Below are 57,671 nucleotides of genomic sequence, written 5' to 3' on the forward strand. Positions count from 1 at the left end.
CAGCAACCAGTTCTTCGTAAGTCGGTTTCTCCATGCACACTACTTAGGCAGCGCCTGCCGAAGTACCTGCACACTTGTAGTGAATACACAAACTTTTTTCAGATTCTCACGAAGAGTGAGCTGTTACGTCTTTTTCACTCATTTCTGGAACATTAGCAGCCGTTTTGAGGTCTACTAATCGGGTGAAAAAGCGCGTTGACACGGCGCCAAGGCGTATGCTAGGATATTGACGAGCTTTTGAGGAATTCCGGTCCTCAGTCTTCAAAGTAGTACAGGGAAAGGATGGTGTTAGAGGTAGGCAAACGTTGATCAAGCACTTCTGAATTGTATTTTATTGATTATGACTACCCAAAATGTTATGAGGAGAAAAACTATGAAAGGTCGCAAAGGCTTTACGCTAATCGAGCTTCTGGTAGTTATTGCGATTATTGCCATTTTGGCCGCGATTCTATTCCCGGTCTTTGCCAAAGCCAGGAGAACCGCGCAGGCAAGTAACTGCGAGTCTAACATGAAGCAGATCGGCAATGGTCTCAAAATGTATCTCTCCGACTGGGAAGATACATACCCAACCAATAGGCTAACAAATGTATCAAGTTTCCCAATGTCAACTGAAGTGCCATTGTCTATAAACACCACCAGCGGCATATATGGAGACGTAGGCACGCCGAAGATTAACTCATCTACAGGAAAGCCGTACAGGTTCGTCGGTCCCAGCGCCGGTAGCAGTGTAGTGCCAAACCCCAATGGCCGAGGTCCAAACTGGATCGAAGCGCTCTACAACTACATTGAGACAGTTACCAAACTTTCTGACCCCACAAGTATTTGGAAGTGCCAATCGGCTGCTCCGGTAGGCAGAAAAAATGCATCTTTCAACTGTGTCAGCTATGCGTTTAATGCAAACATGCTTGAGGTTGGAGAGGGAGCCGTTAAAAACGCGGGCAATTTGATGATGGTCCGCGAACTGGATGGTTACCAGTACGCAACAATTAGACCGACTAACATCTCCAGGGATGGAGTCACGAATCCCCCAGGAGGTTCTAGCAACGGCGAGAATGCTCAACCAAACTTTCCGTTCCTGTCAAGCCCAGACGGATACACCTATACAAATCCGGCGCCCAACTACAAGCTGCATGGTGTCGGGTCTCATATACTGTTTGCAGACGGACATGTAAAGCTGATTCCTTTAGGTGTTTTTACAAAGGATCCAGATTGTTATCGCTGCAGCGGCACAAACACTGATGATGACGGTGTATGGTTTGAAAGCGAAGACAAGAGAATTGCCATTACGCCTGACTAGATCGGATGCATCGGCATGAGGAGGTGATGCCGGCAATTGTGCGCATCTGCTTCATATATACGTTTTTAAGCAACGCAAGGCAAAATAATCATATGGGAGGTAGTTTCAATGCCTGCACGAAAGAAAGGCTTTACACTTATTGAGCTTTTGGTCGTTATTGCGATTATCGCAATCCTGGCGGCCATCCTTTTCCCGGTCTTCGCTCGCGCAAGAGAGCAAGCCCGCAAGTCTAACTGTCAGAACAACCTGAAGAGCTGCGCTGTCGCGCTCCAGCTCTACTGGGGTGACTACGATGGAACGCTGCCGTCGTCAGCTATAACAGGCCAGACAACTTACGATAATACAAAAAGCACGACGTTTGTATCAAAGGTCGGCTACTTGCCTCCGAAAGATAACGCTGTCAATGAAACATGGACGGAAGTGCTTTACGGACACATGAAAAACAAAGACGTAATGTTCTGTCCGTCTGATTCAATAACAGCAAACGACGCAGCATATAACGAGACTGCATCCAGCGCTTCCTGTAGCCAAGTTTCTTACTGGTATAAGACTGCCATGGATTACGGATGGTATAACAATGGTGCGAAAAAAGAAGGCAGTTTCACATACAATTCCGACCAGATATGCTTCTATGAACACAAAGCCTGGCACTTTGGCGGCAATGTGCTGACAAATGGTGTTCAGATCAATGTAGCCTATATGGACTCGCATGTGAAGACTATTTCGCTGAAAGACAGCGCTCTGGAGACCATCACAACAGAGTGGACACCAACAACTAGTGGAGAACCCAACTATTATAACTACAACTTCAATGAAAGTAAGGCTGTAACAGCTGACTGCACCAACGGCTCAGATCCGTCGAAATGTGGCGATAAGCTGTAATCAACTATTTGGCCAATCTTGGCTGAATGCCTTTAAGGCGGACCCCGCAATGGGTCCGCCTTTCTTCTTATTAGGATACCATAATGGATAATAAACACTACGATGTCATAGTGGCCGGGGGCGGAGTGGCCGGATGCGCCGCGGCGACCGCGGCGGCAGAAGCAGGATGCAAGACGCTCTTGATAGAGCAGATCGGATATCTTGGAGGCTGCGCAACGGCTGCACTGGTTAACCCATTCATGCGCTATTGGGCGTCAGACGGCGAAATCTTAGTGGGCGGTCTGTTCCAGAGAATCATAAGCATGCTGGGCAACGCAGGCGGGCTGCTGGCCAACTCCTTCGATATGGAGACAATGGCGTTTACGCTGCAAGAGATGGTGATTGGTTCGGGTTGCGCGCTAAGGCTTCATACGTTTTGCAAAGATATCCACTACACTGATAACGGCATCGCCTTGAAGACCGTGTCAAAGTCCGGAGAGGAAACTTTTCACTGCAAGAGGCTGATTGACTGCACTGGAGATGGTGATCTGGCGGTGTCTCTGGGAGCGGCATTTGAATCAGGTGACGAAAACTCACTGCCGCAGGCGGTAACGCTGATGTTTGACGTAGGCGGGGTAGATATCGTAAAGACTCTCACATACGTAAGAGACCACCCCGACCAGATGCGTTTTCCAAAGTTTGATCCCGATGTCAATATCACCGAACTCGCCGACCAGGTATACTCCGTGGCCGGATACTATGACCTTATCAGCAGAGCCAGAAGCGCAGGCGAATACAACGCGCCGGGAGACCTTATCTTCTTCAACGCCAGGCCGCGAAAGGGCGAAGTAACATTCAATACCACTCATGTCGGTAACGTCAATGGGACCAATGCGGATGACCTTACGCGCTCCGAAATTGAGAGCAGGCGGCAGATGATGTCGATCGTCGCTTTCGTAAAAAAACACGTGCCCGGCTTTGAAAACTCATACCTGCTAAGAAGCGCAGCAAATATCGGCGTTCGGGAGACCCGCAGGATCGTCGGCGAATACAAGTTCAGCGCCTCTGACGTAATAGGCGCACGCAAATTTGATGACGCAATATGCCGGCTTTCATATCAGATTGATGTACACTCGGGTAAGGGTGAAGGCTATACCAAAGAAGAAGCGGCTGTCGCCGAACAGGGTCCGCCGCATGGTGACTGGTACGAGATCCCCTATCGGTGCCTCGTGCCCAAAGGCATCAAGAGAGTGTTGATAGCGGGTAAATGCGTGTCGAGCACGCAGGAAGGCCATGGGGCGATCAGGATCATGCCCGCATGTGTCGCTATGGGAGAAGCAGCAGGTGTTGCGGCAAGTATCTCACTGGAAAATGGGATCAGTTTGAAGGATGTAGACCCCACACTGCTGAAAACCACCTTAAGGCGGCGAGGAGCCATACTCTAAACTACGCGGCAAGTGGAAGCTCGGTATCCTGTGTGCCGCGCGCCATCCATCGCGATGTGAGATACTCTTCGTCATCGCCGAACGTGTCGGCAAGGTCATCGACGGATGAGTAAACCCTGACGCTTGGCCCAAAGCTGCCTTTGCGCAGTATTGATCCAAGAGCGCCCGAAGCGACTATGTGAATGTTTGTTGTGGGACCGAGTGAGCGAAGGACATTTATAAGCCCGGTGGCGGCTTCGATGCCGGATGGAGCAAGACCGGCCAGGTCGAGCACAAGCGACGTAGAGCCCTGCTCTTGAAATCCGGTCAGGACCCCATAGAGCGCTTGATCATGCCGCGGACTGAGTTGACCGGTGAGCGAGACCTTGACTATTCCTAATAACTCTCCCACCGTGATCGACAGTTCCTGATTCGCCATATCCTTGCGCTCCTTTATAGGTTGACAGTTGAATTTTGGTTGGCTGCTTTGCCAAGCAAAGCTCACTACACTATGATTATTGGCGCAAGCGAGCACTGCCTTTATGTCAAACTCAAAAAAACAAGACAATACGGTTGACCCAAGAAACTCGTTGAACCACCTGTCCAATACACAGTGGATGGTGGAAACCAAAAGCGTGTGGTTCAGTAAGCCGCCCAGGCGTGATAAACTCAAGTCTCAGCATCCGGCTACGTTCGCTGAGTCCGACATCATCAGGCTGATTGAGTTTTTCACAAAACCCGAAGAAAACGTGCTGGACCCGTTTCTCGGGAGCGGATCAACACTTGTGGCCTGCGCGCAGTGCGACCGTAGAGGCACGGGGATCGAACTGATCTCTCAATGGGCTGATGTCGCGAGGCAGCGAATTGCTGATGAGCGCAGCCGATATCCGCAGACTGTCCTTGAAGGCGACGCCAGGCTGGTCATGCCGAACATCGATGATGAATCCATCGACTTCACGGTCACCAGCCCCCCATATTGGATGATCCTGCGTAAGGACCGGGACCACAAGGTCAAAGCCGAGAGAAAAGCCAAAGGTCTGCAGACGCGCTACAGCGATGAAGCAGATGATCTGGGCAATATCGAAACATATGAGGACTTCCTGGGCGAACTCGGAAAGACATTTGCGCAGTGCAGGCGGACGCTCAAAAAAAAGCGCTATATGTGCGTAGTGGTATCCGATTTCAGGCACAAGTCCAAGTTTGTCGCCTATCATACCGATATAATCCGCACGATGGAATCGGTGGGCTTTACACTCGAAGGAATCACGATACTGGCTCAGGACAGCAAGAACCTCTACCCATATGGAATCCCTTACGCGTTTGTATCCAACATTCACCACCAGTACATACTGGTCTTCCGAAAGAACAGAAGCTAATGCATGAATGCGGAATTGCAGGATACTTTGCGCTTTATTCTGCCCAAAGCATTATCCACAGACTTGGTATTGCAGGCCAGGTCAATGGCTATCTCATGATAAGTCTTGCCCAGATTGTATCTCTTAAGCACTTCCCACTCAAAGCCGGACAATAATCTTTGCAGCGTCTCACGCAGGACCTTCATGCTCTCTCTGCGAAGCAGCAGATCCTCCGGGTCCAGGTCAATTTCGGAAACCAACACTTCTTCGAGATTGAAATCCACATCACTCTCATCTACGCTATAATCAAGCGATATGGCATTGTTCAGAGGCGATTGCTTGCGGCGGGTTGCGGTCTTGATTGCGGTAATTACGTGGCGTTCGATGCAGATTCTGGCAAATGAGAGGAATGATATATCTTTGTCCGGCACATAGTCCATAATGGACTGCCACAGGCCTATCATTCCGATCTGGAGCAGGTCATCTTTCTCAGCGCCCATCAGAAAATATGAGCGAATCTTGGTTCGGACCAGGCTGCGATATTTGTAAAGCAAAAACTCAGAGGCGCATATGTCCCCCTGCTGTGCCAGCCCAACTATCATGTTGTCCGGCAGCCTGTCATATCGGGGACCTGCTATGTGCTTATGTATCCTCATCCATTTCTCCGAGGCAAACAAAGTTTAGCTTATAGCATAAAACTATAGCACAGCTATACTTATAAAGCAATGTCCAAGATTACGATTTGTAGTTGCATTATACTGCAGAGTTTTTATTGTGGCAACGGCATTTTTGCGAGGTATTACACTTATTGTGTAGAAATTGGCGGCATAACATCACGCAATCATAAAACAACGCGCATAGCTGATGTCAAATCGGATTTTGGCAGCTCCGAAACCTTAGGGTAAGGATTCGGAGATCCTTACCCATCAGAAAACGCCTGAAAAGCAGATTACCCGACTCTTACTCGAAATGACAGTGTGCGAGCTTTTTAGAAAATATAAAGTATAAAATACTCAATACTAAATCAGAGGGCTCTTGCCAGTTCCTCGAACTTCAGGTCCGCGCCGATGACGCCTATGGGCTCACCATCGTCATCAAGAATCGCTGATGATACCGTTATACACAGCGCACCGGTGATCCTGGACTTGTAGAAGTCGGTAATATATACTTCACCCGGACCGGCATTAAGCGCGCCTATGAACCAATCCCTGCCGGCAAAGTTTTCTTCCAAGCCGAACTTGCCGAATTGCTCGCGATAGATCGGTTGGGTGACGTTCTCCGTGATCTTGTTGCCCTCTATATCGATCACATAAATGAACTGGATAAACTGCAGTTGCTCCAGAGACTTCTGCAAAACAGGCACGATCTTCGCCGGGTTCATGGTGTGAATTCGCGGATCCTCAACCAGCCTGAGCATAATCTGCTCGGAGATGTCCAGGGCATGATCGCGCAGCCTGTCGAAATCGCTCTTGAAGTATTCATGCAGGTGCATTCTCGCCTGCATCAGCATTTCGTCGTCGGAGATCGAGGTCACTCGCCCGTCTGCATACTGCTCCTTGACCCACTCTTGAATTGCAAGCAGACCGGGATGCCGCTTATCGAGAGCCATCTCGGGCTTAAGACCCAGATATGAATTGACCCAGTGGGCAATTCCAGCCACGCCGGATTTGTCTGTGATATTGACTCGCGCGGGTCGGCTCAGGATTTTTTCCGTATCGAAGATATTGTATATCTCCTCGTTTTTCAGCATGCCGTCGGCGTGAATTCCGGCGCTGGTGACGTTGAAATTCATACCGACGAACGGATAGCCTGCCGGAACATCAACATCTATTTCATTCTTGAAATATTCCGCTATCTCTGTGATGACGCGCGTGTCAACGCCGTTCGCGTCGCCCTTGAGAGATATATAGTCCATAATCGCGCCCTCGAGAGGCGGGTTGCCTGTGCGCTCGCCGAAGCCGAGCAGCGCACAGTTAGCCGCAGAGCAACCGTAGAGCCAGGCTGTGGTCGCGTTGATGAGCACCTTGTGAAAATCGTTGTGACCGTGCCACTCAAGCCATTCACTCGGCACACCGCACTCATGGATCATCGTGTGGATTATCTTTGGAATGGAGCGCGGCAATGTAGCCTCGGCATAAGGCAGGCCGTAGCCCATTGTGTCGCACAGCCTGATCTTAACGACCTTGCCGGACTGCTCGGCTATCTCCATCAGCTTTTGCACGAACGGAATTATAAAGCCCGGAAAGTCCGCGCGAGTGATGTCCTCAAGGTGGCATCTCACCGCGTCCAAGCCCGATTCCAAAGCCGACGTGACCAGATCGAGATAGTGATCCAGTATCTGGGCGCGTGTCTTCTTGAACTTCAGAAAAATATGATAATCGGAAGCCGATGTCAGGATGCCGGTCTCACGCAGCCCCATGCTTTTGACAAGGGCAAAATCCTCTTTGGTGGCACGAATCCAGCCTGTCACTACAGGATACTTGTGCCCGAGTTCAAGACATTTAGCCACGGCTTCCTTGTCCTTGTCACTGTAGAGGAAAAACTCAGTGGCGCGTATGACACCGTTCGGCCCGCCAAGCCTGCTGAGCATATCATAAATCTTGACAATATGCTCCACTTTATAGGGCGGGCGCGCCTGCTGGCCGTCGCGAAACGTCGTGTCCGTAATATAGAAATCCTGGGCAGGCTCCATCGGCACGCTTCTGCCGTCAAATACTATGCGCGGCACATCAACATACGGAAACATCTCCCTGAGCAGATTAGGCTCGGGGACATCATAAACATCCCGCTTGGTTACCAGATGCAGCAAGCCGTATTTCGGATCTTTGGATAGCATGACGCTCGCTCCTTTCCAGCTTCCATAACTTGATGAAAGCCGATTTTGCCATGGACGCTTGCATATAGTATAGCAGAAACTCTGCTTTACACAAAACATAACCGGCGATATAATACCTTTGCAGACTGTGGAGGCTGTCGAATTGGCCGCGCTTTGCAACGTCACATCACCCGAACGCGGGGTAATTCTTCTAAATAAAGACCACAAAATCACTTATGCGAACCAGCGGGCATCCGAGGTGTTTGGCATCGCCATGGCTGATCTGATAGGTGCCGCACTACCGTCGATGATTGCCGGCCAGCCCAAAAGCGAGATTGATGTGGTCGAGGAAGTGCTGGACTCGCTGTGCGGCGGGACGGCTCTGGTGCATCGCTATTCATCGCCCATATTCGACTCGGATGGACATGTCGGCGGGCGAGTGGAGATTTACAGCGACATAACAGCCAGACGTGAGCTCGAAAAAGAAATACTCGACCGCAATCAGGAACTTGCCGAACTCAACAGACTGCTCGAAGAAGCACAGGAACAATTGATTCACTCGGAGCGGCTGAGGACTCTCGGCGAGATGGCCGCCGGTATTGCGCACGACATAAACAATGTGCTGGGCATTATCCTTGGAAACGCTCAGCTTGCAAAAAGAAAAATCACAGATAATCCCGCGGCAGCCAAATGCATCGACGCGATTGAACTTGCCGCAAGAGATGCCGCGGAGACCGTTCGCAGGCTCAAAGAGATCGGCAAGCCGCCGGATACGACCGGATATCAGGTAATCGACATCAGCGAAATTGTCAAAGACCTGATACAAAGCGCTGTGCCGGCATGGCTTGACTCAGGCTCCAATGCTGATTCGGAAATCACGGTCGAGACCAGGCTTGCAGACGATTGCCGTGTGCTGGGAAACGCGACGGAACTCAGAGAAGCCTTGGCTAATCTGATCCTCAACGCCGCTCAGGCCATTGAGTGCAGCGGCAAAATCGAAATCATTACTTCACGCAAAGACAACCATGTGGATCTGAGCGTGGTAGATAACGGAGTTGGCATGTCCGAAGAGACAAAGCAGCGCATTTTCGACCCATTCTATACTACGCGCGGCGCGCAGGGCACCGGACTGGGAATGAGTATGGTCGATGCCATAGCGATCAGGCATCAGGGCAAGGTGTTGGTCGAATCGGAAGAAGGAAAAGGCACGCGGGTAACGCTGCGTTTGAGTTCTTTATCCCCCTCCGGGTAAGATACCTTGAGGGATGTAAATCCAGCCCGATCAAGAATTGGTGTTGGGTATTATATCAGGTGATAGTTATTGGATAGTAAATCAATACTTATAATAGACGATGAGGCCGGGCTGCGGGATGTGATGTCGCAGCTCTTTGAAGATGCCGGTTACGACACTGCCGCTGCCGCCGATGGCGCGGCAGGACTCGCTGCAGCCAAAGCGGGCGACTTCGACCTGGTGATACTCGATATGAGCCTTCCCAAGATGAGTGGGCTGGAAGTCCTCAGCGGAATAAAAGAAGAAAAGCCGGACATGCCGGTAATCATGGTGACCGCTTACGGAAGCACACAAACCGCTATCGAAGCAATGAGGCTCGGAGCTTACGATTATATAACCAAACCGTTTGATCTCGACGAACTGCAGATAGTTGCTGAGCGTGCTCTTGACCAAAAACGTGTGATTGACGAAAACCGCTTCCTCCGGGGCGAGCTTAAAAAGAAATACGGGTTCGACAATATCATCGGGACAAACCCGGATGTCCAGCGGGCATATGTCATGGCCGCGAAGGTCGCGCCGACCAATGCCACGGTGCTTATCACCGGCGAAACAGGCACAGGCAAGGAATATCTGGCCAGGACAATCCACTATCAGAGCGGACGCGCATCAGGGCCGTTTGTTAAGGTCAACTGCGCAGCGCTGTCGGAAAGCTTGCTTGAAAGCGAGCTCTTTGGTCACGAAAAGGGAGCCTTTACCCATGCCGTGACGCGGCATATCGGGCGTTTTGAAATCGCAAATAAGGGGACTGTCTTTCTTGACGAGATAGGCGAAGTCTCGCTCTCGGTCCAGACAAAACTGCTCAGAGTCCTGCAAGAAAAGCAGTTCGAGCGGGTCGGCGGAAGTGAGACGCTGACTGTAGATGTCCGCGTGATCGCCGCCACGAACCGTGACCTTGCGCAGGCTATAAAGGATAAAGAGTTTCGTGAGGACCTCTACTACAGGCTCAACGTAATCACGCTGAACCTGCCGCCCGTACGTCAGCGCGGCGACGACATTGAGCTTTTTGCCCACCATTTCCTGAAAATATACGCCGACGAGACCACAAAGAATGTGACCGGCTTTAGTGATGAAGCCCTCGAAGAACTAAGAAACCATAACTGGCCGGGAAATGTTCGCGAGCTGGAGAACGCCGTCGAACGAGCGGTGATCCTCTGCAACAGCCGAATGATCAGGCCTGAGCACCTTATGCTCAACCATAATAACCACCCCACCCCCTCGGTCTCATCCGAATCGGTCGTAGATGGCATATCGCCCATGGCTCCACTGCGGGACCTTGAGAAAATTCACATCGAACGAGTGCTCAAGGCGAAGGGCTGGAATCAGTCCTCTGCAGCTCAATTGCTCGGGATCGACCGAAAGACTCTCAGGAATAAGATCAAAGAGTTTCGTTTAGAAAAAGAATGAGGGTCATACGGTTGCAAGCTTTCTCGTCTGAGACTGAGCGACTTTCCAGACTGTAGCGGAAATTGCCTCAGCCATCTCCTGCAGCGGCACTACCACATCAACCACACCCATTTCAGCCGCCACTCTGGGCATTCCGTAAACTACACAGCTTGACTCATGCTCTGCAAGGGTGACTCCCCCAGCCTCTTTTATTAGCTTCATGCCATTGGCCCCATCACGACCCATGCCCGTAAGGACAACGCCGATCAGCCTGTTACGAAATACCGGCACAGCCGAGGCCATAGTGACATCCGCAGACGGCCTGACGCCCCATAGAGGAGGATCGCTGGTAATGTGAACATTGCCGCGTTTGTCAAAAACAGTGTGAAAACCCGACTTTGCAAACATGACATCGCCCGGTTTAAGTGTGTCCCCCTCCGCACTCTCACGCACATTGAGGTTCGTTTGGGTATCGAGATCGCGGGCAAATGGGCCGGTGAAACCCGGAGGCAGATGCTGCACAATTACATATGCCACCCCGTCGGAATCAGTAAGGTCCGGGATCAGAGTGCGAAGAGCGCGCGGCCCGCCGGTTGAAGACGCTATCATCACAATAGGAAAGTTAGTGATCGCAGGCCGCAGGCTCTGAGGTGGCGGATGCGAAGGCGCATGCGCCACAGGACTAAGATGAGAGACTTCCACATCCGCCGCAGCCATAACCTTGGCTATCAGGTCATCGGCAAGCGCTGACATGCCAAGGCCAAGACTGCTGTTGGGCTTGGCCATGACGTCTACTGCGCCGTATCGCAGAGCCTGCATGCTCTCGGCAGCGCCCTGTGTGGTCAGAGAACTGAGCATCAGGACCGGAGTCGGACACTCCTGCATTATGCGGCAGAGGGTTTCGATCCCGTTGAGTTTAGGCATCTCGACATCGAGGACCACTACGTCGGGCTTTAGCTCTTTGATCTTTTTCAGAGCGTCAAGCCCGTTTACGGCGAAACCCGCCACATCGAGGTACGGGCTGGCACTGAGTATATCAGACGTGATCTTGCGCGCAAATACGGAATCGTCTACGACCAGCACTCTCTTTTTTGTGGAGGATAGCGTATCCATATATGTCGCCGCCTTTCAAATTACGGCAGGCTGCCTATGAGAGCAGATCGGCCAGGACCTTCATATCGCGACCGTTCTGCTTGACAGTCACCAAGCCTGTAGCTGCGTCCATTGTCAAGGTCCTTCCCTGATTGCCGCCAATATCTTCGGCAATCAGCTTGAGCTTTGCCTTGGACAGCATCCGCTTCACGGTCTCAGCATTTCGCCTGCCGACATCGAGCTTGCTTTCGGAGCCATCAAACTTGAAAAGTTGAGCGCCTCCGGCAATTGCAACACGCATCCTGTATTGCAAGGCTCCTCTGGCCAGCATCTCTTTGATCACATAAGGAACGGCAGTGTCGGCATATTTGCCGACTTCAGTTGAACCGGCTTTGGCTTCAGGTAAAACAATATGCGCCATGCAACCTACCTTTATGTGCGGGTCGAAAACGCATAACCCTATACATGAACCAAGCCCAAGGGCTTTGAGTTCGGATAGATCCGGGCGAGTGAATACGACCTCACCCATTCTGGCAATGCCTCCGTCCAAATCAGGCCGCCTCCTCAATAGAAGTTGTGACTATCTCAGGTATGTAAAGGAAAAATCCGCGCAGTGAACGCTTTGCACCGGCAAATTTAGTTACAACACTTATGGTGTCTTCCTCAAAACAACCGGTGTTGAGCAGGACGCTGTCTACTACCGCCGCAGACATATCTATTGCAAGGCTGGGCGGACTCGGCAACAGCGGACATCGGTAGAAATCAGAAAATGTATTCAGATAGGAAGAAGTCACAATATTTCCTACCTCTTTAAGCACGGACTGCTCCATCTCATCGACGTGCTTCGTATGACCAAGGCTGTTGCCGGTAATCATATCGACAAGCAGCAGCGCGCTTTCATATGGAAAAACCAGCAGAGCATGACCGGGCATCTTGCCGGTAACGCCTATATACACTCCCACCATAAGATCCTCGGGATTGCCTCCGATCTCGGAGAGCCGTGATGTGGGCGCTATACCCGCCGAGATTACCTCCAGCCTGATCGCGCTGGCCGACATGGTCTTCAGCGATTCGCCTGCCTTCTTGACTCCGGTCTTCGCCACAGTCAAAAAATTGCTCAGGGCATCGTCATTCTTATTGTTAATGGGTACCATTGTCAGTCCTCCAAAATATGCTTACCGGGATTCCGCAACTTGTGCAATTTTCAGAGCCAGGTTTTTCCCCGACAAACCCAGCGGCCCCAGAAACGCAGGCACATTCTCTATCCAAAGCTCAGCCAGTCCGTCCTCTTTGACAGGCAGCGTGATCACATCCCCTATATCAAGCTCTGAAACCTCCTCTACGGAGAGAGATGTCCTGCCCAGAACTGCCCGGCATTCAACGGCTACTTCTTCAAACGACTTCATCAGCGCGGGGTTCGTTTGATCTTTACCTCGACCCGGAGTGTGCAGACTCCTGCCGGCAGTCAGAGCCGGAAGGATCGGTTCGATAGCGGATGCCGGAAGACATATGCTCATCATACTTACGTTCTCGCCTATGCTGACTTCATATCCGCAGACCAGCACCGCCTCCGACGGAAGAAGGACCTGCCGCGTACCTGACTCGGTCGTCATGTTTATCACAGTAGCCTGGAGACCGACACACCAGGACCATGCTTCCACATATTGCCTCAGTGCAAGGTCAATCACCGGCTTGATTATTGCTTTGTCCAGTTCAGATATCGACGGCTGATTAGATGCGCCTGATGCAGAGCCTCCGGCCAGCAGGTCCACGCATATTGAAACAAAGTGCGGATTGAACTCAAATATTGCGTTCGATGTCAGCGGCTGCAAATCGGCCTCGACAAAAAGAGTGCCGTCCGAAACCGACGAGCAATACTCGCGATAAGTCAACTGATCTAGTGCCAGCAGGTCAGCGCGCGTATATACTCTGAGCATGGACGAAAGAGATGAAGCAAATGCCGCTCCATGCTTGGTATGAATGGAATTGAGCGATCGCAAATGTTCTTTGGAGAACTTATCGGGCCGCGAAAAGTCATATACACGCACCTGCTTCTCGGGAGCCTTTGTCCCGATATCTTGCGCCCCTGTAGACTTAAAAGTCTCCATTAAAGCATTTATTTCATCCTGGTTAAGTACATCAGCCATCTTTACAGCTTCTTCCTGATAGTTTGCCTGTTATGCGGCAACCTGCACCGCGATCTCCGCTAATGCCACGTTCACTTCGATGGTCCCGTATTGAGTGCATACAGGCACAACCAGCGCCGGAGTCTTTGTGGACATCTCAACACTGGCACCTCGTATAACCGACGGCGGCGTGATATCGACATCATATCCGTTGCGCGACAACAGCGTTATCGCATTGCCTGTGATCATGTTGCCAAGCTCGCTAAGAGCGCTCAGTCCCATTCCTTCCAGACCTTGAACCGGACTGCCGACCATCATTGTCGCGATCTTCTCAGCCGTTTCAAGAGACATCCCATACAACGAAATGCCCTCCACATTGCCATTAACGCCCGCAACAATGCTCACTTGCTGTGTGGTGAATGTGTTGGTCCTCAGGGATATTTGCCCGCGCGTCGGTTTTTCGCCTGAAAGTGTTTCCAATACGCTGAACGCCGCACTTACAAAAGGTTCTATGAACTCGACTTTCATCAAAATAGTCTCCTGTGCTTTCGCTCTGCCGCCAGTCTATTGCACACTATGCAGCACCCAGCGCTTTGCTTACTCCTTCTACTACTCGTTCCGGCTGAAAAGGCTTTACAATATAGTCCTTGACTCCGGCCTTTATCGCGTCTATGACCAGATTTTGCTGCCCGAGAGCCGTGCACATCAGAACAACGGCACGCGGGTCCGTCTTGAGAATCTCCTTTGCCGCAGAGATTCCGTCCATGATCGGCATTGTGATGTCCATCAATACCGCATCGGGCTTCAATTCGCCGTAGCGTTGAACCGCTACCTGACCGTTGTCCGCTTCACCGGCAACTTCAAAGCCTGCCTGTTCAAGTATGCGCTTTACGGTTGCCCGCATGAACATCGCGTCGTCAACCACGAGAATGCGTTTAGGCATTTCGGCCTCCTCTAGTTACTGCATGGTTTCTTGTAAAAGAATGAAACCATATTTTCGAACCCAATTGTCTTGTAATCGGCGATACGCTCAGTGCCGCCGACAAACAGATATCCACCCGGCTTGAGTGAGGCAAAGAACCGCTCATATAGAGTCTTCTTGGTCTCATCAGTGAAGTAGATAACCACGTTCCTGCATAAGATCAGGTCGAAACCTGTCTGGAAACGTTCCTCAAGCATGTTGTGCTTGGAAAATTTAATCATATTTTTCAATGTGTCTTTTGCAACGTAGCCCTCGGGCTTATGATCGAAATATTTACTCAGCCTCTGATGTGATACACTGCGCATCTCAGCTTCCTGGAATACACCCCCGCGCGCTCTGGCGAGCATGCGATCATCGATGTCTGTTGCATGAATACGATGAAGCCCGCCTGTCCGCATCTCATCGAGCATGATAGCCAGTGAATAAGGCTCGGCCCCATATGAACAACCTGCCGACCAGATATATAAACTCCTGGTCTGTGAAAGCAGCTCGGGCAATATTTTTGTTCGAAGCACTTCAAACTGGTCCGGATTGCGGAAGAGCTCCGATACGTTAATCGTCACACGGTCCAGAAACTCATCCTGCAGCGCCTTGTTACTCTGCATGAGAGAGTAATACTGCGCAAAACTCTTTGCCCCACATCGTTCCATGTTCGACCTGAGACGCCGCTCCATCTGAGGCCGTTTATAAGCCTCGAGGTCGAGACTGTAAGCAGCCTTTACCTTGCGCTTAAATGACGCGAAATCAAGTTCTGCGAATTGATCCGAACCAATACTCATTAGGACTGCACTCCTGCTCACGCCGCCTGGCGGGGTCTCTTTCGTCTGTTTACCAGGGCGCCGATGGCGCCGATATCCACAATCAAGGCAACACGCCCGTCACCGAGAATAGTAGCCCCGGCAATACCGTCAATGTCGCCAAAAAATGCGCCGAGCGGTTTTATGACCACTTCCTGCTCACCAATCAGCCTGTCGACAATCAGACCGATCTTGAGTCCACCTGTGCGGACTACCACGAACGTTATGCATTCGTTATCCGACAGATGCCCGGTTTGATTATGGTCAAACAACCGGCCCAGCTTAACAAGGTGAAGCACTGACCCACGGAAATTGATAGCCGGATGGCCGTCGATATAATGGACTTCGTCCGCCTCGCAGCGGAAAGTCTCCTGAACGGCGCTCAATGGAATCACATATACCTTATCGCCAACGCCTGTAACCAACGATTGAATGATCGCCAGTGTCAAAGGCAAGTTGATCCTGAAAGTCGTGCCTTCGCCCACCTTGGTCAGAACTTCCACATTGCCGGACAGACCCTGAATGTTACTGCGAACCACGTCCATCCCAACTCCGCGCCCGGATATGTCGGTTATCTTCTCAGCCGTGCTCACACCCGAAGCAAATATGAGCTGCAAAGCCTCATCGTCGGACATGTGGGAGAGGGTTTCTTCGCCTACAGCGCCATTTTTGAGTGCCGCTGCTTTTACCTTCTCTATTGAGATTCCATGACCATCATCCTGAACCTCAATAATAATTCGATTTTCTTCCTGCTTTGCGGCCAAAACTATTCGCGCTCGCGCAGGTTTACCTGCTGCTGTCCGCTCAGCGGGGGTCTCGACGCCATGGTCCACTGCGTTTCTCAAGAGGTGGGTCAGAGGATCGACTATATCTTCAAGGATAGAACGATCAAGCTCAGTCTCCTGGCCTTCGAGTATAAAGTCAACATCCTTACCGGCTTTGTGCGAGAGGTCGCGAACCATACGCGGGAAGCGATTGAAAACCTGCTCTACAGGCAGCAGGCGAACTTTCATTATGTGCTCCTGCAGTTCGTTGACAACCCGGCCAATGTGCACCGATGTCTCACCCAACCCCTGCACGAGTTCTTCATTTTCATACTTGAATGCAAGCTGGGAACCGATCTGGTTCATTCGCGTGCGATCGATTACCAGTTCAGCCACCAGGTTCATAAGGGTATCCAGTCTATCGACACCGACGCGAACGGTCTGGATCGCCTTGGCCACACTTCCGGAACCCGAAGCTGCGGCGGGAGCCTTAGGCTTTTCTTGCTCAACCTGCTCGGACTGCTCCGCATCGCCCGCGTCATCACCGGGAATTGTGTAGTCAATAAGCTCCACCTCGGCTAGGCTCTTGATCGCCTCTATCGCGGATTCGGGACCATTGCTGGGCATAAATGTGATGACTATTTCCTGGCCCGCTTGAATGTCATCCAGATTGTCCTGGCTCGGGTCCGATGAAACGACCTCACCCTGCATCGAAAGCGAGTTAAAGATCATGAATGCTCTGACCGAAGGCATGAGGCACTCGGATACCACCTTCGCGCGGATCGCCATTGCGCCGGGAACATCCGTGCCAAGCTTTTTGCTCTCAGCGACGCCGACTTTTTTCGACACCGGCGCAGGCTCATCTTGTGATCCCTCGGTCAGGGACTTTATACGCACAAGCAAATCTTCGATATTTGCGTTCAGCGGCTCGCCATTGCTCACCTGCCCGGTCATAACCCGAAGATTGTCCGTGCCCTCCAGAAGCACGTCTATTATCTGGGGCGTCACGGCCAGCACTCCATTTCGAAGTGGGTCCAGCAGGTTCTCCATTGCATGAGTCATAAGAGCAAGCTCGGTCAGACCCATTGTTGCGGACGAACCCTTCAGAGTATGAGCAGCTCTGAATATCTCTTTTAAGATTTCTATATCGCCTGGATTCTTTTCGAGCTGAAGAAAACCATCGTCGAGCTTGAGTAACTGCTCCTCGGCTTCCTCAAGAAACAGACCCATCATATCAGACATATCAGAGCCCATAGACATCCTCTCCCCGAAAACAGCTAAGAGCGGAGAGTGGAGAGCTAAGAGCCCAGAACTGCCACCGCTCAGTTATTTGTCCCATAGTGTTATTTTGGGGACTATCCCAGCAATTCTTTAGGGCAAATAAAGTGCTCAAGTGTGCTCACAAAACTGCCGATAATCATGCCAACCGCCGCTAGAGCGGATACGGAAAGGTATGGTTGGCAGTATGCAAGGTGCAGCGCTTGCGCACAAACAAAGTCCGCGCACTATTCCCGTTCAAATTCAGGCTAATTCGATCTTAAATATGAGTCTGCTGGAACTACAGCAGTTTGTCGAAACAGAGGCTATGGAAAATCCGGCCCTGTGTATGGACGAAACTTCTCGATGCCCCGTCTGCGGGTTTGTGACCGTCTCTCCGACGTGCCCTGTCTGCAGCGCGTCACTTGCTGCAAGCAAGAGCAGCATCACCGATGACGGCAATGAGCGCAGCTATCTCGAAAAGGCATTTGCCGCGGGAAACGATGAGCTCTTCGACCCGTTCAGAACCGTCGCGCGGTCCATGGAGCTTGACGACTACCTGAAGCAGCAAGCTCGTATGACGATGGGTGGCCGAAAGCTCAGGATCGCCGAATACCTTATAGACTCGCTTGATGATGACGGATATTTTCGAGAATCGCTCTTTGAGACTGCCGAGGAGTTTGCCGCTGCGGTGCCGGAGATAGAGTCGGTGCTAAAGATCGTGCAGAGCTTTGACCCGGCTGGAATCGCAGCAAGAAATCTGCGCGAATCGCTGCTGATCCAGATCCGCCGTATTGTATCATCCGAACCAATCTCAACCACTGCCGAATTGATATTGGAAGACTGCTGGGAAGACTTCTCGAAGGTGCGCTTCAAATCAATTGCAAAAAAGCTTGAGATATCCCATCAGATAGTTATCGAGGCTTGCGAGTATATCCGCGACAACCTCACCCCCCGACCCGCTTCGGCTTATCATGCTCCGTTTGAAGAACTTGCGCCAAGAGAGTCGAGCGCGGTCGTGCCGGATGTCATTATTCAGAAAAACGGTGATTCGTTCACCGCGGATGTGGTGGACTGTTACGGCAGTTATCTCAAGATAGATGAGACCTACGAGGAGTGTTACCAGTCGATCAAGAGCGGCGAGAGCTATCTCGGCGAAGACGATTGCAGGCATATACGTGAGCACGTTGAGCGCGTGCGATGCATACTCGACGCGATAAAGCTTAGAAAAAAGACTCTGGCGCGGGTGGCCGCATACCTGGCCGAATATCAGCATGACTTTCTGGCCCACGGTCCATCGAAACTCAAGACTCTGCGTCAGAAAGACGTGGCGAAGGCTCTGGAAGTCCATGAGTCCACCATCTGCCGGGCGCTATCCGACAAATTCTGCAGGCTGCCCTCAGGCGAAGTGGTGTCATTTGAGATATTCTTCGACTCAGCGCTGCCTGTGCGAAACCTCATCAGCCAGATCATAGCTCTCTCTACCGAGCCGCTCTCGGACGGCGAGATAACTAAGAAGCTTGCCGATCATGGCGTAAGCATTGCTCGCAGGACTGTTGCCAAGTATCGCGACCAGCTCAGGGTGCTGCCTTATCAGTTGAGAGCGGCGTAGGGATTACGAGCTTTGAGACTTGCCCGTTCCCGAAACACAGACTCGTACATATATAAAATAAAGACCGCCTCAGATTAACTTTTGAGGCGGTCTCGTTCATAAAACATATTTGAGACAAGTTTCCGAAATGCCACGAGCAAGATATCATTTTGACTGCTGGGAAAGCCGAACGGATGCGCTAGAAACTACCACTCAACGAGAGAGACAGACCGCTCAGGTTGTAATCTTCCTCATCAACCTTTACGTCGTTAAGCATACGAGTATACTGTAACTCTAGGCTCAGTTTCTGCGAGAATTTCACTCCAGCCAGCAAGTTTACCCCAAAGAGCGTATCTGATACATCACCTTTTCCAAATACTGAGGAATTTGCCTCGAGCTTTGAGAAGAAAATCCCACCACCGCCGCCATAGTAAAATTTGGACATGCCTTGAGGTTTTGTTTTTATTGTGTATGTAAGCGGGATGATATGTCCGTCGGTATCAGTCTTATCTGTTACAATTGCTTCCCCAACTTCATATGTGTCAGTCCAGCTCTTACCTTCAGCTTTGATATACCCAAGACCGACATAGGACTCAGTCTTATCAGTTTCGGAAAGCTTGTAGCTTAAGTTAGCACTGAACCAGTTACTTCCCAGTCCGTCCTTGATATCGCTGTCGGAAGGTCTGTACATACCAAATGCCAGAGAAAGACCCTTCCCAACTTCCACGTTTTGGGCATATGCCGGCATAACGCTTAGGCACAAAGCCACTACCATCAGCAGAACACAATACTTTGCAAATCGTTTCAATTCCCTGTCCTCCTCCAATAATTTTTATTTTTCCCAGCATATAATCGGTATTTCGGAAACTTGAAATCTCAGACTGTCGGCATATCAGCCAACAACCTCACCAGTATTTTACATTCAAGCAACCAGGCTGTCAATAGTTATAGAACGGTTGCCGACTTCTTTAAGACATTCGTGTTAAACTCAAAACACTGCGGCTTTGCAATACACTGCGCCCTCACCCCAACCCTCTCCCCCAGGAGATGAAGTCAGTTGCTTGGCACCCATCACCTGACATCCATCACCCACAAAAAATGCCCGCCTCAGCATATACTGAAGCGGGCATAATACTAAACTGCAGACAGAGACTATGCTCTGCGACGCCTGATTCCAATAAACGACATCAGGCCGGCTGCCAAAGCGAATATAGAAGACGGTTCGGGAACGCTGTCCAGGTAAGCAGCATTCCGGAATTCGATAAAGTCTCCGTATCCATCCTCAAAATCATACCACATAAAATGTATTGGATCTTCGCCAGGCCAGTTCCATGCATACTCCAGCGTCTGGCTGGGACCTACCACAACCGGGTTGATCGGCGGAACCACAGGATTGGGTGGAGTCGTAAGAGCAGCAATTTCTGAAATGGTCATGCGACTGGTGGTTGTGCCGGTGAGGCGATCGACCTGAAGCGGGCTTGTTGTCCTGTTTGCAATAACGTCGACCAGCATGCCGTTGTTGTCCTTATACCAGTCCTGCCAGTTATCCGGCAGGTCTCTTACGTCCTGACCGTTGAAGGTCCACCACCACTGGACATTGTTGAACTTGATGCCGCCATAGTTTGTAAAACCGAACATCATGCCGTTATTGACATTGATCCATTGCTCCGGGAAGGTCCAATAAAGATGAATCCAGCCATCTTCTTCCCAGGTGGTAAATGTAGTCTGTGTGGGCGTACCGGAACAGTAATAGCCGTTGGTGCTAAAATCCATAAGCTTGGTGGCTGCCCAATAGTAGGACCCATTCGCATTGAAATGCTGAGAATCGGCCTTGATCTTGATATGGAAATCATTGGCCAAAAATGATGTGCCGCGATTTGTTATCCTGGCAAGGCTTATGCTCTGCTGGAGTGTTACGGGCTGAAGCGTCTGCCCGCAGGCAACTATCGCGAATGACATGAGAACCAAAGCTACAACAAAAATACCAAATAATCTGCGCATTACAAACTCTCCCTTCGGTGTTGTGTGATGTCAGCCTATGATCCGGCTGATCGTTTTTTGAAGGCTGCAAATGTGACCAGCCCGCTCAATAAAATTGCGATGCATGACGGCTCAGGGACTGCAATCATACTCAGAGTTGAGGACTTGATGTAACCGACATACTGGTCCTGAGCATTATACAAGTTCAGGTAGCTGCCGGGTTTATAGCTGCACTCCAGAAATATATCGAAGAAGCTGTCCGGGGCAAAACTGTAGTGTATGGGGTCATTGGTGTGCATGACCCCGCCGGGAGTGTATATCTCAAGAAACACATCAAAGAAGCTGTCGGGGGCCATAATTGCGGGCCACTGCCCAGTCGATATGGGACTGGTCCTGAGAACAACCGCAGTTTCAGACTGTGCGAGGTTCATCTGAGTCATCTGCATGGTGTAACCACCGCCCAGATTGGACTGGAAGTCGATGGTTGCAGTGCCGGATGGATTACTGCTGCAAGGCATCTCCGCGAAGATATCGAAAAAACTGCTCACGTCATAAAGCACTTCACCGGGTGGAGCGGCATTCGCAGCCGCCACACAAAACAACAACATTAGAAGAATCAATAACACAACACAAACATACCTCATCAATCTTTCCTCCTGTATGTGGCAATCTTACCGAGTCTGGTGTTCGGTTCTCACCCTATGTTTGTTTTTGTTATGAACTCATGCATATTTATCATGACGAATAGAATATGTCAATGGGGTGTTTATACAACGGAGCGTAAGGCCGCTGAAAACAGGTAATATTACTGGTTTTGAGAATCTGAAAAGATCAGAAGGAAGCAACCAATTAACCCGATAACATAAATAGAAGTTGAAAAACAGGGAGGCTAACGTTGCATAAATCATTTTTAAGACTCGTCATGGGCTTGGCAGCTTTAGTTGTTATGTGTCCGGCCTATGCCGCTGACATACGAATGGAAAAACTTGGGTATGCGCCGGTTGTGCTGCTCACTATGGAAAGCGATCTCAAGCTATGGACGTCAGAACGCCTGGCAGAGATGAACCAGTTGAAGGGCACTGTCGATTTCGACTCATGCAAAATTTCTCCCCATGGACGTCATTTGGCCGCCGTTGAACTCAAAGATAACGGCAAATGCTGTGTATGGCTGGACGGGAAAGAATCCCCTATCTACGACCAGGTGCGCGGGCTGGTAAGAGGAGCGTATAGAGACCAAGATTTCGAGTTCAGCCCGGACGGCAACCGCTTAGCATATACCGCAAGAAAAGGCAGCAAGTGGGTAATGGTTGTCGACGGCAAGGAAAGCGCGGAGTTTGACGGCGTCAGAGAGCCTTATTTTTCAGCCGACAGCAAGCATATATGCTACGTCGGTTTCAGGGGCAAGGACGCCATTCTGGTTCTGGACGGTAAGGAATGCGGCAAGTATCCCGGAATATGTATGAACTTCCCCTCGTTTACTGCCAAAACACCGCAGAGGCAGATAGATACGATGTATTGCCCGGGCATATTCGGTCCTAATGGCCGTTTTGCATATTCTGCAGTGAAAGCGCGAGGCAAGGACGGTACCGACAAAATCGTAGCAGTCATCGACGGCAAGGAAACCTCGGCATACGATGGCATTGGCGGCATTGAGTTCAGCCCTGACGGCAAGCACGTTGCATTTGTTGCCAGGAAAGCTGAGCGCAAGTTCGTGGTGCTCGACGGCAAACCGGAAGCAAAATACGGCGATATTGACGGCTTGCTCACATTCAGCCCAGACAGCAAGCGCCTGGCTTATGTCGCTACAAATTATGACGCTAACGGAGACGGCCAATCATTTGTAGTGTTGGATGGAAAGCCGGGACAAAAGTTTCATGACATATCCGGCATCAGTGTCTCTTTCAGCCCGGACAGCAAACACTTATCGTACTTTGCTTCACCCGATAGTGAAAAATATTGCATGGTGGTTGACGGCAAAGCAGGCAAGACTTACGACGAGGTCGGCGAGATGGGACGAGAGCCATGCCAGATATATGGTCCGGACGGCAGGCTCTATTACAGTGCAACTAAAGGAGATAAGCACTATATGGTAATAGACGGTGTGCAGTCTCCTGTATATGATGACATGGTCCAGCCCTACCCTGTGCTGAGCAGAGACGGCAAACACTATGCATTCACTGCAATGAAAAATGACCGGTGGTTTGTTGTGCACGACGGCGTAGAAGGTGCCCATTATGGAACTATCTATGATGCTTCGCTGGCTATTACAGGTGATAACAAGCTGGTCTATAAAGCTGCCAAGCCCGACTCATGCCAATATATAACAGTCATTGACGGCAAGGAGCATCCGGAAATCGAAAATCCGGCATTTAGCCCGGACGGGACAAGAATGGCTTACATAATGGAGAATGATAATAATTTCATTAACAAGGAATCTGTAATGCTCGACGGGCGAAAAATAGGAGAGTTTGAGAGCGTTTTTGGTTTTAACTTCGACCCTAACAACAATCTTACATTCCTTGCGGTTCATGAAGAGAACAAGGGAGACATGATAGAAAAATGTCTGTATAGAGTGGAGGTTGCTTCCAAGTAGTAGACTGAAATACGCTGCGGGAATTGACGCTGGATTAAGTTCCAAAGGCTAGCTGACAATGTCATTCCCGCAGCATATAGAGACGGTTGTGATCATCAGGAGTCACATCACCGTTCGTGTCATAGTCGATGAAGCCCAGCCCCTATCCCCTAACCCCCAGACCCCGAATTTTTGCCTGTTTTCAAATTTCGGTATTGACAAGGGGCCTATATGGCCGGTATACTGTATATGTTATGAATACAGAATCCTATTTGATCATATATGGAGGCAGTTCTAATTGGGCTTGGCGCCACTACAACTATAGTGGAGCCGCCGCATTGATGCACGTCAAGTAGAGACACAATAATAGACAGTTTATAGTCGCGGGCCGCTCCACAGGAGTGTCCGCGACTTTTGGTGTGTGCGCAAGCACGCTGGCAGGTGCAAAAGCCGAGGATTAGCAGTATATCCTCGGTTTTTTTGCGTTTTAGGCATAATCGACAAATGAAGGAGCGCAAGTTTAATGAGCGCATATTATCCGGACAAAAAGGAATTCATCAAACGAGCCGGTAACGGCAATATGACGCCGGTCTACAAAGAGATATTAGCGGACATGGAAACCCCGGTGTCAGCATTTCGGAAGATAGTTTCGGGACAAGGGTGTCCCGAAACAACTCGGGAGGGCGAAGCTCCCGCTGAGCCATGCAACGATTACTCTTTCCTGCTGGAGAGTGTAGAGGGCGGGGAGAGAATGGCAAGGTTCTCCTTTCTGGGAAGCGGCACTAACCTGGTCATCAAGAGCAGTGGGCGAGATGTAGAGATTACTCGTGACGGCAAACTCGAACGCATCAGCTTAGTACCCGGCAGAGATGTCCTGCACATCCTGAAGGATGAGATGAACAAACTACGATATGTGCCGGACCCTGATTTGCCGAGGTTTTGCGGAGGAGCGGTCGGGTTCATCGGTTACGATATGGTCAGGTTCTTTGAGGATCTGCCTGACACGACGGTCGACGATCTCAAAATGCCTGACTGCACGCTGATCTTCACCGACACACTGCTCATATTCGATCATGTGCGCCACAAAATACGCGTCGTCTGCAACGCTCAAATAGATGGTGACCCCGAATCGTCCTATGATCGCGCGGTCGCCAAGATCGAGAAACTGATCGAGCGTATGAAATCCCCTGTGAAAACAAGTGTCGTAAAGCGCAATACAAACCCACCGACAATTACATCCAACTTTACCAAAACCGAGTTTGAAAACGCAGTCACCAGATGCAAGGAATACATTGCGGCGGGAGACGTGATACAGGTCGTGCTCTCCCAGCGCTTCCAGACAAAAGTAACTGCAGACCCATTCGATGTATACCGCGCTCTGCGCAGCCTGAACCCCTCCCCTTACATGTATTATCTCGCATATGGCGATACGAAGCTGATTGGCTCATCACCTGAGATTCTGGTCACCGAGGAACTCGGCAATGTGACTGTCCGCCCGATAGCCGGAACCCGGCCCAGAGGCGCAACCGAAGAACAGGACCTCACGCTGGAGGCAGAGCTTTTGAAAGATGAGAAAGAGCGGGCGGAGCATATCATGCTTGTCGACCTGGGTCGCAACGATATAGGCCGTGTCTGCAGATACGGCAGTGTGAACGTAGACGAGCTGATGGTGATCGAGAAATACTCGCATGTGATGCACATGGTCTCAAATGTGCGCGGCAGGCTAAACCTTGATAAGGACGAGTTCGACCTGCTACGGGCATGCTTCCCGGCTGGGACTGTCTCGGGCGCTCCCAAAGTTAGAGCAATGGAGATCATAGACGAGTTGGAACCTACAAGACGCGGCTCATATGCCGGAGCTATAGGCTATTTCAGCTACTCCGGCAACATGGATGCCTGCATAACTATTCGCACTATTCTTATCCAAGGCAATACAGCATATGTCCAAGCCGGTGCAGGAATTGTGGCAGATTCCGAACCGGCCAAGGAATATGAGGAGACTCAAAACAAAGCTAAAGCCTTGATCAAAGCACTGAGCGCTGCAGAGGAAGGACTGGAATAAGACAATGATCCTGATGATAGACAACTACGACAGCTTTACCTATAACCTGGTCCAGTATCTGGGTGAGATGGGCCAGCAGTTAAAGGTGTTCAGGAACAATAAGATCACACTCGATGAGATCGAGAAGATGAAGCCGGACAAGATTGTGATATCACCGGGGCCGTGCACACCAAACGAGGCGGGTGTGTCGGTCGCGGTGATCCAGCGGTTCGCAGGAAAGATTCCTATTCTGGGAGTATGCCTGGGGCACCAGAGTATAGGTCAGGCATTCGGTGGGGAAATTGTGCAGGCGCAGAGGCTGATGCATGGCAAGACATCGCTGATCCATCACGACGGTAAGGGCGTCTTCAAAAGCATGCCTAATCCGTTTGTTGCGACGCGATATCACTCACTGATAATACGGCGTGAGACTATCCCAGACTGCCTGCAGATCACCGCCGAGACCGATCAGCGAGAGATCATGGGGGTCCGTCACAAAGACTACCCTATCGAGGGTGTGCAGTTCCACCCGGAGTCGATCCTGACTCAGGAAGGCAAGCTGCTGCTTCAAAACTTCGTTGCTTAGTTGTGAGTTGTGAGTTGCGGGTCATGTGCGACCGTTAGCCAACCTTCCAGCTTTTTGATTTTTAGACTTTTTGACTGGAGAAAAGAAAATGATAAGAGAAGCTATTAAAAAGGTAGTCGAGGGGTGCGACCTCACTCAAGAAGAAGCCGTGCTCGCGATGACTGAGATAATGGACGGTGATGCAACTGCAGCGCAGGTATCGTCATTTATTACGGCTATACGGATCAAAGGCGAGACAGTCGATGAGATCACGGGGTTCGTCAAGGTGATGCGTGAGAAGGCAGTCAAGGTCAGGCCCAAGTGCGATGCTCTCATCGATACTTGTGGCACGGGGGGAGACAAGCTCGATACGTTCAATATATCCACTACAGCGACATTTGCGATAGTTGGAGCGGGGGTGACTGTCGCAAAGCATGGCAACCGGGCTGCATCGAGCACATGCGGCAGCGCGGACGTTCTTGAAGCGCTCGGTGTTAACCTGAACCTGAACCCGGACCAGATCGCGACTTGTATCGACCAGGCAGGGATCGGCTTTATGTTTGCGCCGGTTATGCACCCATCCATGAAACATGCCGCCATGCCGCGCAAAGAGATCGGAATAAGAACGATATTCAATATGCTCGGCCCGATGACCAACCCTGCCGATGCGAAATGGCAGGTGATCGGTGTATTTGCGCCCGATATCACCGAGACGATGGCAAAGGTGCTGAATGCTCTGGGAACAGAGCGAGCAATGGTCTTTCATGGTATGGCCGGTCTGGATGAGATGTCCACCATAGGCGAGACACGCATCAGCGAGCTAAAGGACGGCAAGGTCAAAACGTATACGATAACTCCTGCAGACTTTGGGATCAATACGGCAAAGCCGGAAGACCTGGCGGCGGGCACCGGGAGCGTGGTAGATAATGTTCAGGCTCTGCTGAGTGTGCTCGACGGCGAGAGAGGCCCAAGACGCGATATCGTGCTGCTTAATGCGGCAGCGGCGCTGGTGGTCGCGGGCAAGGCCGACGACATACGAGGCGGGATGACTCTGGCGGCGCAGTCTATCGATTCAGGCGCGGCGATGGAAGCGCTCAAGAGGTTCAAGTCAATAACGCAGGAGCTTGCAGCAAATTGATACTGGATAAGATTATACAAGAAAAGATTATCGAAGTTGAACAGCGTAAAGCCGTATTACCTCTGCGCGAGCTGAAGTCTCGCGTGTCTGATGCGCCGCGGCCACTGGACTTTGCAAAGAAACTCGTCAGAAATGAGACCGGGATACCCGCCATGATTGCAGAGGTAAAGAAGGCCTCACCGTCAAAAGGACTGATACGGCAGGACTTCGATCCCAGAGTGATCGCCGCATCGTACGAGTCCGGCGGGGCCTCGGCTATATCGGTGCTTACTGATGAGAAGTTCTTCCAGGGCTCGCTTGAATATATGAAATTCGTAAAGCGCACGGTCTCTGTTCCTGTCCTTCGCAAAGACTTCCTGATAGATGAATATCAGGTCTTTGAAGCTCGGACCGCCGGTGCCGACGCGGTGCTGCTGATTGTAGCTGTGCTCGAAAAGGAAAAACTGGCCGAACTGATGAACCGTGCGACCGAACTCGGCATGTATGCTCTGGTGGAGGTTCATGATGAACGCGAGATGGAGGTAGCGCTCGACGTATGCGCGCCGCTTATAGGGATCAATAATCGAAACCTGCAGACATTTGAGGTCAATCTGGATACAAGCGCCAGGCTGATGAAGAAGTGTACCTCTCACACTGCCACAAGCCAGGATAAGAGTAAGAAAGTGGCGATGACAGGCGGCAGGCCGAGGTTTGTAAGCGAGAGCGGGATATTCACTCACGACGATCTGGTCAGGCTGGGATCGATGGGAGTCGATGCGGTTTTGATAGGTGAGGCTCTTGTGCGCGAGCAGGACATCGAGGCAAAACTGCGGGAGTTGATCGGATGACCCTGGTCAAGATCTGTGGGATTACGAACATAGAGGATGCTTTGGCGGCAGTCGAGTCCGGCGCGGACATGCTTGGGTTTATCTTTGCCGACAGCCCAAGGCGTGTGGATATACAAATGGTAAGCGAAATTCTAAAGAATCAAACCATTTCGCGTTTTCGCTCTTCCGCGTTTTCGCGATTAAGAACTGTTGGCATCTTTACTGAGGAATCTGATGAAGTTCTTCGCATTATGGACGAGTGCGGTCTGGATTACGCTCAGCTCCATGGCGGCCAAAGTGAGGACTTCGCGAGTAAGATTGGTTGGGATCGGGTGATACGTGTTGCGCGCGTAAAGGACGAATCCAGTCTAGGTTTACTGGTTAATCATACACATGCAGTTTATTACTTGCTTGATACATACAAAAAAGGTCAGGTTGGAGGCACGGGAGAGACATTTGATTGGGAGCTTGCTGTCCGGGCAAAATCACTCGGCAAGCCGATCATTCTCTCCGGCGGGCTGAGGCCTGAAAATATAGCAGAGGCAATTAAGACAGTTAAGCCGTATGCTGTCGATATATCGAGCGGGGTAGAGATATGCCCCGGCAAGAAGGATCACAATAAGATAAAGGAGTTAATTGAAAATGTCAGAGCAGCAGACAACGCTTCCTGATGCTCGCGGCCACTTCGGGATGTATGGCGGGCGCTATGTCCCCGAAATACTGATGCCGGCCCTGGACGAGCTTGCGGAGACTTACAATCGGTATAAAGATGATAAAGAATTCAATGAAGAGTTAAACTATTATCTCAGCGAATACGTGGGCAGGCCTACCCCACTCTACTTCGCCCAGAGGATGACCGAGAAGCTCGGCGGCGCAAAGATATACCTCAAGCGCGAGGATCTCTGTCACACCGGGGCGCACAAGCTCAATAACGTGATGGGCCAGATTCTACTCGCACGGCGAATGGGTAAGCCAAGGATCATCGCCGAGACAGGCGCGGGCCAGCACGGGGTCGCGACAGCTACTGCATGCGCGCTCTTCGGCTTGAAGTGCCACGTTTATATGGGCGTGGAAGATATGGAAAGGCAAGCGCTCAATGTCTTTCGGATGAGGCTGTTAGGAGCTGAAGTGATCCCTGTCACAAGCGGCACTCAGACACTAAAAGATGCGACTAGTGAAGCGATCCGAGACTGGGTCACAAACGTCAACGATACACATTATATTATTGGCTCCGTGGTCGGGCCGCACCCTTACCCTATGATGGTTCGCGATTTCCAGTCCGTTATTGGCCGTGAGACCCGCAGGCAGCATCTTGAGAAAGAGGGCCGGCTGCCGGATTATCTGGTCGCATGCGTCGGTGGGGGAAGCAATGCTATGGGGATGTTTTATCCCTTCGTGAAGGACGAATCGGTCAAGATGATCGGTGTCGAGGCGGCAGGCGAAGGGATTAATACTGATCGTCACTGCTCTACACTAGGTCTCGGTTCGCCCGGTGTGCTGCACGGCTCTATGAGCTATCTGTTGCAAAATGAGGATGGCCAGGTCCAGCTTACACACAGCATCTCAGCCGGTCTGGACTACCCCGGCGTCGGACCGGAGCACAGTTACTTCAAAGATTCGGGTCGGGCGACCTATACTAATGCCACCGACGCCGAGGCGCTGGACGCTTTTCAGTTCCTATCCGAGACGGAGGGAATAATTCCCGCTCTGGAATCATCGCACGCAGTGGCGCATGTCAGGAAGTTGGCTCCTACTCTGGGTAAGAATGAAACAGTGGTGATATGCCTATCCGGCAGAGGTGACAAGGATGTTCACACTGTAGCCAAGGCGCTGGAAGGGTTTCCCGAAACAGCTTCTGTGGAGGGTATATCGCTATGAACAGGATAGACAAAGCATTTGCTGAGCTTAAGGCAAAATCCGACAAGGCGCTTATATGCTTCATAACTGGAGGCGACCCGGACTTTGAGACAACTAAAGACCTGGCGTTGAAGATATTTGGCTCGGGGGCGGATATAGTCGAGATCGGTATTCCGTTCTCCGACCCATTGGCAGACGGCCCGACCATCCAATCGGCCAGTTTCAGGGCCCTGCAGGCAGGCGCGAGTGTAAAGGGTATATTTGATAATGTGCGCTCGATCAGAACTCATTGCGACAAGCCTATAGTGCTCATGACTTATTACAACCCGGTCCAGAAATATGGACTAGTTAAGTTTGCTGATGATGCGGCATCTGCGGGAGCGGATGGGGTGATTATGGTCGATCTGCCGGTCGAGGAGGCGTCGGACTGGAAATCGGCTGCGGATTCGGCTAGTCTTGCGACTATATTTCTCCTTGCGCCGACCAGCACGAAGGAGAGAATAGCCCTCACGGCGAACATGGCAAGCGGGTTTATATATTGTGTATCGAGGACCGGGGTCACCGGCGCACAGAGCAGCGTCCCGACTGATTTGAAAGCGCTGGTGGACACGATCAAGTCGGCGTCAGGCCTTCCGGTGGTTATCGGGTTCGGTATATCCAAGCCCGAACATGTGAAGCAGGTGACCGAGTTCGCGGACGGCGCGGTGGTCGGAAGCGCACTGGTGAGTATTGTAGACAAGAGCGCGTCTTCGACTGAAGCGACCGAGCGCGCCGGAGTTTTTGTCAGAGAACTGAAAAAGGGAACGAGTTAGTTAGCAAGTAGGGAACAGGTATTAGGCAACAGGCAACAGTAGAAAGCAAAGTATATTACTGTATCCTGTAACCTGTTGCCTGTTATCTCAAAATTGAGGTGATGATCATGTTCTCGAAAGAACAGTTTGCCAAACTGATGGATTCTACGTTGCTCAGGCCGACGGCTACTCGCGAGGATATCACTCGGTTCTGCGAGGAGGCGGCCAACTATCACGTCGCATCGGTCGTTGTATTCCCCTTCTGGCTGCCTGTCGTCAGGCGCGCAATGGCTGAGACCGATGTCAAGATCGCGACTGTGATCGGTTTTCCATTCGGCGCAAGCGGCAGGTCGGTGAAGGTCTTTGAAGCACGGACTGCCATCACCAATGGCGCTAACGAGCTTGATATCGTGATCAACATAGGCGCGCTAAAGTCCGGCGAACGCAATATAGTCGAGAGCGAGATCAAGGAAATCGTGGATACATCTCGGATGACCGGCTTAACCCAGGACGCCAAGCGCACCGTCATCAAATTTATTATAGAAGCTTACTACCTGACTGATGATGAAAAGAAGATAGCATGCGAGATCATACGTGACGCAGGTGGAGACTTCGTTAAAACATCGACAGGCACCGCTGCGGGCGGAGCGACGATAGAAGATATACGTCTGATCCGAAATGTGGTCGGGTCCGATATCGGCGTCAAGGCCGCGGGCGGCATCCGCACCACAGCGCAGGCAATGGAAATGCTGGATGCGGGCGCAAGCAGGATAGGCACATCCAGCGCAGCCGCTGTCATTGATGGATACGTGCCGGAGGACTATCTGGAAAGCGCCGGACGAAGGCGCAGCAGTTGAGTGATCTGCAGTTAACCTCCAGGTAAGATACCTGGAGGTATAAAATGGAGAGGCCGTGACCGAGAAGCAATCAAAATGGGCTGAAAATGACTACGCCGACCAATCGTTTGATGAGATGGACCTCTCCGAGACCAATTTCGTGCGGTGCACGTTTGTCCACTGCCGATTTGTCGATACGCGTCTGAGCGAAGCCAAGATGACCGGGTGCCGGTTTGAGGAGTGCGATTTCTCGCGCGCCAGGCTGAATGCCTCGACCTTTTCAGATTGCTCGTTCGCAGGCTGCACGTTTACTAATGCCGACTTCTTCATGTCCATCTTCGAAAACTGCAGCATGCTCGGCTCCACGTTCGCGGATGCAAAGCTGAGTGGAATCACAATCACTGGCGGAAACTGGTCGTGGGTGAGTCTGCGCTTTCAGGATTTGCATGGTCTTGACCTGCACGGCATTAATCTCACGGAGGCTGACCTCTACAGCACAGACCTCACAAAGACAGACCTTCGAGATGCAGACCTCACCAGAGCCAACCTGAACAAGGCCAAATTAGAAGAGGCCGACTTGCGCGGCGCAGCCATATCAGGTGTCAACCTGCTCGACGCAAACATAAAGGGCACTCGGATGGATATAGCCCAGGCGGTCCATTTTGCAAGGTGCCACGGGGCGAATGTCGAGTGATCTTGGAGAATAAGTAAATGAAATACGACTTCAATGCACAGATAAAACTACTGGAAGGTAAAATAAAGTGGAGTGTTATATACTTTCCACACCCGGCGCAGGAACATTTTGGGACCAACGGAAGGGTTAATGTAAAGGCTGTTGTGGATGGTCATGAGTTTGATACTACTCTGCTGCCTTCACGCAATGGGCATTATCTCATTTATAACTCAGGTATGAAGAAGGCTGTAGGTAAAAAATTGGGCGATAATGTCCGGGTAATGCTTGAGAGATGTGAGCAAAAGCGTGAGGTCACAATCCCTGACTATATTTCAGTTGCCTTGAAAGAACACTCTGCATTTGACAGTTTTCTGAAGATGCCGGACTATATGAAACGTGAGGAAATAAGCAAAATCGAATCTGCGCAGCATGATGAGACAAAATCAAAACGTTTGCACACACTGATTGCAAAACTTACTGATAAACGTCCTGCACCATAACTCAGATGGGCTGTCAACTCATACTCAATTTCGTCGACGACTAACCTTTACATTCTCGTTATTGGCATGGTGTGCATATTGCAAGCCCGTTCGGGTTATGGTATACTTTTTATGGTCGTCGGGGTGTGGCTCAGCTTGGTAGAGCGCTCGGTTCGGGACTGAGAGGTCGGAGGTTCAAATCCTCTCACCCCGACCATAAACCCTCTTGCTCATAGACGTATGGGCGAGAGGGTTTTACTTTTTTTGCATAAAAACAAACAAAAGCCGGGCACAGTGGCATTACAGACACTTGCGCCCGGCATTGTCATGATGTCGTGATGAGGTATCTAAAGGGGAGTAAAGATAACCTCACCTAAACATCTTTTGTAAAAAAACCGGTATCTGGTTTCCTGGTACAAATACCGGGTGCGGCCTATGCAGCCACCCTCCTTTCACTCGATTTGCCGACATGCTCCTCATGTTTAGAGAAGCTGTCGATATCCTTCAATGTAAGCACCTTGTCGAGATCCACCAAGATCACCAGACGGTTCTCCTGCTGACCCACCCCGCGCAGATAATCGGCTTCTATCGACGATATCACCGATAGTGGAGGCTGGACGGCCCCGGCGGGAAGCATAAGTGTCTCGACTACGGCATCTACAATCATACCTATCATTTGACCACCGGCCTCAACCACCATAATTCTGGACGCCTTGGTCTGTTCACCCGGGGGCAGGCCAAATCGTTTCCTTAAGTTGATCACGGGAATAATACTGCCCCTGAGATTAATAACTCCGTCAACATACTCCGACGCCATTGGAATAGTTGTGATCTCCTGCATTCGGATAATCGTGCTTACTGTGCTGATATCAACTCCATAGCACTCACCTGCCAGTTCGAATACTACTAACTCCTCACATTCGTCGGCTGCAACATATGTCTCTTCGCTAATCATGCTTGTCTCCTATTTACGCAGCTTTCTGATGTCGCGTTGAAGCCACACGCCCGGAAATATCCTGCAGTGAGCCTGTGCTGGGACTATCGTCTAGTTTGAACTGTGAGACCAGCGACTGCAGTTCGCGAGCCATACCGGCGAGTTCTTCGGCGGATGCATTGAGTTCCTCCGCTGCCGTATTCTGTTCTTCGGTAGCAGCCGACACCTCTTCAGCAGATGCTGCGTTCTGCTCGCTCAAAGCGGCAACTTGCTCAATCTGATGAACGACTTCGGCCGATGACGCACTCATCTCCTGGGCGGCGGCAGTAGTTTGCTGGGTCACTGACGACACATTCTCGATGGCTTTCACAATATCGGCGCTGGAACCGCTGACATGCTGAGTGTCCACAGAAATCTGATGTATTTCCGAAACAATTCCCGCCACAGCATTCTGAATATCCTTTAAGACCTCACCTGCATGACCGGCGAGTTCGGTTCCCTCGGCCACTTCCTTGCTGCTATCGTTCATTGCTTCAACAGCAGACTTTGTCATATCCTGAATATTACTGATAAGATCGGCGATCTCACCAGTGGCTTTTGATGATCTCTCCGCAAGCTTTCTCACCTCGTCCGCCACGACAGCAAATCCTTTACCATGCTCACCAGCTCTAGCCGCTTCGATAGCAGCATTAAGAGCAAGCAGGTTTGTCTGCTCAGCTATGTCGTCAATTGTCTCAACGATTGTGCCGATCTGCTGCGAACTGTCGCCGAGTTGGCGGACCATTTCGGCAACCTTTTCAGTAGCTTCCCTGATCCTCTCCATGCCGCCGACTGTTTCGGCTACCTCTTTGCCGCCGGTTATCGCAATATCACTTACATGCTTGCCATTGACTGCAGACTCCTGTGATAGATTTGCGACTTCCTCTATAGATGCACTGATCTGCTGAACGAGCCCGACCGTATTCTCAACGTACTTGGCCTGAGACTGAGCGCCGGATGCAACCTCATCAATGGCACGACCAAGTTGTTGCATCGCATCTGAGCTTGATTGTGCTGTTTGTGACTGCTCCTGGCTGCCTGTAGCCACCTGCCCAACAGTATCCATTATCTGCTGGGTGCCTTGTGTGACATCTTTTGAAATGGCGGATAATTCATGCGAAGATGAAGCCACAATCTCCGCACTGTGCTTGACATTTCCGACAACGCTGCGCAACTCCTCTATCATCCTCTGAAAACTTGCGAACAATAAGCCAATCTCATCCTGTGAAGCACTCTTCAAATTTAGCCTAAGGTCTCCACCAGCTACTCTTTCTGCAGCTTCAGCAATCTCACTGACTGGCCTGGAAATACCGGATGATATAAGCAAGCCAAGCCCAATAGCCGCGATAATGCCTACAGTCATCAGCACAAACACAATCTCTAAAACACCTTTGGCGGTAGAGCTGTTTGAGACGGATGTTTGATGCGCCTGAGATATTTTCATATTGAGCATATCATCAATGGCTTCGCGCTCTTGCTTTGTTGCAATAGCTGCAGGGCCATTGATAATTCGAATAGCTTCGGCGTTCTTGCCCTGAAGCGCATACTCAATGATTTTGTCTCTAGAAGGAGCAAATGCTCGCCGCGCCCGCTGAAAACGGCCAAAATTATCCCTCATCTTATCGGTGAAAATGGTCTTGCCATATTCATCGCTAAGATCATTGATCCTGGCTGTAAGGTCGCGAATTTTGCTTGCACACTTAGTGCGCTCCTCAAGATTGCCGGCCATCACCATATTTCGCAGATCCATATGAATTTCATAAAAAGTAATTGCCATATTGCTGAGTTGAGAAATCGGCGCCGTCATATGAACATACATCTTCTTGTCCTCGTCAGCAACTTTTCTAATGCCTGATATGCCCACAAATCCGATAACACCGGCAATCAACGCTACCAGAACAAAACCCGATAACAATTTGGTCCTAATCTTAAGATTACAAAATCGCATAACTTATTTCTCCCTATAAATTGAGACACATGGTCATATTTGTCAAATGACTGCGTCCACTCAACTATGGCTCTGTATTCGGCTGTTATTTCTATCATCGGAAACATAAATCGATAATTGTTTAACGGTATTCCGTGAATTTGCAAGAAACATGCTGCCGGAAACATAATAAAGAGGCTGTGAACATCCAAAGATCATGCTGGATGGGTGCAAGAGGCTGCAAACCAATCAGCGCCGCACTGATCAATCGTTAACACTATAACTACATACAACAACAGAATATGAGGCCATAACCATGCAGACAAAGATGACCGCGCAAACTAAGATATCCGTTTATGTGATTGATAAATATCCGATTATAAACTGGGCTATAAGAGAATACCTCTCACAACACAATCGATTTTCAGTTCTTGGTTTCGCTGCGTCTGCCGATGAAGCCATGGCTTCAATAAAACTGAAGAAACCTGATGTGGTGGTTGGTACACCGCAAATAACTCTGAAAAATCTAGAGGCAATCACTAACATTGTAAGATTGGGCGCGCAGGTAATAGCATACTGCGATGTCATGACAAAAGACATGATAGAGGCGTTTTGGGATGCGGGAGGCCTCGGAGTTGTTACTATATTATCGCCTCTGGATGATCTGGAAAAGGCTATAGAGTCTGTAGCATGCGGAAAAAAGTGGATAGCCCCCTCATTACGTGCTTCTTTTACGATAGAATCAGATCAAGAAGAAGCATCGCTTACAAACAGAGAGCGCGAAATTGTTGCGCTGGTCGCTCAAGGGCTCAGCAGCAGAGTAATAGCAGACAGGCTGTTTATAAGCGTCAACACAGTTGAAAGCCATAGAAAACGTATATTCAAAAAGCTGAATGTGCACACCTGTGCGCAGTTGGTTCGCTACGCTGTCAAAGAGAAGTTGATATTAGAACCCCGGTAAGCATTACAACCCACCCCAGGCATCCAATCCACAATCCTCTTGCATACACTAAACATCAACGCTATTATTAACATCATGAAGCCTGAGAGCAAGACAGCACTCATAGCGATCTGCTTCGCGCTGGGGATATTGGCAGCGGCCTGTATGCACCCCATCATATGGACTTCTATCGCGTTTCTTACAGTAATCGGGCTTTACATATTCGCAAAGACATTATCGCGCGAGAGTGTGCTTATAGCCGCGACTGTATTTGTCATAGGCGCGGCTTATTACCAATTGAACACGCAAATCCCCGACGATGACATATCCCGCTATGTGTTTCGAGCAAGAGCGTTTGAGGGTGTGGTCGCGTCAGACCCGGAGACGAGTGAGGACAAAATACGTTTGATCTGCCGCGTTAAACGTGTCCAGATACACTGCGAATGGCGTTACGCAAGTGGACTTGTCATGCTAAACCTCTACCCCGGCAAAGACGGAAATGCGCCAAAACTCGAATACGGCGACCGCGTCAGGATCAGCGCCGTCCCCTACCCGCCCAGAGACCCGACCAACCCCGGACAGTTCTCGTGGCGGCAGTATCTGGCAAGGCAAAACATATACTCCTGCGCATATGCAAGTGCATCCCAAGTGCGAATACTCAACGGCGCATCGGGTAATATATTCGTGTCGGCTGCGCTCAGGGCAAAGCATTACATCGTAAAGAGCATATACCGAATCACACCCGAACGCGAGGCATCCGTGATCGCAGGTATGGTGCTGGGCACATACTCATACCTGCCGCGGCAGACACTCGCCAACTTCGGCAAGACAGGCACCATGCATTTACTTGCGGCATCCGGCTTCAATTGTTACATAATCCTGCTGCTTGCCACGCCCCTGCTCAGGCGCATCAAGATAATGCCTAAGGGGCGCAACATAATTATTATTATTCTGGTGATAGCATACTTGTTTATGGTCGGGCCGAAGCCGTCGCTGGTCCGCGCATCGCTGATCGCAATTTTCTATATGCTCGCGCCGCTCTTTAAGAAGACACCTAATATCAGGGTTCTGTTCTTTGCAACCGGGCTTGTTGTGCTTGCGATCAATCCGTCGTATCTCTTCGATGTCGGTTTTCAGCTCTCGTTTCTTGCGGTGTGGGCGCTGATATCAATCGCGCCTGTGGTCGAATCACTCCTTGCGCACGCCGGTCTCGTTCCGGCAAAGTGTAAGAATCAAGCAAGTCGACCAGCCTGGCTGCGTAAGATATCGACAGAAATCGCTGGGGCAGGTATCGCCACGCTGAGCGTCACGGTCTTTACTGCACCGGTGATCGCATATTACTTCAACTATTTCTCACTCGTCTCTCTACCCGCGAACATGGCTCTTGCGCTTGGTGTTCCACTTGTATTTGCCGCCGGAATGCTGGCACCTGTCTTCGCGCCAATACCTATTATCGGAGGGCTGGTCGGGTGGTTGGGCACGATTGTGACAAAGGGGATGCTGGCTGTAGTCGACTATCTCGGGTCGTGGGATCACAGCTCGATCGCAGTCTCCTCGCCGGGGCTCCTGGCAATCGCGGGATACTATCTGATATTATATGTGGCGTTGAGTTATGTGAGGTCCGACATTGAGAAGTGATAAAAGGCTCCTGATAATCATTGTCGCCGTATTGGCAGCAGTCGGCATATGGGCGAGCGCGCTGCTGCCCAGCGGGAAAACACTGGATGTCACGGTGATGGATGTCGGCGAAGGGCTGTGCGTGGTCATGCGTACGCCTTCGGACAAAGTTATGGTAATGGACTGCGGGACCGGCAGTTGGCGCAAGAGCGACACTGTCGGCGAAAGCGTTGTGGTGCCTTATCTACACAGGATGGGCAAGAATGCGATAGATGTGGCCGTGTTGAGCCATCCGCACTCAGATCATGTCAGCGGCTATGCGGGTCTGCTAAAAGCCGTACCGGCAAAAGTAGTCATGGACATCGGGGCAAAGCATGCGTCGCCTTTCTACAAACGCTTCCTAAGGCAGGTCAAGATGAGCGGGGCGACTTATCGAATCGCCAAGCGCGGGCAGAAGATCGAGATGGGCGACGGCGTTACAGTCCAGGTCCTAAGCCCCGATCCCGAGATGCACTACAGCGACCTAAACAACAACTCGATCGTGCTGAGGATTGTATACAAAAAGGCGGCAATACTCCTCGCGGCGGATGCAGAGGAAGAGGCCGAGCAGGATATTCTTGACTCAGGTATGTCCGTTCGAGCGCAGGTGCTGCAGGTGGGCCATCACGGCTCAAAAGCTGCATCGTCCGCACAGTGGCTGGCCGCGGTAAAGCCAGCAATCGCCATTATCTCCTGCGGACGCCATAACAACTACGGTCACCCCTCATCACAGGCCATCGACAGGCTGGAATCGTGCGGAGCGCGAGTATACCGCACGGACAGATGCGGAGCCGTCACAATTGCCACCGACGGCAGCGTTATTCAGGCAAAAACCTGCGCATCTATCCGGTAAACTTTACGTTTTTGCATCCCTCACTCTTGTCTTGAAGCGTAATACAGCCATAATTACCATTGTAGACCGTGCTGGCAATATCAGAGGAGACTGTCTTAATGGAACTTGTCGACATCTCAAAAATAGCACCCGCTGCCGATCAGCCAAGGAAAACATTCGATCAGGGCTCTCTGCTCGAACTGGCAATGTCCATTCGAGAGCGTGGTGTGCTTGAGCCTATCGTAGTACGTCCGGTAGGGCCGGATAAATATGAAATAGTGATGGGAGAACGCCGCTGGCGTGCGTCGCAGTTGGCCGGATTAACTCAGATACCGGCTGTAATACGCGAACTCAATGATGAGGACGCCAGCACTGACGCCCTTTTAGAGAACTTCCAGCGCGAGGATTTGAACCCGGTCGAGCGGGCCAGGGCGATTAAGAAATTGCTGGAGTTTATGCCGTGGGAGAAGTGCTTGAAGACACTAGGTGTGGCCGACTCCACCATGCGCAGATACCTGGACCTGCTGGAGCTTCCAGAATGCATTCTCGATGAGCTTCTGGCAAAGCCGAAAGACGGCGAGGGTGAATTCCTGGAGGGACACGCTTACGCCATAAAGCAGCTCAATGACAACCAGAAAGTACAGATCAGGCTCGCGAAAAAAGTAAGAGCCGAGCGCCTCTCGGTGGAAGAACTTAAGAAGATAATAGGCGCCATCAACGAAGTGCCTTCGAAGACCGAGGCTTTCCTGCGCGTTCCATTAAATGTGACAGAGGAGATTCTGCGCGGCGTCGCCAGGCAGGAAAGAAAGAAAGCCGCATATCGGCCAAAGACGGCTCAGTCTCACCTCAAGCTGATTCAAAAGGCATGCACCGGAGTGCTGGACCTGCTCGACGACCGCGTGTCGCAATACCTCTCGCCGACAGAGATGAACCAGATGCTCAGCGCAACGGCGGACCTCGCCGAGCAGCTTGTTAAATTCAATAAGACCATGCGCGAGTCTCTGCAAAAGACGGACCGCCAGTTCAAGGAAGTCTATATCCACTGCCCGCTGTGCGGCAGAATAGAGCTTATCGGCAGCATACGATGCAGTGTGTGCTGGAGTGTTTTAAGACGGTGCCTTGACTGCGAAAACTACGATCAGAGCTATCAGAAATGCACAAGAAGCGGCTACGCTATCTACATGTCCGACGCGGAAAGCCCGGACGAGCAGTCACACTCATATAAGTGTGAAGATTACACCCCACGATTCGATGTAGAAGCTGCGGCATAATTAAGTTATGGGTTATGGGTTGTGAGTTGAGAGTTGCGAATGACGATACGCTTACTTGTCAGGCTCTACGCTCGCATAACCCATAACTCGTAACCCACAACTCGTAACCCACAACTCGTAACTCCCTTAACATACGCTTAACTCTCGCGTAACGGCGCCGAAACATTGATTGCCCTATACTATAGTTCAGTATTTCTCTTTCGCCGGTTTTCCTGCTCCTACAGTAAGCGAGAAAATCGGCGAAAAAAGGCAGCAGACAATTGATGGGTAAGGATCTCCGAATCCGGCTATTCGAGCAAATGTTGCGGGGTTCGGAGACCACAATTCGGCATTAAGGTGACGATTCGGAGATCGTCACCTATCAGGCGTTCACATTTTTGTAATTCGCGCGTTAGCCCTGATGTCACCCCTAAAGGCGCTGGACATGACAACAGATCAAATATATAATGGTTCAGGTGGAGCAACAAAGCTCCTGAAAATGACTATGCCCAGAATCCTTGTTCTTGGAAAGAATGAACGCGATTTATCATCCATTGCCGCCTCGGTCGCGGGACTGAGTCATTTCGTTACGTCAGCGTGGGATGTTGACTCGCTGTCGAATGCCGTCGCAAACGGCAGCCCCGAGATCGTGATACTGGATATGCGCAGTGGTGAAAATGCTCTGCCATATGCCAAAGACCTTGTTGCCAACTATGATCAGGTGGCTGAAGCTCCCAGGATGGCAGTGATCGAGAACATAGACGCCAAAGAACTGCAGTCCAGATATCTGGATGATTTCATTCTCTACCCCTATGAAGCATCTGAACTCGCTCTGCGTATTGCGCGATTGCTCGCAAAAGGCCAAAGTGCAAAAGAAGGCAAACAAATTACCGCCGACGGCCTTGTGATCGACACGGAGAGCTTTGAGGTCACCGTCGAAGGCAGGCAGCTTGCATTGACTTTCAAGGAGTTCGAGCTTTTAAGGTTCCTGGCAGCCCATCCGGGCCGCGTTCATACCCGCGAAGCGCTTTTGAACCAGGTCTGGGGATATGAATACTTTGGCGGGCTGCGCACAGTAGACGTGCACGTCAGACGAATCCGCGCAAAACTCGGGATCAAGCACGATAACCTCATTCAGACTGTCCATGGGGTCGGGTATAAGTTCGTTACTTGATAGAGAGTTTAACATCATTTCGCGGGAACTCACGCTAATGGAGGGGTTGCGCCCTCACCCTGACCCTCTCCCCCAGGAGAGGGAATGTGTGTGGTGACTGGTTTGGGCTCTAAGCTCTCCACTCTCCACTTTTAGCTATCCCAAGGGAGGCATAAACATGGCCGACAGAGGCAAAGAATGGGTTCTTAAAGCATGCCAGGACAAGGGTGTCGAATTTATACGGATGTGGTTTACGGACATTCTTGGCCAGATGAAGAGTTTCGCGATCACCATCGAGGAGCTTGAAGGCGCGCTCGATGAAGGAATGGGGTTCGACGGCTCGTCTATCACCGGGTATCAGGACATACAAGAGAGCGACATGATCGCAATGCCCGATCCGTCCACATTTACTCTCCTGCCATGGCGGCCGTCGGAGAAGTCGGTCGCGAAAATGTTCTGCGATGTCATGACCCCCGAAGGCGAGCCTTATGTGGGAGACCCCCGCTTCATTCTCAAGAGAACAATGAAAAAAGCCGCGGCCATGGGCTTTTCGTTCTATGTCGGCCCCGAGCTGGAATATTTCTACTTCAAGAACAGCTCCGGCACCGAGATCCTCGATGAAGGGGGCTACTTCGACCTTACACCGCTTGACGTTGCCTCATCACTCAGGCGCGACACTATTCTTGTGCTGAAAGAAATGGGAATTGGGGTCGAATACAGTCATCACGAAGTCGCCCCGAGCCAGCATGAGATCGACCTGCGCTATGCCGACGCCCTGACCATGGCTGATTCGGCGATGACCTACAGGCTGGTAGTCAAAGAAATTGCGCATGAGCATGGGGTCTACGCAACTTTCATGCCCAAACCGATATTCGGGACAAACGGCAGCGGCATGCATACGCATCAGTCGCTTTTTACCGGCAGCAACAATGCATTCTTCGATGCCAACGATCCGAACCATCTCTCCGACATCGCCAAAAGCTATATTGCGGGGCTCCTCAAGCATGCAAAAGAGATATCGCTGATACTGGCGCAGTGGGTCAACTCATACAAGCGGCTGGTGCCCGGTTATGAAGCGCCGGTATATATCGCGTGGTCGCAGCAAAACAGGTCCGCATTGGTCCGCGTGCCCCTATACAAACCGGGCAAGGAGGTGGCTACCCGTGCCGAACTCAGGTGCCCAGATCCTGCATGCAACCCTTATCTGGCCTTTGCCGTAATGCTTGCAGCCGGGCTTAAAGGAATTGAAGGTAAATACGAACTGCCGCCCGAGATGACCGACAACCTCTATGAGCTTACTGAAGAAGAACGCAAAGAGCGCGGGATCGAGAGCCTGCCGGGAAGCCTTGGAGAGGCTATCGCCGCTGCAGAAAACAGCGAACTGGTAAGGGAAACACTGGGCGACCATGCTTTCGAGCGGCTGATCTGGAACAAAAAGCAGGAATGGGCTGAGTTCAGAAGCCAGGTGACACAGTGGGAACTCAATAAGTATCTGCCTGTGCTCTAATAGACCTGTTATTTTAGTGACTTCAACCCAGGATTCCAGATATTGCTGTCACGCTCAGTTTCAAAAGCTTTTTTGCTCAACCATTTCACATGACCGTCGACATATGATGCGGCAGTTCCGCCGAGATGAATATCGCTGGGCTGATTAGCATCGCCTATGTTTGGATTACGCCAGCAGAAACAGCCATCGTCAATATATTTACGGCCCTCATGGATCAGCAGCAGAACCTTGGTAGGACGCGGGATTGTATCCAAAACAGGTGGCTCATAAATATCATTAGGACCAAGCAGCCAGTTCATAGTATAAGATATTGCGTAATCTTTTAGCGCCACTGTCATGTCGGTTTGAGTAACTCGATTAGGCGCGATGCCTGCATCCGATGGACATTTGTATACAGCAGTATTTCTTACATACTTGAAAAGAGAGCCACGTCGAGGATAAACCTTGTTATAGGCACCAGCTACACAATTGACCCAGTCCACTTGCGATGGAATCCACCCAAAAAACGAACAAGGCAGCCTGCCTCCATTATCATCTGCATACATCCTCATGCCGTTGGAAAGGGTCTTCAAGTTGAACATACAGCTTGTCAGACGCCCCTTGTCCTTAGCATTTGTCAATACGGGGAACAAAACAGCAGCAAGGATCGCAATTATTGCAATTACCACAAGCAATTCGACCAACGTGAAACCCGCACAAATTTTCTTTTGCGCAAACATAACAGCCTACCTCTTTTTATATGTAACTGAACAATTTATTGCTGATTTACGCCTGTCCAACGCTCACTTTCGCTCATTATTCTATCATTTTCGCACATGCGCAGTTTACCTTATATTATGGCATTCAGTCAATACCCTTTGTATGAGCTGTGTATGAGCTGATATCAAATCCTCAATATTTTATGGCGCCGGCAGAATAAGTAGGTTATACTATAGATGGCACATCATAATTACCGGCATATTATATGGCTGACAGCGACATTCGAGCAAGATCACACATGCAAAAACTCTTTCGGGATGGCGACTTGCCTGTTCTCATCTCGTGGAGCACATATGTACCAGAGGCGCATTATCATTCGGAGGTCGAATTCTCCATTGCGCTGAGGGGCAATGGCAGGTATTTTGTAAAAGACACCGCCTACGAGCTATCGCCGGGCTCGGGACTAATGGTCCATGGCGACGACGTGCATTATGGTATTGCCGAAGGCAAGAACACATTGCTGCGGGCGGTGCTTATGTTTTCGCCCATTATTCTGGAGTCACGGCCTGCTGCTCTGGAAGGGCTTAACAGGCTCGCAGGAATGACGGCGTTTGCTCTCAACTCCGTGGAGACAAACAACGTTGAACTGCTGCTGAGAAATATCAAGGACGAGATATCAGGAAAGCGATACGGCTGGCATGAGCTTGTTTTATGTGAGCTGGAGCGTTTTGTGCTTATAGTCAGCCGCGCCGCAACCACCGGATCGGCCGGAGTCAAAAAACCCAACCCGCTTGTCAAGGAAGTCATCTCTCATCTCAATGCTTCATACGCCAATAGGCAATCTATCGAAGACATAGCTAACGTATGCTGCATATCGCCATCGACACTGCGCAGAGTCTTCAAACAGGAGACCGGACTCGGGATTAAAGAGTTTATCATCCAAATACGCATTAACGCCGCAAAGAGACTGCTGGAAAGCTCGGACGCGAAAGTTGCAGCAGTTGCATACTCAGTCGGATATGACAGCCTTTCAGCCTTTAACAGAGAGTTCAGGCTTGTAACCGGGATCAACCCATCCGACTACCGAAAGTCATCTCATTAAATTAGTGTATGTAGTTTTTCCAATTGCACTTTCTGATAAGGCATGTAATAATACGCTTAGCAATAAAGTATTCTGGCATAATAATAAATGAGAAATAGAAGATATGCTTTCGTCAAATCTGCCGGAAGAGAATGGTTTCTTAACCTAATATATCTTCTTACTGCAGGGGGAGAAGTGGTATGGGAAGAAGAGGTTTTACACTTATCGAACTGCTGGTAGTAATAGCGATAATTGCTATCCTGGCAGCGATTATCTTTCCTGTATTATCGACAGCGAAAGACAAAGCAAAAGTGACAACATGCACAAACAACCTATCACAAATCACTCGCGCGTGCATTATGTACGCAGATGATTTTGACGGTACACTGCCAGGTCTCAACCTTTATACCACAGCAACCGGCAATGGAGACATCATCACCGACATAGCGAACGACACTTCGAAAGGCGTCATCTTCAAATACATCAGGAGCAAAAAAGTCTTTAAATGTCCGTCTGACCCCAGAGCGACCGACCCTGCTTACAAAGACACAGACTATTTCAGTTATACAATGAATGCATACTGCACATGGGCAACCCGGAATGCCGCTACTGGGAATTACACCGGCACTCTCTCATATGATGGAAGAATGAAAGCAAATCGAGTAGGAGTAAAAATAAATTTGTTCTTCAATACCAGTCAAAACATCTTTCTGGTGGAAGAAGCTCCGGTCGCTACAGTAAATGCGTCGAAAGGCTTGGATGATGCGCTGTTTTGCCAGAACAATGCAACCAGCACGGTCCATCATAATCGCGCTCAGGTATCATATCTTGATGGACATATAGGGCAAGTGCCGGGAAACGTGCCATGGTACACTGCCAAGTTTGGAGGAAAATTCCTTTTCCATCCGTAAGACTCGATTACCTCAAATATTGCATGGTCTCTTTTCGATACATTTTGGCTGGTTTTCGGTAGCACGCAACTAATTGTTCTGTCATACTAGGTAATGTAATCACACTAGTATGGAGGCATAAGTTGTCCAGACCGGCAGCGCTCATCGATAAAGCTATTACAGCGGACCATGAAGACATGTTCCGCTGGCCCATCGTCACCAGAGAAGACGAAGAGGCCGTGCTGGATGTGCTCAGGCGCACGGCCATGTCGGGCACCGATATCACTGCGCTCTTTGAGAGCGAATTTGCACAGTGGCAGAAGACAAAATATGCTCTCGGCTTCAACAACGGCACTTCGGCCATTCTTTCTGCGATGTTCGGCTGCGGAGTATGCGCGGGCGATGAAATAATCTGCCCCTCGATCACCTACTGGGCTTCCTGCCTGCCATGCTACAGCCTCGGCGCAACCCCTGTATTCGCTGAGATAGACCCACACACACTCTGCATTGATCCGGCAGATATGGAAAACAGGATTTCAGACTGCACAAAAGCAATAGTGGTCGTCCACTACGTCGGCCACCCCTGCGATATGGACCCGATAATGGAAATCGCTCGCAAACATGATCTAAAAGTTATTGAAGACGTCTCCCATGCTCAGGGCGGTCTATACAAAGGCAGAAAACTCGGTACTATAGGTGATGTAGGCGCAATGTCGCTTATGAGCGCTAAGGCTTTTGCCGTCGGTGAGGCGGGAATGCTTGTCACCGACGACCTCGAAATATACGAAAGAGCGATTGCGTTCGGCCACTATGATAAATACAATTCGAATATCCGGACCCCGTCTCTGGTGCCATTCGCAGGTCTGCCGCTCGGCGGTTACAAGTTTAGAATGCATCAGATGAGTTCTGCAGTGGGGCGCGTACAGCTCAAGTATTATGATGAGCGTATGGCCGAGATACAGCAAGCTATGAACTATTTCTGGGACCGGCTCGACGGCGTCCCGGGTATCAGGGCGCATCGGACAGACCCCGGATCAGGTTCCACAATGGGCGGCTGGTATTTCGCGCACGGACTTTATGTGCCGGAAGAACTTGGCGGTCTGTCGATCACGCGCTTCTGCAAGGCGCTGCAAGAACAGGGCTGTGAAATGTGTAACGCAGGCTGCAATATGCCTCTGCATCTGCACCCACTCTTCAATACTTGTGATGTATATGGTCAAGGCAGACCCACCCGCATCGTCAACAGCATCAAGGATGTTCGCCAAGGCAGAGGCTGCCTGCCGATAAGCGAAGGCATAGGAAAGCGCACTTTCGCCGTGCCATGGTTCAAGCACTATTGGCCAGAGGTCATCGACGAATACGTAGAGGCTTTCAAAGCAGTAATAAATAACTATAAGGCACTGCTTGATGATGACCCAGGTGATCCTGAACAAATGGGAAACTGGCATTTCTTTAGACATTCGGCATAAATGGGAGGAAAAATGCGAAAAGCCGTATATGCTTTCGGAATAATAGGAGCGGGAAACGTCGCGAGTCTTCATGCCGAGGCAATAAGTCGGATCGAACAAGCGCGCTTTGTCGGGGCAACAGCCATACCATTTGATGCCGCTCGCTCATTCGCTGAAAAACACGATGCCAGGGCTTACAAAAGCGTAGACGATATAGCTGCCGATCCGGATATAGACATCGTGACAATATGCACGCCTTCGGGTCTGCACGCCGGGCAAGCGGTGAAGCTGCTTGAATCGGGTAAGCACGTTATAGTCGAAAAGCCGCTCGCCATTTCTCTTGACGGGGCGGATGCAGTAATAGATGCTGCAAATCGAACTGGGATGAAGCTGGGTGTTGTCTCGCAGAGGCGCTATGATCCTGCACTCGCTGCAATAAAGTCAGCGGTCGACAGAGGCCAGTTCGGAAAGCTGGTCCTGCTCAACGGCCATGTTCATTATTATAGAGAATCCGATTACTACTCATCCAGCAACTGGAGAGGCACCTGGAATATGGACGGCGGCGGCGCTCTAATGAACCAGGGAATACATGCTGTCGATCTGATCAGGTGGATCGGTGGGCCGGTAAAGAGCATTTACTCAAATGCGCGGACACTCCACCATGACATCGAGGTTGAAGACACCCTTGTGGCCTCTCTGGAGTTTGAAAACGGCACACTGGGCACAATCGAAGCGACGACATGCGCCTATCCTGGTTTGCATGTGCGTATAGAAATAATGGGGGATGCAGGAACGGCTATAATTGAAGACAGCGATGTAGTATACTGGAAATTAAAAGATGAAGCGCCCTGCCCTATCCTGTCCAAAGACAGCTCAATCGGCAGCGGGGCTAACAGCCCCATGGCTTTTTCGGCTGCCGGGCATATCGCTCAGTTCGAGGATTTTATCAGCGCAGTCGATGAAGACCGAAAACCGGCAATTGACGGGATCGAAGGACGCAAGGCTGTCGAGATCGTGCTTGGCGCGTATGCGTCGAGCCGGGCAGGCAAACCGATTAGTCTACCTCTTGTGACCGAGACAGCCGGCCTTTAGCATCTTACTCAACCATTTGGAGGTAGTGTTTTGTCAGAGAAAATACGAACAGCAATAATAGGTCTGGATACCAGTCACAGCGTCGAGTTCTCCAGGAGTATAAATGATCCCGAGTGCCCGGCGGAGCGTAAGATTGATGGAATGCAGGTAGTCAGTTGCCTGCGGTTCTCCACTCCGTTTCAGAGTGAAGAGGGTCTGGATAAAAGACAGGAGCAGTTGGAATCATGGGGCGTGCCTGTCACACTCGATTTCGATGAAGCCATAGCCGACTGCGATGCGATCATGCTCGAGGTAAACGACCCGACATATCACCTGGAGTATTTCAAGAAATGCGCAGACCTTGGCAAGCCAATCTTTCTGGACAAGCCTCTTGCAGACACTATCCAAAACGGCAAAGCCATCTACGATCTGGCCGCGTCCAAGAATCTCAGAATCTTCTCTACATCATCGCTGAGGTTTACAAGTGAGCTTGCAGAGGCCTCCAGTCAGATACCGCAGCCGAAAATGGTCTGGACATACGGCCCGCTCGGCAAGGCCCCGGCAGGCAGTTCCATCATATGGTACGGAGTCCATGCTTTCGAGATGCTTCAGAGGGCTATAGGAAGCGGAGCTGTTAGCGTGCAGTCGGCCAATACCTCGACCGGCGTGGTTTGCACAGTCGATTATGACGACGGACGCCGTGGAGTAGTCGAGCTGACTGAGGGCAGTTGGATCTATGGCGGATGTCTGAGAGATAAAGAGCATGCAGTCTCTTACAGTGTGGATATGTCAAAAGCATACACATCCATGCTCCGCAAAGTCGAAGCATTCTTCAAGGGGACCGAGCAGCCCGCAACTCTGGACGATGCGCTTGAAATTATGGCGCTTCTGGATGCAGCGGAGAAATCGTCACAGTCGCATAAGCTGGAAAAGGTTGTGCGCGGATAAATGACAAGCAGAGAGCTGGTAACCAGGTGCATTAACTATGACGGACCGGATCGCTGCCCATGCTGTTTGCCGGAACCATATATTAACGACTTATGCATCGGCGGAATCGGTGAGGACCCTGACTGGAAACCCTGGCGAACATGGGAATGCGAAGGCTACAGGCAGTGGGAAGACGAGTGGCACAACGTATGGAAATGCCTGCCGAATACTACGTCAGGCGAAGTCATAGAGGGCGTCATAAAGGACTGGTCCGACCTGGACAGTTATATAATGCCTCGCCTGGACCTGCCTCTGCGATATGAGGGCGCAAGAGACCTCTTCTCGCAAAACCAGGATAAATACAGGCTTGGAGTGCTGCGCGGTTTTCCGTTTGCGCTCATGCGTTATATGCGCAGGATCGAGGAGTTTCTTGCAGATGTGCTGCTCTACCCGGACGAAGTCAACGCTCTTCAGAGACGGATCGTCGATCTGCTCAAGGGCTGTATGACACAGTGGGCAAGGGTCGGTGCCGATGGTGTATTTTTTTGCGAAGACTGGGGCACTCAGGAGAGGCTGCTCGTCTCGCCCAAGACCTGGCATGAAATGTTCGAGTGGGGTTTCAGAGAGTTGGTGGGACATGCGGACAGCCTGGGGCTAACAGTATGGATGCACTCCTGCGGATACATAAAAGATATCATCCCCACTCTGGCGGATATTGGCGTTAAGGTCCTTCAGCTCCATCAGCCGACTCTCTCCGGCCTGGACTTCCTAGCCCAGACATGCAAAGGCAAGACGGCTATCTGGGCGCCTGTCGATATCCAGCGTGATCTGCCGACGGGCAATGAGCCATATATTCGAGAACGGGCGCGGGAACTCATAGACAAGCTCGGATCCAACGGCGGCGGGTTTATATGCGGATATTACAATGACATAAAGTCGCTCGGTGTTAAGCCTGAGTGGCAGGGATGGGCGCACGATGAGTTCACCAAATACGCCGGGTCAGTAGCTCGCAAATAATCAATACAAAATATCAAATATAAAATCGGGTTGCGCCCTCTCCCCCAGGAGAGGGAGTTGAGTGGCGCAATCTATAGAAGGATAATAAACAGTGGAAAGCAATGAAGTAAGGTTCGGCATAATAGGCTGCGGTGTGATTGCGCCGTGGCATGCATTCGGCATAGAAGGTTCGGAGGGAGCCGGACTGGTCGCGGTCTGCGATATCATTAAAGAAAAGGCCGAAGCTCTCGCAGAGAAGAACGGCAGCCCGAAGGTTTATACAGATTATAAAGAACTGCTTGCCGACCCGGAGGTAGACGCAGTCTGCATATGCATACCATCCGGTCTGCATGCCAAGATAGGAATAGACGCGGCAAAAGCAGGCAAGCATGTCTTATCCGAAAAGCCGATGGATATTAAACTCGAAAATATCGACGCGCTGATAGAGGCCTGCCATAAGGCAAATGTTAAGCTGGGCGGGGTCTTCCAGAGGAGAACATCCCAAAACTGGATCAAGGTCAGGGATGCGGTGCGCGGCGGCAAGCTCGGCAAGATGGTCCTGGGCGATGCATATATCAAATACTATCGAAGCCAGGAATACTACGATTCAGGCGACTGGCGCGGCACCTGGGAGCTAGACGGCGGCGGAGCTTTAATGAACCAGGGCGTCCACTGCATAGACCTGCTCAACTGGATAATGGGGCCTATCGAGAGTATCTACGCGCATGCAGCGCCGCTTGTGCGCAATATTGAGGTCGAAGATACCGCCGTTGCTGCGATCAAGTTTGCAAACGGCGCGTTCGGTGTGCTCGAAGGCACCACGTCCGTTAACCCCGGGCTCAACCACCGGCTCGAGTTTCACGGCGATAAGGGCAGCATACGAGTCGAGGGAGAGCAGATTATTGAGTGGAGCGTCCCAGGGGAAGAAATGTCCGAGAGCGGCGACGACACAAAAGATACGGCCGCATCTAACCCGACGGACATCTTTAAGGAAGGCCATCGTATTATAATACAGGACTTCGTCCGCGCAATACAGGAAGACCGCGACCCGATGGTAACGGGCGAGGAGGCTCGCAAGGCAGTCGAGCTGATACTGGCAATCTACAAATCGTCTAAGACAGGAATGCCCGTAACATTACCTCTCAAATAGAACTGCGGAGGCTCGGAAACATGATGGTTGGGGGTATTCCTGCCCCCAACCACTCTTCTCGGGCATTCTTGCCCGAAACGCCGACCCTCACAAATCACGTCCGTGGCAAGAATACCCCGGACGATCAGCATTGAGGTAGGAATAGAGTAATGATAATAGACGCGCACAATCATCCTGACTGGCACGGTCACAATCTGGACCGTTTCCTGAAAAACATGGATGATCACAATATTGATATTACATGGCTGCTCTCGTGGGAAACACCGGCAGATGAGCATGACCCGGCGTTTTTGCCTGTGCTTCCACCTGAAGCCGGCACCGATTGCGCCATCTCCTTCGACAGGTGCATCTCTTATGCCGAACGGGCGCCGGGCAGGTTCATCCTTGGCTATACACCCGACCCTCGAAAGCCCGACGCCATAGACAAACTCGATGCGGCTATCCGAATCTATGGAGTGCGCATATGCGGCGAGTTGAAGTTCAGGATGATGTATGACAACCCCGATGCCCTGCGCATGTTCCGGTTCTGCGGCGAGAAGGGGCTGCCGGTGATTGTCCACTTGGACTATGAGTTCGAGACATACGCCAAATACCCGCGCCCAAACTACTGGTACGGCGGCGGCATCGAAGCGCTGGAAAGGGCAGTAAAAGCCTGCCCGGACACGATATTCCTCGGACATGCTCCAGGCTTCTGGGCGCACATATCAGGCGATGACAAGTTCGACAAAGAGCCCTACCCCACTGGCAAGGTGGAGCCTGGTGGAAAGCTCATAGATATGCTTGATACTTACCCGAACCTGTATTGCGATATATCCAGCGGCTCAGGCTGCAACGCTCTCAGCCGAGACCCCGAGTTCGGTCGACAGTTCCTGATCGACTACAGCGACAGGATATTGTATGCTCGCGATTATTTCGACAACAAGCACCAGGAGTTCATTAACTCTCTCGATCTGCCCAAAGAAGTGACAAATCAAATCTACTCCGGTAATGCATTAAAACTTGTTCCACTTAATAATAAGTAAGAAGGTAGTAAACCAATGAAGTGTTCTAATGAAACAGCTAACAATCATCTTCCGGCAATAGCAGGCGGAGCACCTGCTAAGAGCGAGCCTTACGGCTCCGGCAAGAGATATGTCGAGGAAGAGCTCAGCCAGCTCCGGGAAGCTCTGGATCAGGGAACACTCTTTTACGCTCAAGGCAATAAAGTCCATGATATGGAACAGCACTTTGCCCGGATCACAGGAACAAAACACGCCGTCGCCACTAGCAGCGGCACTGCCAGCATACATACTGCCATAATGGCCGCCGGTATATCGCCGGACGATGAGGTGATTGTCACCCCCATCACCGACATGGGCTCCCTTGTTCCGATACTCTGGCAGGGAGCGGTGCCTGTCTTCGCCGATGTCGACCCTCGCTCATATGTCATGGACCCGAAGTCGGTAGAAAAGTGCATCACGGATAAAACCCGCGCGGTCCTGGCGGTCCACCTTTGGGGCAACGCATGCGACCTTGATGCAATGAAATCGCTGTGCGACAAACATGGCATTTTTCTTATCGAGGACTGCGCTCAGGCCTGGGGCTGCACGTATGACGGAAAATATATCGGCAGTATCGGCGATATCGGCTGCTTCAGCCTCAATGAGTTCAAGCATATATCCTGTGGCGACGGCGGCGTTGTTGTCACCAACGACGACAATCTGGCCCGCCGCCTTCGCCTCTCAACCGATAAATGCTACGACCGCGAGCCAGGCAAAGCCATGCGCCGGGCATTCTTCCTTGCAAACAACTATAGAATGACCGAACTTCAGGGTGCCGTAGCTCTTGCCCAGAGCTACAAGCTGGAAAGCATAGTCTCCAGGCGCAGAGCCTGGGCCACAAAGCTAAATGAACGATTGTCAGATGTAAAGGGAATCCTCACCCCGAAGCCGACTGACAAATGCGACCCATCGTGGTGGTTCTTTATGTTCAGGATCGATCAGAATGCGCTCAAGGCAGATGCCGATGAGTTTGCAAAAGCTCTGCAGGCTGAAGGACTCGGAGCGGGCGCGCATTATATAGCCCAGTGCGTATACGAATACCCATTATTTGCAGACCACAGCGCATTCGATCACGGCGACCACCCATTTGCAAGGGTGAGCTACTGCAAGGGAATGTGTCCTGTAGCTGAATCTGTTTTGGATACTGCCATCACGCTGCCGGTCAATGAGAACTTCACTGACAAGGACCTGGAAGAGACAGTGGAAGCAGTCGTTAAGGTTGCCGGCTGGTTTTCTGCGTAACTTTACGCCAACTAAGGCCGCCATGATCCTCAGACAGCCTGTTACGATAGGCTAGATCATGGCGGTCTTTTTCAAGCATCTCGGCGGTAATATCCACCTCTGTGTCCATCTGATCGGGTGGGATTTTCTCGACCGGGAAAGGCGTCTTGTGTCCCGTGAATCCTCGCCTTTGCATCTCGGCTACTTGCGCCTCATGCCGCCTGTATAGCGCGCCGAGTTTGCCCCTGAAGAGCCTGACTGCCGGATGATTGCGCCATCCCCCACCCGGTGATATCAGCTCATTAGCCATGACATGCAGTTCCAGGTGTTCGCCGAGCAAGTGACGATCGTCGAGTTCTGTTACGGACACGAACCATATGCGCATATCAATATTGTACACAGATCATCGGGGGTTTGAACCCCCGATGCATGTATCCGGGACTATGATCCCTATTCAAATGCGCAAACGATTTCGATAGTCTCGATAGTCCGGGGAATCTTTCCCTGCAAATTAACTTTCAATCAACATTTTATGCTTCGGGAACGGCATCAAGCACACCACCTGACAAACTCACGAAAATGTTAGTATCGAAGCCTGCGCAATTTATCAGCTTGACAAAGCTGCTGCATGACTCGCCACTTCTGGATTACCTGTCTGCCGAGATGCTCTGGAACTCCTTCAGAATGTGTGGTTGCAATAGGTATTTAGGGGAAATGATTCCCCCTAGATGTGCGTCCGGGGAAAGGTTCCCCGGACAATCAACTTGGTGGTGCGGTCCAGCATTTGGCCGGTGAAGAAACTGTTCCATGTCGCTCCGTGTCGCTCCGTCTACGGATTCGGTAGATAGCTTACCATAAGGATCGTAAACATACTGAGCAACCGGCGTACCGGTGGAATCCGTTATTGTCCGGGTACTACCCAGGCCATCGTAGAAGTAGTAATACTCGCCACTGCGGCTGACTTTGGGTACATTGTGGCATGCAACGCTATTTTGTTGTCAATGTACGCTATAACGCAGATAAATATACAATGCAGCCTTTTCGGCTGTCACCAGTAAAGTTTGGAAGCCGATCTACGAGCAGTGTCTGGCTCGCGGCTTAAAGAAGGTGCAGGCGCTGCTCGTGATAGCGCGCAAGATCGCAAGGTGTGCCTGGTCAATCCACAAGTATGGCACCACATTTGATGCAAATAGGGTGAGTACGGCCTTGACATAAACTATAGAATCTTCGGTAGCATCCAGTCTCACGCAGCCAACCAATCTCCACCAACCTCGCTGCCGAAGCCGCCGAACTCACAGCCTTACATTACAGAAACAACCTCACCCGCATTCTATCCGCAACCAGCCGGGCTGTCAACATTAACATTAGCACAAGGCGCGTCCACCACCCGTGAACAACATTTAACTGAAATATCATGACCTGTTAACCACATTTTAGGCGAGTTGCCGTCTTATAATTATGGAGGTACTTTTTCATGCAGATGCTTCGCGGACGAATGTCCCGAAGCCCCGTGCAGCCGCTTCGGAGAATACGCTCTCGAAGCATCACTGCAAAGGTAAGAAATTGCATATATAAAAAAACAGCCAAAACGAACTGCCCACGCTCAAAATTTAAAATTTCACGCTCAGTTCGTTTTGACTATATTGCTGATCGTTGGGGGTTTGAACCCCCGACGCATGTGTCCGGGACTTGGGTCCCCAATTCGACATTAATTCAGGTGCCTTTCCCTTCCGAACTCTCCACCCTCCACCCTCAACTCTCTACTTATTTGCAAGCATCTTCCTCAAAAACTGCCCGGTGTAGCTTTCCGGCACCTCTGCGACTTGCTCGGGTGTACCTGTGGCGACAATCGTACCGCCCTTGTCTCCGCCTTCGGGCCCGAGGTCTATAATGTAATCGGCTGTCTTAATCACGTCCATGTTGTGCTCGATCACCAGGATCGTATTCCCCGCATCGACCAGCCGCCCAAGGACCTCAAGGAGCTTCTTAATATCGTGGAAGTGCAGGCCGGTAGTCGGCTCGTCCAGGATATAGAGGGTCTTGCCTGTGGCACGCTTGGCTAGCTCAGTAGCAAGCTTCACGCGTTGAGCCTCACCACCCGAGAGAGTGGTCGCGGGCTGGCCCATGCGGATGTAGTCAAGCCCGACATCGTGGATTGTCGCCAACCGGCGATGAATTTTGGGTATGTGCTTGAAGAACTCAGTCGCCTGGCTCACCGTCATATCCAGCACGTCAGCTATGCTCTTACCCTTATATTTTATTTCCAGGGTTTCGCGGTTATATCGCTTGCCCTTGCAGACCTCGCACGGCACGTAAACATCCGGCAGGAACTGCATCTCTATCTTGATGATCCCGTCGCCTTTGCACGCCTCGCACCTGCCGCCTTTGACGTTGAAGCTGAAGCGTCCAGGCTGGTAACCGCGCACCTTGGCATCAGGGGTCTTGCTGAAGAGTTCACGGATCATGTCGAAGACGCCCGTGTATGTCGCCGGGTTCGAGCGGGGCGTGCGGCCAATCGGCGACTGATCGATATCAATCACTTTGTCTATATTCTCAAGCCCTTCTACGCTGTCGTGCTCGCCCCAGACCCGATGCGTCCCCTCAATGGCATACATCAGTCGTGGAAAGAGAGTCTCCTGGATAAGCGTGCTCTTGCCCGACCCCGATACACCCGTCACGCATACAAAGACCCCCATCGGGAACGCCGCATCGACGTTTTGGAGGTTATGAGCGCGCGCACCGTTGATCTTAATCCACTTGCCATTGGGCTTCCGGCGCTGTTCAGGTACTGGTATAGAAAGTTTGCCAGACATATACATACCTGTATAAGATTCTTCCGATTTCTTGATCTTATCTAGCGTGCCTTCAGCCACCACTTCTCCGCCGTGCTCACCGGCTCCGGGTCCGATATCGATTATCCAGTCAGCCGCCTCTATGGTCTCCTCGTCGTGCTCGACCACGATAATCGTGTTGCCGAGGTCGCGCAGGCGCAGCAGTGTTTCGATCAGCCGCTTGTTGTCTCGCTGGTGAAGCCCGATGCTCGGCTCGTCTAGTATATAGAGAACGCCCATCAGCCCGCTGCCGATCTGAGTCGCGAGCCTGATCCGCTGAGCTTCCCCGCCTGCCAGGGTGGCGGCTGTGCGATCGAGCGTCAGGTATTCAAGCCCAACATCCAGCAAAAACTTGAGCCGCGCGCGTATCTCCTTGATGATCTGCTCACCTATGATCGTCTCACGCCGGGTGAGGTGGAGCGTGCTGAACCAGTCATATGTCGCGCCGATGGATTTGTTGGCTACCTCCGAGATATTCAGCCCGCCGATAGTGACCGCCAGGCTCTCCGGTTTGAGACGTTTGCCGCCGCATGTGGAGCATGGAATCTCGGACATATAGTGCTCGACCTCTTCCTTGACCATATCGGAGCCGGTCTCGGAGTAGCGCCTCTGCATAAGGTTGATGATCCCCTCGAAGTGGGTGCGATACGTTCGGGTGGACCCGCGGAACCGGCTGGCATAGGTGACGGTTATCGGTCTGTCCGTCCCATGCAGCAGCGCATCATATTGGACATCCGTTAAATCTTTTATTGGCTTCTTGAGAGAGAACCCCAACTCGGCGGCAAGGCCTTTGAAAAGAGCGGTGATCCATTCATGCGTGCCGCGTGAGAACGGGACAATCGCTCCCTGATCAATCGACTTGCCCTTGTCCGGTATGATGAGGTCCGGGTTCAGACGCTTGTGATTTCCGAGGCCGTTGCACTCAGGGCATGCGCCATAGGGGGTGTTGAATGAAAAAATCCTAGGCTCGACCTCACCCATGCTGATCCCGCACTCGGTGCAGGCGAAATTTTCGGAGAAGATCATCTCCTCCTCGTCTGCTACATCTATTCCCAGCACGCCGTTGCCCTTCTTCAAGGCAGTCTCGACAGAGTCATTGAGACGCTTCTGGATACCGTCCTTCACGATCAGCCTATCCACAACTATCTCTATGGTGTGCTGCTTATAGCGGTCCATCTCAATGTCGTCGGTAACCTCATGCATCTCACCGTCGACGCGCACGCGCACGAAGCCCTCCTTGCGCACGTCCTCTATCAGCTTCCTGTAATGACCTTTCTTGCCGCGCACGAGTGGCGCGAGGACCTGA

General features: G+C 51.1%; 52 protein-coding genes and 1 tRNA gene (1 of these 53 running past the window's edge). 34 read left to right on the forward strand and 19 right to left on the reverse strand.

What is annotated here, in order from left to right:
• Nucleotides 1-373 precede the first annotated feature (373 nt).
• The 3 genes from ABFD83_03455 (at nt 374) to ABFD83_03465 (ending at nt 3,603) form a co-directional block, all read left to right on the forward strand.
• Entirely contained in the window at nt 374-1,297 is a 924-nt protein-coding gene (locus ABFD83_03455) for a prepilin-type N-terminal cleavage/methylation domain-containing protein (GenBank protein MEN6356123.1), read from the forward strand.
• Between the two features lie 108 nt (nt 1,298-1,405).
• Entirely contained in the window at nt 1,406-2,179 is a 774-nt protein-coding gene (locus ABFD83_03460; GenBank protein ID MEN6356124.1) for a prepilin-type N-terminal cleavage/methylation domain-containing protein, read from the forward strand.
• Between the two features lie 83 nt (nt 2,180-2,262).
• The gene (locus ABFD83_03465; protein ID MEN6356125.1) at nt 2,263-3,603 is read left to right on the forward strand and encodes an FAD-dependent oxidoreductase; all 1,341 of its coding nucleotides are present in this window, start codon (nt 2,263-2,265) and stop codon (nt 3,601-3,603) included.
• A 1-nt stretch (nt 3,604) separates the two neighbouring features.
• Here the strand turns inward: ABFD83_03465 and ABFD83_03470 are convergent, their stop codons facing one another.
• On the reverse strand, nt 3,605-4,021 hold the full coding sequence (locus tag ABFD83_03470) for a hypothetical protein (GenBank protein ID MEN6356126.1): 417 nt from the start codon (nt 4,019-4,021) through the stop codon (nt 3,605-3,607).
• A gap of 103 nt (nt 4,022-4,124) precedes the next feature.
• On the opposite strand from ABFD83_03470, the gene ABFD83_03475 reads away from it, so the two are divergent.
• Nucleotides 4,125-4,958, forward strand: a complete 834-nt coding sequence (locus tag ABFD83_03475) for a DNA methyltransferase (protein ID MEN6356127.1) — start codon at nt 4,125-4,127, stop codon at nt 4,956-4,958.
• On the opposite strand, the gene sigH is transcribed toward ABFD83_03475, so the two are convergent.
• Nucleotides 4,955-5,593 carry an RNA polymerase sporulation sigma factor SigH gene (gene sigH, locus ABFD83_03480; GenBank protein ID MEN6356128.1) on the reverse strand — a complete coding sequence of 213 codons (639 nt, stop codon included), beginning with the start codon at nt 5,591-5,593 and terminating at the stop codon, nt 4,955-4,957. The genes ABFD83_03475 and sigH overlap by 4 nt on opposite strands.
• Nucleotides 5,594-5,961: 368 nt before the next feature.
• Nucleotides 5,962-7,773: a cache domain-containing protein gene (locus ABFD83_03485; protein MEN6356129.1), complete on the reverse strand. Its 1,812-nt coding sequence runs from the start codon at nt 7,771-7,773 to the stop codon at nt 5,962-5,964.
• A 142-nt stretch (nt 7,774-7,915) separates the two neighbouring features.
• Between ABFD83_03485 and ABFD83_03490 the strand changes: the two genes are divergently transcribed.
• Together ABFD83_03490 and ABFD83_03495 are read left to right on the forward strand one after the other, a co-directional pair.
• Nucleotides 7,916-9,004, forward strand: coding sequence for an ATP-binding protein (locus ABFD83_03490; GenBank protein ID MEN6356130.1), 1,089 nt, complete (start codon nt 7,916-7,918; stop codon nt 9,002-9,004).
• Nucleotides 9,005-9,073: 69 nt separating this feature from the next.
• Entirely contained in the window at nt 9,074-10,447 is a 1,374-nt protein-coding gene (locus ABFD83_03495) for a sigma-54 dependent transcriptional regulator (protein MEN6356131.1), read from the forward strand.
• A 3-nt stretch (nt 10,448-10,450) separates the two neighbouring features.
• Here the strand turns inward: ABFD83_03495 and ABFD83_03500 are convergent, their stop codons facing one another.
• Genes ABFD83_03500 through ABFD83_03535 form a run of 8 tightly spaced genes read right to left on the reverse strand, consistent with a single transcriptional unit; the run spans nt 10,451 to nt 17,441 of the window.
• Entirely contained in the window at nt 10,451-11,539 is a 1,089-nt protein-coding gene (locus ABFD83_03500; protein MEN6356132.1) for a chemotaxis response regulator protein-glutamate methylesterase, read from the reverse strand.
• A gap of 34 nt (nt 11,540-11,573) precedes the next feature.
• The gene (locus tag ABFD83_03505; protein MEN6356133.1) at nt 11,574-12,068 is read right to left on the reverse strand and encodes a chemotaxis protein CheD; all 495 of its coding nucleotides are present in this window, start codon (nt 12,066-12,068) and stop codon (nt 11,574-11,576) included.
• Between the two features lies 1 nt (nt 12,069).
• Entirely contained in the window at nt 12,070-12,672 is a 603-nt protein-coding gene (locus ABFD83_03510; GenBank protein ID MEN6356134.1) for a chemotaxis protein CheC, read from the reverse strand.
• A 21-nt stretch (nt 12,673-12,693) separates the two neighbouring features.
• Nucleotides 12,694-13,665: a flagellar motor switch protein FliM gene (gene fliM / locus ABFD83_03515; GenBank protein ID MEN6356135.1), complete on the reverse strand. Its 972-nt coding sequence runs from the start codon at nt 13,663-13,665 to the stop codon at nt 12,694-12,696.
• Nucleotides 13,666-13,695: 30 nt separating this feature from the next.
• Nucleotides 13,696-14,172, reverse strand: coding sequence for a chemotaxis protein CheX (locus ABFD83_03520; protein MEN6356136.1), 477 nt, complete (start codon nt 14,170-14,172; stop codon nt 13,696-13,698).
• A gap of 46 nt (nt 14,173-14,218) precedes the next feature.
• Complete coding sequence (locus ABFD83_03525) at nt 14,219-14,587, reverse strand: response regulator (GenBank protein ID MEN6356137.1); 369 nt, start codon at nt 14,585-14,587, stop codon at nt 14,219-14,221.
• A gap of 11 nt (nt 14,588-14,598) precedes the next feature.
• Nucleotides 14,599-15,405 (reverse strand): protein-glutamate O-methyltransferase CheR, encoded by an 807-nt coding sequence (locus tag ABFD83_03530; protein MEN6356138.1) that lies wholly within the window; start codon nt 15,403-15,405, stop codon nt 14,599-14,601.
• 17 nt (nt 15,406-15,422) lie between these two features.
• Nucleotides 15,423-17,441: a chemotaxis protein CheA gene (locus ABFD83_03535; protein MEN6356139.1), complete on the reverse strand. Its 2,019-nt coding sequence runs from the start codon at nt 17,439-17,441 to the stop codon at nt 15,423-15,425.
• A 199-nt stretch (nt 17,442-17,640) separates the two neighbouring features.
• Between ABFD83_03535 and rpoN the strand changes: the two genes are divergently transcribed.
• Complete coding sequence (gene rpoN / locus ABFD83_03540) at nt 17,641-19,056, forward strand: RNA polymerase factor sigma-54 (protein MEN6356140.1); 1,416 nt, start codon at nt 17,641-17,643, stop codon at nt 19,054-19,056.
• Between the two features lie 178 nt (nt 19,057-19,234).
• On the opposite strand, the gene ABFD83_03545 is transcribed toward rpoN, so the two are convergent.
• From ABFD83_03545 to ABFD83_03555, 3 genes are all read right to left on the reverse strand, one after another.
• Complete coding sequence (locus tag ABFD83_03545; protein ID MEN6356141.1) at nt 19,235-19,843, reverse strand: outer membrane beta-barrel protein; 609 nt, start codon at nt 19,841-19,843, stop codon at nt 19,235-19,237.
• A gap of 344 nt (nt 19,844-20,187) precedes the next feature.
• Nucleotides 20,188-21,036 (reverse strand): PEP-CTERM sorting domain-containing protein, encoded by an 849-nt coding sequence (locus ABFD83_03550; protein ID MEN6356142.1) that lies wholly within the window; start codon nt 21,034-21,036, stop codon nt 20,188-20,190.
• 35 nt (nt 21,037-21,071) lie between these two features.
• Nucleotides 21,072-21,659, reverse strand: coding sequence for a hypothetical protein (locus ABFD83_03555; GenBank protein MEN6356143.1), 588 nt, complete (start codon nt 21,657-21,659; stop codon nt 21,072-21,074).
• 251 nt (nt 21,660-21,910) lie between these two features.
• Here ABFD83_03555 and ABFD83_03560 point away from each other — a divergent pair, with 251 nt between their 5' ends.
• The 12 genes from ABFD83_03560 to ABFD83_03615 all read left to right on the forward strand — a co-directional run bounded on the left by ABFD83_03560 (nt 21,911) and on the right by ABFD83_03615 (nt 32,990).
• Nucleotides 21,911-23,608 carry a hypothetical protein gene (locus ABFD83_03560; GenBank protein ID MEN6356144.1) on the forward strand — a complete coding sequence of 566 codons (1,698 nt, stop codon included), beginning with the start codon at nt 21,911-21,913 and terminating at the stop codon, nt 23,606-23,608.
• Between the two features lie 502 nt (nt 23,609-24,110).
• Nucleotides 24,111-25,649 carry an anthranilate synthase component I gene (trpE, locus tag ABFD83_03565; protein ID MEN6356145.1) on the forward strand — a complete coding sequence of 513 codons (1,539 nt, stop codon included), beginning with the start codon at nt 24,111-24,113 and terminating at the stop codon, nt 25,647-25,649.
• Between the two features lie 4 nt (nt 25,650-25,653).
• Entirely contained in the window at nt 25,654-26,214 is a 561-nt protein-coding gene (pabA, locus tag ABFD83_03570; protein MEN6356146.1) for an aminodeoxychorismate/anthranilate synthase component II, read from the forward strand.
• 88 nt (nt 26,215-26,302) lie between these two features.
• The gene (gene trpD, locus ABFD83_03575; GenBank protein MEN6356147.1) at nt 26,303-27,331 is read left to right on the forward strand and encodes an anthranilate phosphoribosyltransferase; all 1,029 of its coding nucleotides are present in this window, start codon (nt 26,303-26,305) and stop codon (nt 27,329-27,331) included.
• Nucleotides 27,328-28,158 carry an indole-3-glycerol phosphate synthase TrpC gene (gene trpC / locus ABFD83_03580; protein MEN6356148.1) on the forward strand — a complete coding sequence of 277 codons (831 nt, stop codon included), beginning with the start codon at nt 27,328-27,330 and terminating at the stop codon, nt 28,156-28,158. The genes trpD and trpC overlap by 4 nt, the downstream gene beginning before the upstream one ends.
• Complete coding sequence (locus ABFD83_03585) at nt 28,155-28,808, forward strand: phosphoribosylanthranilate isomerase (GenBank protein ID MEN6356149.1); 654 nt, start codon at nt 28,155-28,157, stop codon at nt 28,806-28,808. The genes trpC and ABFD83_03585 overlap by 4 nt, the downstream gene beginning before the upstream one ends.
• Entirely contained in the window at nt 28,780-30,015 is a 1,236-nt protein-coding gene (gene trpB / locus ABFD83_03590; protein ID MEN6356150.1) for a tryptophan synthase subunit beta, read from the forward strand. The genes ABFD83_03585 and trpB overlap by 29 nt, the downstream gene beginning before the upstream one ends.
• Entirely contained in the window at nt 30,012-30,806 is a 795-nt protein-coding gene (gene trpA, locus ABFD83_03595; GenBank protein MEN6356151.1) for a tryptophan synthase subunit alpha, read from the forward strand. The genes trpB and trpA overlap by 4 nt, the downstream gene beginning before the upstream one ends.
• 107 nt (nt 30,807-30,913) lie before the next feature.
• Nucleotides 30,914-31,642: a deoxyribose-phosphate aldolase gene (gene deoC, locus ABFD83_03600; protein MEN6356152.1), complete on the forward strand. Its 729-nt coding sequence runs from the start codon at nt 30,914-30,916 to the stop codon at nt 31,640-31,642.
• Between the two features lie 55 nt (nt 31,643-31,697).
• Complete coding sequence (locus ABFD83_03605) at nt 31,698-32,315, forward strand: pentapeptide repeat-containing protein (protein ID MEN6356153.1); 618 nt, start codon at nt 31,698-31,700, stop codon at nt 32,313-32,315.
• A 17-nt stretch (nt 32,316-32,332) separates the two neighbouring features.
• On the forward strand, nt 32,333-32,794 hold the full coding sequence (locus ABFD83_03610; protein MEN6356154.1) for a YdeI/OmpD-associated family protein: 462 nt from the start codon (nt 32,333-32,335) through the stop codon (nt 32,792-32,794).
• 119 nt (nt 32,795-32,913) lie between these two features.
• A tRNA-Pro gene (locus ABFD83_03615) sits at nt 32,914-32,990 on the forward strand.
• Between the two features lie 216 nt (nt 32,991-33,206).
• Here ABFD83_03615 and ABFD83_03620 read toward each other — a convergent pair.
• The gene (locus ABFD83_03620) at nt 33,207-33,728 is read right to left on the reverse strand and encodes a chemotaxis protein CheW (GenBank protein MEN6356155.1); all 522 of its coding nucleotides are present in this window, start codon (nt 33,726-33,728) and stop codon (nt 33,207-33,209) included.
• A 13-nt stretch (nt 33,729-33,741) separates the two neighbouring features.
• Nucleotides 33,742-35,694 carry a methyl-accepting chemotaxis protein gene (locus tag ABFD83_03625; protein ID MEN6356156.1) on the reverse strand — a complete coding sequence of 651 codons (1,953 nt, stop codon included), beginning with the start codon at nt 35,692-35,694 and terminating at the stop codon, nt 33,742-33,744.
• Nucleotides 35,695-36,031: 337 nt separating this feature from the next.
• Between ABFD83_03625 and ABFD83_03630 the strand changes: the two genes are divergently transcribed.
• The 6 genes from ABFD83_03630 to ABFD83_03655 all read left to right on the forward strand — a co-directional run bounded on the left by ABFD83_03630 (nt 36,032) and on the right by ABFD83_03655 (nt 43,011).
• A complete protein-coding gene (locus ABFD83_03630) occupies nt 36,032-36,634 on the forward strand; it encodes a response regulator transcription factor (GenBank protein MEN6356157.1) in 603 nt (200 codons plus the stop codon).
• A 144-nt stretch (nt 36,635-36,778) separates the two neighbouring features.
• Nucleotides 36,779-38,251, forward strand: coding sequence for a ComEC/Rec2 family competence protein (locus ABFD83_03635; GenBank protein MEN6356158.1), 1,473 nt, complete (start codon nt 36,779-36,781; stop codon nt 38,249-38,251).
• Nucleotides 38,241-39,122: a ComEC/Rec2 family competence protein gene (locus tag ABFD83_03640; protein ID MEN6356159.1), complete on the forward strand. Its 882-nt coding sequence runs from the start codon at nt 38,241-38,243 to the stop codon at nt 39,120-39,122. The genes ABFD83_03635 and ABFD83_03640 overlap by 11 nt, the downstream gene beginning before the upstream one ends.
• A 98-nt stretch (nt 39,123-39,220) precedes the next feature.
• Nucleotides 39,221-40,372 (forward strand): ParB/RepB/Spo0J family partition protein, encoded by a 1,152-nt coding sequence (locus ABFD83_03645; protein ID MEN6356160.1) that lies wholly within the window; start codon nt 39,221-39,223, stop codon nt 40,370-40,372.
• Nucleotides 40,373-40,796: 424 nt separating this feature from the next.
• Nucleotides 40,797-41,525 carry a winged helix-turn-helix domain-containing protein gene (locus ABFD83_03650; GenBank protein MEN6356161.1) on the forward strand — a complete coding sequence of 243 codons (729 nt, stop codon included), beginning with the start codon at nt 40,797-40,799 and terminating at the stop codon, nt 41,523-41,525.
• A gap of 157 nt (nt 41,526-41,682) precedes the next feature.
• Nucleotides 41,683-43,011 carry a glutamine synthetase family protein gene (locus tag ABFD83_03655; protein MEN6356162.1) on the forward strand — a complete coding sequence of 443 codons (1,329 nt, stop codon included), beginning with the start codon at nt 41,683-41,685 and terminating at the stop codon, nt 43,009-43,011.
• Between the two features lie 8 nt (nt 43,012-43,019).
• On the opposite strand, the gene ABFD83_03660 is transcribed toward ABFD83_03655, so the two are convergent.
• A complete protein-coding gene (locus tag ABFD83_03660) occupies nt 43,020-43,730 on the reverse strand; it encodes a prepilin-type N-terminal cleavage/methylation domain-containing protein (GenBank protein MEN6356163.1) in 711 nt (236 codons plus the stop codon).
• A 245-nt stretch (nt 43,731-43,975) separates the two neighbouring features.
• Here ABFD83_03660 and ABFD83_03665 point away from each other — a divergent pair, with 245 nt between their 5' ends.
• The 9 genes from ABFD83_03665 (at nt 43,976) to ABFD83_03705 (ending at nt 53,555) form a co-directional block, all read left to right on the forward strand.
• Nucleotides 43,976-44,812 carry an AraC family transcriptional regulator gene (locus ABFD83_03665; GenBank protein ID MEN6356164.1) on the forward strand — a complete coding sequence of 279 codons (837 nt, stop codon included), beginning with the start codon at nt 43,976-43,978 and terminating at the stop codon, nt 44,810-44,812.
• 179 nt (nt 44,813-44,991) lie between these two features.
• Entirely contained in the window at nt 44,992-45,702 is a 711-nt protein-coding gene (locus ABFD83_03670) for a prepilin-type N-terminal cleavage/methylation domain-containing protein (GenBank protein ID MEN6356165.1), read from the forward strand.
• A gap of 122 nt (nt 45,703-45,824) precedes the next feature.
• Nucleotides 45,825-47,150: a DegT/DnrJ/EryC1/StrS family aminotransferase gene (locus ABFD83_03675; protein ID MEN6356166.1), complete on the forward strand. Its 1,326-nt coding sequence runs from the start codon at nt 45,825-45,827 to the stop codon at nt 47,148-47,150.
• A 12-nt stretch (nt 47,151-47,162) separates the two neighbouring features.
• Entirely contained in the window at nt 47,163-48,221 is a 1,059-nt protein-coding gene (locus ABFD83_03680; protein ID MEN6356167.1) for a Gfo/Idh/MocA family oxidoreductase, read from the forward strand.
• 30 nt (nt 48,222-48,251) lie between these two features.
• Complete coding sequence (locus tag ABFD83_03685; protein MEN6356168.1) at nt 48,252-49,148, forward strand: Gfo/Idh/MocA family oxidoreductase; 897 nt, start codon at nt 48,252-48,254, stop codon at nt 49,146-49,148.
• Nucleotides 49,149-50,144, forward strand: coding sequence for a uroporphyrinogen decarboxylase family protein (locus ABFD83_03690; GenBank protein ID MEN6356169.1), 996 nt, complete (start codon nt 49,149-49,151; stop codon nt 50,142-50,144).
• Nucleotides 50,145-50,235: 91 nt separating this feature from the next.
• Nucleotides 50,236-51,273 carry a Gfo/Idh/MocA family oxidoreductase gene (locus ABFD83_03695; GenBank protein MEN6356170.1) on the forward strand — a complete coding sequence of 346 codons (1,038 nt, stop codon included), beginning with the start codon at nt 50,236-50,238 and terminating at the stop codon, nt 51,271-51,273.
• A 149-nt stretch (nt 51,274-51,422) separates the two neighbouring features.
• Complete coding sequence (locus ABFD83_03700; GenBank protein MEN6356171.1) at nt 51,423-52,295, forward strand: amidohydrolase family protein; 873 nt, start codon at nt 51,423-51,425, stop codon at nt 52,293-52,295.
• 15 nt (nt 52,296-52,310) lie between these two features.
• On the forward strand, nt 52,311-53,555 hold the full coding sequence (locus ABFD83_03705) for a DegT/DnrJ/EryC1/StrS family aminotransferase (GenBank protein MEN6356172.1): 1,245 nt from the start codon (nt 52,311-52,313) through the stop codon (nt 53,553-53,555).
• On the opposite strand, the gene ABFD83_03710 is transcribed toward ABFD83_03705, so the two are convergent.
• Together ABFD83_03710 and uvrA are read right to left on the reverse strand one after the other, a co-directional pair.
• Entirely contained in the window at nt 53,527-53,919 is a 393-nt protein-coding gene (locus tag ABFD83_03710; protein ID MEN6356173.1) for a pyrimidine dimer DNA glycosylase/endonuclease V, read from the reverse strand. The two genes, ABFD83_03705 and ABFD83_03710, sit on opposite strands and share 29 nt — an antisense overlap.
• 1,375 nt (nt 53,920-55,294) lie before the next feature.
• On the reverse strand, nt 55,295-57,671 hold the 3' portion of the coding sequence (gene uvrA, locus ABFD83_03715; GenBank protein ID MEN6356174.1) for an excinuclease ABC subunit UvrA. 449 nt of this gene lie beyond the right edge of the window; only the last 2,377 of its 2,826 coding nucleotides appear in the window; the start codon falls outside the window, past its right edge; the stop codon is at nt 55,295-55,297.

The organism is Armatimonadota bacterium, from assembly GCA_039679645.1.
GTDB lineage: Bacteria > Armatimonadota > UBA5829 > UBA5829 > UBA5829 > UBA5829.

Coding starts and splice junctions, on each gene's coding strand:
- ABFD83_03455 (MEN6356123.1), top strand. CDS start 374: ATGAAAGGTCGCAAAGGCTTTACGCTAATCGAGCTTCTGGTAGTTATT.
- ABFD83_03460 (MEN6356124.1), top strand. CDS start 1,406: ATGCCTGCACGAAAGAAAGGCTTTACACTTATTGAGCTTTTGGTCGTT.
- ABFD83_03465 (MEN6356125.1), top strand. CDS start 2,263: ATGGATAATAAACACTACGATGTCATAGTGGCCGGGGGCGGAGTGGCC.
- ABFD83_03470 (MEN6356126.1), bottom strand. CDS start 4,021: ATGGCGAATCAGGAACTGTCGATCACGGTGGGAGAGTTATTAGGAATA.
- ABFD83_03475 (MEN6356127.1), top strand. CDS start 4,125: ATGTCAAACTCAAAAAAACAAGACAATACGGTTGACCCAAGAAACTCG.
- sigH (MEN6356128.1), bottom strand. CDS start 5,593: ATGAGGATACATAAGCACATAGCAGGTCCCCGATATGACAGGCTGCCG.
- ABFD83_03485 (MEN6356129.1), bottom strand. CDS start 7,773: ATGCTATCCAAAGATCCGAAATACGGCTTGCTGCATCTGGTAACCAAG.
- ABFD83_03500 (MEN6356132.1), bottom strand. CDS start 11,539: ATGGATACGCTATCCTCCACAAAAAAGAGAGTGCTGGTCGTAGACGAT.
- ABFD83_03510 (MEN6356134.1), bottom strand. CDS start 12,672: ATGGTACCCATTAACAATAAGAATGACGATGCCCTGAGCAATTTTTTG.
- fliM (MEN6356135.1), bottom strand. CDS start 13,665: ATGGCTGATGTACTTAACCAGGATGAAATAAATGCTTTAATGGAGACT.
- ABFD83_03520 (MEN6356136.1), bottom strand. CDS start 14,172: ATGAAAGTCGAGTTCATAGAACCTTTTGTAAGTGCGGCGTTCAGCGTA.
- ABFD83_03525 (MEN6356137.1), bottom strand. CDS start 14,587: ATGCCTAAACGCATTCTCGTGGTTGACGACGCGATGTTCATGCGGGCA.
- ABFD83_03530 (MEN6356138.1), bottom strand. CDS start 15,405: ATGAGTATTGGTTCGGATCAATTCGCAGAACTTGATTTCGCGTCATTT.
- ABFD83_03535 (MEN6356139.1), bottom strand. CDS start 17,441: ATGGGCTCTGATATGTCTGATATGATGGGTCTGTTTCTTGAGGAAGCC.
- rpoN (MEN6356140.1), top strand. CDS start 17,641: ATGGTTGGCAGTATGCAAGGTGCAGCGCTTGCGCACAAACAAAGTCCG.
- ABFD83_03550 (MEN6356142.1), bottom strand. CDS start 21,036: ATGCGCAGATTATTTGGTATTTTTGTTGTAGCTTTGGTTCTCATGTCA.
- ABFD83_03555 (MEN6356143.1), bottom strand. CDS start 21,659: ATGAGGTATGTTTGTGTTGTGTTATTGATTCTTCTAATGTTGTTGTTT.
- trpE (MEN6356145.1), top strand. CDS start 24,111: ATGAGCGCATATTATCCGGACAAAAAGGAATTCATCAAACGAGCCGGT.
- pabA (MEN6356146.1), top strand. CDS start 25,654: ATGATCCTGATGATAGACAACTACGACAGCTTTACCTATAACCTGGTC.
- trpD (MEN6356147.1), top strand. CDS start 26,303: ATGATAAGAGAAGCTATTAAAAAGGTAGTCGAGGGGTGCGACCTCACT.
- ABFD83_03585 (MEN6356149.1), top strand. CDS start 28,155: ATGACCCTGGTCAAGATCTGTGGGATTACGAACATAGAGGATGCTTTG.
- trpB (MEN6356150.1), top strand. CDS start 28,780: ATGTCAGAGCAGCAGACAACGCTTCCTGATGCTCGCGGCCACTTCGGG.
- trpA (MEN6356151.1), top strand. CDS start 30,012: ATGAACAGGATAGACAAAGCATTTGCTGAGCTTAAGGCAAAATCCGAC.
- deoC (MEN6356152.1), top strand. CDS start 30,914: ATGTTCTCGAAAGAACAGTTTGCCAAACTGATGGATTCTACGTTGCTC.
- ABFD83_03610 (MEN6356154.1), top strand. CDS start 32,333: ATGAAATACGACTTCAATGCACAGATAAAACTACTGGAAGGTAAAATA.
- ABFD83_03620 (MEN6356155.1), bottom strand. CDS start 33,728: ATGATTAGCGAAGAGACATATGTTGCAGCCGACGAATGTGAGGAGTTA.
- ABFD83_03625 (MEN6356156.1), bottom strand. CDS start 35,694: ATGCGATTTTGTAATCTTAAGATTAGGACCAAATTGTTATCGGGTTTT.
- ABFD83_03635 (MEN6356158.1), top strand. CDS start 36,779: ATGCACCCCATCATATGGACTTCTATCGCGTTTCTTACAGTAATCGGG.
- ABFD83_03645 (MEN6356160.1), top strand. CDS start 39,221: ATGGAACTTGTCGACATCTCAAAAATAGCACCCGCTGCCGATCAGCCA.
- ABFD83_03650 (MEN6356161.1), top strand. CDS start 40,797: ATGACAACAGATCAAATATATAATGGTTCAGGTGGAGCAACAAAGCTC.
- ABFD83_03655 (MEN6356162.1), top strand. CDS start 41,683: ATGGCCGACAGAGGCAAAGAATGGGTTCTTAAAGCATGCCAGGACAAG.
- ABFD83_03660 (MEN6356163.1), bottom strand. CDS start 43,730: ATGTTTGCGCAAAAGAAAATTTGTGCGGGTTTCACGTTGGTCGAATTG.
- ABFD83_03665 (MEN6356164.1), top strand. CDS start 43,976: ATGGCTGACAGCGACATTCGAGCAAGATCACACATGCAAAAACTCTTT.
- ABFD83_03670 (MEN6356165.1), top strand. CDS start 44,992: ATGGGAAGAAGAGGTTTTACACTTATCGAACTGCTGGTAGTAATAGCG.
- ABFD83_03680 (MEN6356167.1), top strand. CDS start 47,163: ATGCGAAAAGCCGTATATGCTTTCGGAATAATAGGAGCGGGAAACGTC.
- ABFD83_03690 (MEN6356169.1), top strand. CDS start 49,149: ATGACAAGCAGAGAGCTGGTAACCAGGTGCATTAACTATGACGGACCG.
- ABFD83_03700 (MEN6356171.1), top strand. CDS start 51,423: ATGATAATAGACGCGCACAATCATCCTGACTGGCACGGTCACAATCTG.
- ABFD83_03705 (MEN6356172.1), top strand. CDS start 52,311: ATGAAGTGTTCTAATGAAACAGCTAACAATCATCTTCCGGCAATAGCA.
- ABFD83_03710 (MEN6356173.1), bottom strand. CDS start 53,919: ATGCGCATATGGTTCGTGTCCGTAACAGAACTCGACGATCGTCACTTG.